The sequence below is a fragment of the Methanolinea sp. genome (genome assembly GCA_030055515.1).
In the GTDB taxonomy this organism is placed as follows: domain Archaea; phylum Halobacteriota; class Methanomicrobia; order Methanomicrobiales; family Methanospirillaceae; genus Methanolinea_A.
On the sequence record JASFYI010000005.1, the window covers coordinates 33,029 to 90,699 of the forward strand.

46 protein-coding genes (1 of these 46 cut by a window edge) are annotated in these 57,671 nt (G+C 66.4%); 28 read left to right on the forward strand and 18 right to left on the reverse strand.

What is annotated here, in order from left to right; genetic code table 11:
- Both QFX32_08675 and QFX32_08680 read left to right on the forward strand, forming a co-directional pair.
- A partial coding sequence (locus tag QFX32_08675) for a hypothetical protein (protein MDI9634106.1) occupies nucleotides 1-304 on the forward strand: 304 nt, incomplete at its 5' end.
- A 110-nt stretch (nucleotides 305-414) separates the two neighbouring features.
- Complete coding sequence (locus tag QFX32_08680) at nucleotides 415-891, forward strand: hypothetical protein (GenBank protein MDI9634107.1); 477 nt, start codon at nucleotides 415-417, stop codon at nucleotides 889-891.
- Between the two features lie 303 nt (nucleotides 892-1,194).
- Here the strand turns inward: QFX32_08680 and QFX32_08685 are convergent, their stop codons facing one another.
- Complete coding sequence (locus tag QFX32_08685) at nucleotides 1,195-4,272, reverse strand: pre-peptidase C-terminal domain-containing protein (GenBank protein MDI9634108.1); 3,078 nt, start codon at nucleotides 4,270-4,272, stop codon at nucleotides 1,195-1,197.
- Between the two features lie 843 nt (nucleotides 4,273-5,115).
- Between QFX32_08685 and QFX32_08690 the strand changes: the two genes are divergently transcribed.
- Nucleotides 5,116-6,042 (forward strand): hypothetical protein, encoded by a 927-nt coding sequence (locus QFX32_08690; GenBank protein MDI9634109.1) that lies wholly within the window; start codon nucleotides 5,116-5,118, stop codon nucleotides 6,040-6,042.
- Nucleotides 6,043-6,135: 93 nt separating this feature from the next.
- Nucleotides 6,136-8,115, forward strand: a complete 1,980-nt coding sequence (locus QFX32_08695; protein MDI9634110.1) for a tetratricopeptide repeat protein — start codon at nucleotides 6,136-6,138, stop codon at nucleotides 8,113-8,115.
- On the opposite strand, the gene thiL is transcribed toward QFX32_08695, so the two are convergent.
- Genes thiL through QFX32_08710 form a run of 3 tightly spaced genes read right to left on the reverse strand, consistent with a single transcriptional unit; the run spans nucleotide 8,103 to nucleotide 11,804 of the window.
- Entirely contained in the window at nucleotides 8,103-8,981 is an 879-nt protein-coding gene (gene thiL, locus QFX32_08700; GenBank protein MDI9634111.1) for a thiamine-phosphate kinase, read from the reverse strand. The genes QFX32_08695 and thiL overlap by 13 nt on opposite strands.
- Nucleotides 8,974-10,950 (reverse strand): DUF460 domain-containing protein, encoded by a 1,977-nt coding sequence (locus QFX32_08705; protein MDI9634112.1) that lies wholly within the window; start codon nucleotides 10,948-10,950, stop codon nucleotides 8,974-8,976. The genes thiL and QFX32_08705 overlap by 8 nt, the downstream gene beginning before the upstream one ends.
- Nucleotides 10,947-11,804: an RIO1 family regulatory kinase/ATPase gene (locus QFX32_08710; protein MDI9634113.1), complete on the reverse strand. Its 858-nt coding sequence runs from the start codon at nucleotides 11,802-11,804 to the stop codon at nucleotides 10,947-10,949. The genes QFX32_08705 and QFX32_08710 overlap by 4 nt, the downstream gene beginning before the upstream one ends.
- 54 nt (nucleotides 11,805-11,858) lie before the next feature.
- On the opposite strand from QFX32_08710, the gene QFX32_08715 reads away from it, so the two are divergent.
- From QFX32_08715 to QFX32_08725, 3 genes are read left to right on the forward strand one after another with little or no spacing between them, the layout of a single operon-like run.
- Nucleotides 11,859-12,752 (forward strand): ATP-binding protein, encoded by an 894-nt coding sequence (locus tag QFX32_08715; protein ID MDI9634114.1) that lies wholly within the window; start codon nucleotides 11,859-11,861, stop codon nucleotides 12,750-12,752.
- Nucleotides 12,742-14,475 (forward strand): NAD-binding protein, encoded by a 1,734-nt coding sequence (locus QFX32_08720; protein MDI9634115.1) that lies wholly within the window; start codon nucleotides 12,742-12,744, stop codon nucleotides 14,473-14,475. Before QFX32_08715 ends, QFX32_08720 begins: the two co-directional genes overlap by 11 nt.
- Nucleotides 14,475-15,221 (forward strand): NAD+ synthase, encoded by a 747-nt coding sequence (locus QFX32_08725; GenBank protein ID MDI9634116.1) that lies wholly within the window; start codon nucleotides 14,475-14,477, stop codon nucleotides 15,219-15,221. Before QFX32_08720 ends, QFX32_08725 begins: the two co-directional genes overlap by 1 nt.
- On the opposite strand, the gene QFX32_08730 is transcribed toward QFX32_08725, so the two are convergent.
- Both QFX32_08730 and QFX32_08735 read right to left on the reverse strand, forming a co-directional pair.
- Nucleotides 15,216-15,911 (reverse strand): glucose-6-phosphate isomerase family protein, encoded by a 696-nt coding sequence (locus tag QFX32_08730; protein MDI9634117.1) that lies wholly within the window; start codon nucleotides 15,909-15,911, stop codon nucleotides 15,216-15,218. The two genes, QFX32_08725 and QFX32_08730, sit on opposite strands and share 6 nt — an antisense overlap.
- Nucleotides 15,911-17,110, reverse strand: a complete 1,200-nt coding sequence (locus tag QFX32_08735; protein ID MDI9634118.1) for an S-layer protein — start codon at nucleotides 17,108-17,110, stop codon at nucleotides 15,911-15,913. Before QFX32_08735 ends, QFX32_08730 begins: the two co-directional genes overlap by 1 nt.
- 142 nt (nucleotides 17,111-17,252) lie before the next feature.
- On the opposite strand from QFX32_08735, the gene QFX32_08740 reads away from it, so the two are divergent.
- Complete coding sequence (locus tag QFX32_08740) at nucleotides 17,253-18,026, forward strand: helix-turn-helix domain-containing protein (GenBank protein MDI9634119.1); 774 nt, start codon at nucleotides 17,253-17,255, stop codon at nucleotides 18,024-18,026.
- A 5-nt stretch (nucleotides 18,027-18,031) separates the two neighbouring features.
- Here QFX32_08740 and QFX32_08745 read toward each other — a convergent pair whose 3' ends face one another.
- Complete coding sequence (locus QFX32_08745; GenBank protein ID MDI9634120.1) at nucleotides 18,032-18,778, reverse strand: DUF128 domain-containing protein; 747 nt, start codon at nucleotides 18,776-18,778, stop codon at nucleotides 18,032-18,034.
- Nucleotides 18,779-18,842: 64 nt separating this feature from the next.
- Between QFX32_08745 and QFX32_08750 the strand changes: the two genes are divergently transcribed.
- From QFX32_08750 to QFX32_08760, 3 genes are all read left to right on the forward strand, one after another.
- Entirely contained in the window at nucleotides 18,843-19,814 is a 972-nt protein-coding gene (locus QFX32_08750) for a hypothetical protein (GenBank protein MDI9634121.1), read from the forward strand.
- A 13-nt stretch (nucleotides 19,815-19,827) separates the two neighbouring features.
- A complete protein-coding gene (locus QFX32_08755; GenBank protein ID MDI9634122.1) occupies nucleotides 19,828-21,174 on the forward strand; it encodes an NAD(P)/FAD-dependent oxidoreductase in 1,347 nt (448 codons plus the stop codon).
- 106 nt (nucleotides 21,175-21,280) lie between these two features.
- Nucleotides 21,281-21,892, forward strand: a complete 612-nt coding sequence (locus QFX32_08760; protein MDI9634123.1) for a PAS domain-containing protein — start codon at nucleotides 21,281-21,283, stop codon at nucleotides 21,890-21,892.
- A gap of 30 nt (nucleotides 21,893-21,922) precedes the next feature.
- Here the strand turns inward: QFX32_08760 and QFX32_08765 are convergent, their stop codons facing one another.
- Both QFX32_08765 and QFX32_08770 read right to left on the reverse strand, forming a co-directional pair.
- A complete protein-coding gene (locus QFX32_08765) occupies nucleotides 21,923-22,921 on the reverse strand; it encodes a response regulator (GenBank protein MDI9634124.1) in 999 nt (332 codons plus the stop codon).
- Nucleotides 22,918-24,612 carry a histidine kinase dimerization/phosphoacceptor domain -containing protein gene (locus QFX32_08770; protein ID MDI9634125.1) on the reverse strand — a complete coding sequence of 565 codons (1,695 nt, stop codon included), beginning with the start codon at nucleotides 24,610-24,612 and terminating at the stop codon, nucleotides 22,918-22,920. Before QFX32_08770 ends, QFX32_08765 begins: the two co-directional genes overlap by 4 nt.
- A gap of 332 nt (nucleotides 24,613-24,944) precedes the next feature.
- On the opposite strand from QFX32_08770, the gene QFX32_08775 reads away from it, so the two are divergent.
- Complete coding sequence (locus QFX32_08775; protein MDI9634126.1) at nucleotides 24,945-25,571, forward strand: LysE family transporter; 627 nt, start codon at nucleotides 24,945-24,947, stop codon at nucleotides 25,569-25,571.
- Nucleotides 25,572-25,661: 90 nt separating this feature from the next.
- On the opposite strand, the gene QFX32_08780 is transcribed toward QFX32_08775, so the two are convergent.
- The 3 genes from QFX32_08780 to QFX32_08790 all read right to left on the reverse strand — a co-directional run bounded on the left by QFX32_08780 (nucleotide 25,662) and on the right by QFX32_08790 (nucleotide 30,266).
- On the reverse strand, nucleotides 25,662-28,667 hold the full coding sequence (locus tag QFX32_08780; protein MDI9634127.1) for a PAS domain S-box protein: 3,006 nt from the start codon (nucleotides 28,665-28,667) through the stop codon (nucleotides 25,662-25,664).
- Between the two features lie 121 nt (nucleotides 28,668-28,788).
- Entirely contained in the window at nucleotides 28,789-29,673 is an 885-nt protein-coding gene (locus QFX32_08785; GenBank protein ID MDI9634128.1) for a response regulator, read from the reverse strand.
- 215 nt (nucleotides 29,674-29,888) lie between these two features.
- On the reverse strand, nucleotides 29,889-30,266 hold the full coding sequence (locus QFX32_08790) for a hypothetical protein (protein MDI9634129.1): 378 nt from the start codon (nucleotides 30,264-30,266) through the stop codon (nucleotides 29,889-29,891).
- Nucleotides 30,267-30,397: 131 nt separating this feature from the next.
- On the opposite strand from QFX32_08790, the gene QFX32_08795 reads away from it, so the two are divergent.
- From QFX32_08795 to QFX32_08835, 9 genes are all read left to right on the forward strand, one after another.
- A complete protein-coding gene (locus tag QFX32_08795) occupies nucleotides 30,398-31,858 on the forward strand; it encodes a hypothetical protein (protein MDI9634130.1) in 1,461 nt (486 codons plus the stop codon).
- Complete coding sequence (locus tag QFX32_08800) at nucleotides 31,840-33,030, forward strand: glycosyltransferase family 4 protein (protein ID MDI9634131.1); 1,191 nt, start codon at nucleotides 31,840-31,842, stop codon at nucleotides 33,028-33,030. The genes QFX32_08795 and QFX32_08800 overlap by 19 nt, the downstream gene beginning before the upstream one ends.
- 13 nt (nucleotides 33,031-33,043) lie before the next feature.
- Nucleotides 33,044-34,972, forward strand: coding sequence for a 1,4-alpha-glucan branching protein GlgB (gene glgB, locus QFX32_08805; protein MDI9634132.1), 1,929 nt, complete (start codon nucleotides 33,044-33,046; stop codon nucleotides 34,970-34,972).
- Nucleotide 34,973: 1 nt separating this feature from the next.
- Nucleotides 34,974-37,292, forward strand: coding sequence for a DUF3536 domain-containing protein (locus QFX32_08810; protein ID MDI9634133.1), 2,319 nt, complete (start codon nucleotides 34,974-34,976; stop codon nucleotides 37,290-37,292).
- Nucleotides 37,289-38,785: a 4-alpha-glucanotransferase gene (malQ, locus tag QFX32_08815; GenBank protein ID MDI9634134.1), complete on the forward strand. Its 1,497-nt coding sequence runs from the start codon at nucleotides 37,289-37,291 to the stop codon at nucleotides 38,783-38,785. The genes QFX32_08810 and malQ overlap by 4 nt, the downstream gene beginning before the upstream one ends.
- 45 nt (nucleotides 38,786-38,830) lie before the next feature.
- Nucleotides 38,831-41,014 (forward strand): alpha-glucan family phosphorylase, encoded by a 2,184-nt coding sequence (gene glgP, locus QFX32_08820; protein ID MDI9634135.1) that lies wholly within the window; start codon nucleotides 38,831-38,833, stop codon nucleotides 41,012-41,014.
- Between the two features lie 249 nt (nucleotides 41,015-41,263).
- Nucleotides 41,264-41,635 carry a response regulator gene (locus tag QFX32_08825; GenBank protein ID MDI9634136.1) on the forward strand — a complete coding sequence of 124 codons (372 nt, stop codon included), beginning with the start codon at nucleotides 41,264-41,266 and terminating at the stop codon, nucleotides 41,633-41,635.
- On the forward strand, nucleotides 41,632-42,240 hold the full coding sequence (locus QFX32_08830; GenBank protein MDI9634137.1) for a chemotaxis protein CheC: 609 nt from the start codon (nucleotides 41,632-41,634) through the stop codon (nucleotides 42,238-42,240). The genes QFX32_08825 and QFX32_08830 overlap by 4 nt, the downstream gene beginning before the upstream one ends.
- Nucleotides 42,237-44,114 (forward strand): PAS domain S-box protein, encoded by a 1,878-nt coding sequence (locus tag QFX32_08835; GenBank protein ID MDI9634138.1) that lies wholly within the window; start codon nucleotides 42,237-42,239, stop codon nucleotides 44,112-44,114. The genes QFX32_08830 and QFX32_08835 overlap by 4 nt, the downstream gene beginning before the upstream one ends.
- Before the next feature lie 21 nt (nucleotides 44,115-44,135).
- On the opposite strand, the gene QFX32_08840 is transcribed toward QFX32_08835, so the two are convergent.
- Nucleotides 44,136-45,062 (reverse strand): DNA adenine methylase, encoded by a 927-nt coding sequence (locus QFX32_08840; GenBank protein ID MDI9634139.1) that lies wholly within the window; start codon nucleotides 45,060-45,062, stop codon nucleotides 44,136-44,138.
- Nucleotides 45,032-47,734: a magnesium-translocating P-type ATPase gene (gene mgtA / locus QFX32_08845; GenBank protein ID MDI9634140.1), complete on the reverse strand. Its 2,703-nt coding sequence runs from the start codon at nucleotides 47,732-47,734 to the stop codon at nucleotides 45,032-45,034. Before mgtA ends, QFX32_08840 begins: the two co-directional genes overlap by 31 nt.
- A gap of 121 nt (nucleotides 47,735-47,855) precedes the next feature.
- Between mgtA and QFX32_08850 the strand changes: the two genes are divergently transcribed.
- Together QFX32_08850 and QFX32_08855 are read left to right on the forward strand one after the other, a co-directional pair.
- Nucleotides 47,856-48,728 (forward strand): O-acetyl-ADP-ribose deacetylase, encoded by an 873-nt coding sequence (locus tag QFX32_08850; GenBank protein ID MDI9634141.1) that lies wholly within the window; start codon nucleotides 47,856-47,858, stop codon nucleotides 48,726-48,728.
- Nucleotides 48,729-48,796: 68 nt separating this feature from the next.
- Nucleotides 48,797-49,351, forward strand: a complete 555-nt coding sequence (locus QFX32_08855) for a PadR family transcriptional regulator (GenBank protein ID MDI9634142.1) — start codon at nucleotides 48,797-48,799, stop codon at nucleotides 49,349-49,351.
- Here QFX32_08855 and QFX32_08860 read toward each other — a convergent pair.
- Nucleotides 49,348-49,743 carry a hypothetical protein gene (locus QFX32_08860; GenBank protein MDI9634143.1) on the reverse strand — a complete coding sequence of 132 codons (396 nt, stop codon included), beginning with the start codon at nucleotides 49,741-49,743 and terminating at the stop codon, nucleotides 49,348-49,350. The two genes, QFX32_08855 and QFX32_08860, sit on opposite strands and share 4 nt — an antisense overlap.
- Nucleotides 49,744-49,899: 156 nt before the next feature.
- Here QFX32_08860 and QFX32_08865 point away from each other — a divergent pair, with 156 nt between their 5' ends.
- Both QFX32_08865 and QFX32_08870 read left to right on the forward strand, forming a co-directional pair.
- Nucleotides 49,900-50,067, forward strand: coding sequence for a DNA-directed RNA polymerase (locus tag QFX32_08865; GenBank protein MDI9634144.1), 168 nt, complete (start codon nucleotides 49,900-49,902; stop codon nucleotides 50,065-50,067).
- 305 nt (nucleotides 50,068-50,372) lie between these two features.
- Nucleotides 50,373-50,561: a hypothetical protein gene (locus QFX32_08870; GenBank protein MDI9634145.1), complete on the forward strand. Its 189-nt coding sequence runs from the start codon at nucleotides 50,373-50,375 to the stop codon at nucleotides 50,559-50,561.
- A 222-nt stretch (nucleotides 50,562-50,783) separates the two neighbouring features.
- Here QFX32_08870 and QFX32_08875 read toward each other — a convergent pair whose 3' ends face one another.
- The gene (locus tag QFX32_08875; protein MDI9634146.1) at nucleotides 50,784-51,569 is read right to left on the reverse strand and encodes a 4Fe-4S binding protein; all 786 of its coding nucleotides are present in this window, start codon (nucleotides 51,567-51,569) and stop codon (nucleotides 50,784-50,786) included.
- 138 nt (nucleotides 51,570-51,707) lie between these two features.
- Here QFX32_08875 and QFX32_08880 point away from each other — a divergent pair, with 138 nt between their 5' ends.
- On the forward strand, nucleotides 51,708-53,717 hold the full coding sequence (locus tag QFX32_08880; GenBank protein MDI9634147.1) for a cation:proton antiporter: 2,010 nt from the start codon (nucleotides 51,708-51,710) through the stop codon (nucleotides 53,715-53,717).
- 57 nt (nucleotides 53,718-53,774) lie between these two features.
- Here the strand turns inward: QFX32_08880 and QFX32_08885 are convergent, their stop codons facing one another.
- The gene (locus tag QFX32_08885) at nucleotides 53,775-54,974 is read right to left on the reverse strand and encodes a cation:proton antiporter (protein MDI9634148.1); all 1,200 of its coding nucleotides are present in this window, start codon (nucleotides 54,972-54,974) and stop codon (nucleotides 53,775-53,777) included.
- A 54-nt stretch (nucleotides 54,975-55,028) separates the two neighbouring features.
- Nucleotides 55,029-57,008 carry a cation:proton antiporter gene (locus QFX32_08890; protein MDI9634149.1) on the reverse strand — a complete coding sequence of 660 codons (1,980 nt, stop codon included), beginning with the start codon at nucleotides 57,006-57,008 and terminating at the stop codon, nucleotides 55,029-55,031.
- Nucleotides 57,009-57,136: 128 nt separating this feature from the next.
- Between QFX32_08890 and QFX32_08895 the strand changes: the two genes are divergently transcribed.
- Nucleotides 57,137-57,637, forward strand: coding sequence for a hypothetical protein (locus tag QFX32_08895; GenBank protein MDI9634150.1), 501 nt, complete (start codon nucleotides 57,137-57,139; stop codon nucleotides 57,635-57,637).
- Nucleotides 57,638-57,655: 18 nt separating this feature from the next.
- Nucleotides 57,656-57,671, forward strand: partial view of an HAD-IC family P-type ATPase gene (locus QFX32_08900; protein MDI9634151.1) — the beginning only. It continues 2,711 nt past the right edge of the window; only the first 16 of its 2,727 coding nucleotides appear in the window; it begins with the start codon at nucleotides 57,656-57,658; its stop codon lies beyond the right edge, outside the window.

The following is a 57,671-nucleotide window of genomic DNA, read 5'->3' on the forward strand; positions in this document are numbered from 1 at the left end:
GCTATTCGCTTCCTCGATGTGGTCTTCCTACACTGACGCCTTCGCAACGCCGACTCCGGGTTACTCTTTCGGGAGTAATACCGACGAGGTCTTCCAGACCCCGGACCTCTCCTACGCCTGGTCGTCCTCGTACACTGACCCGTTCCAGCCGCTATTCGCTTCCTCGATGTGGTCTTCCTACACTGACGCCTTCGCAACGCCGACTCCGGGTTACTCTTTCGGGAGTAATACCGACGAGGTCTTCCAGACCCCGGACCTCTCCTACGCCTGGTCGTCCTATGGAGATCCGTTCAAAACACCGTGAAGGCATGACCAGTGGATGAGGTATTCGCGAAAAACCACGATACCCGGAAATTATTTCAGGGAGAAGAAGAACACCTGAGTAGATAAAATATATATCCTCATTTCACCAAAATGTGGACGATTCTGGAAGGATGTGACATGAAAATAAGAAAGTGCCTCATACTCATCGGTATAATCCTGACCGTGGGTATCGCCGTTGCAGACTACATTCCTCCCTACTGCAATGCGTATGACTTTGGAAGCTCGTTTACAGGTTCGCAAGTATCGATGGTCACCACAACGAGCGAGAGGAATGTTGCATCATGTGCCGATTCCATGAAAAATGTCGATTACAGTGTTAGCCTCTCGGGAATCGGTTCTGCCTCTTCGTGGGTGAATGCGTATTCCCTCGGAGGAAAGACGGGATATACCTTCGACAAGATCAGGAACATGCTAGGATCATACTCGCCGGCATTCTGGAATCCGGATCTGGGGACAGGGACACCCGGCAATGGCTTCATGCAGGTGAACGAGCTCGCATACAGCGAGAAGACCACGGCATCGGGGATCATCCAGTCATTCAGCAAGGTAATAAGCATCCAGTGCTGATTTTTTTTCACGGAAATTATTTTTTACCTAATATTAACCTTAGAATCCGTCAATCAAAAAAATTTATGATTTGATCCTCGCCGGGAATCAATGGAGAGTGTAACACCACTCCTTGAGGATTCCAAAAAAAGCGTACCATTTTTTCATCACCAGATGAAATCCAGTCAGGATACATCTCCATTCCCCTCCTGCATGATTTTTTCAAGATCGGGCTTGTGAATGTTCCTTTCATTTTTGCGATCCCATGAAGAAATGCTCCTTTCTGCGTTTCCCACTAAAAACAAGTTTCGGAGAGATTACTCCTCAATTTCGGCTATAAAATGGTGGATTCTCCGGTGATTCATGTGTTTCGGAGATGATGTAGGAACCGGAGCCAGAATATGCGTGGACCATCACGTAGTACCTCCCGGAGCTCGGGGACTGGATGGTGATCGACTCGGAGGAGAAGCCCCTCCTCGCGCTCGCGTAGTGGTACGATGTAAGAGTCGGGTACTCCCCTCGCTTCACGTACATGTCGAAATCGGCGATGTAAGACGGCCCCGTGAGGGTGATCCTGCAATAACCGCTCGTCCCGTAGGGGATGTCGAAGTAATAGTACGCCTTCTCGCCCGTCGACGTGAAACGACCGTACTCTGTCTTCTGCGTGATCGACATCGGGACCTGGGGTGTCTGGGTTGGCAGAGTCGTCGGGGGAGTCGTGGGGCGGGTGGTCGGGGGTGTCGTGGGGGAACTGGTCGGACGCGGTGTCGGAGGGGTCGTGGTGACTGGTATGGTCGTGGGACGGGTGGTCACCGATCCGTGCGTCTCCGAGATCGTGTAGGAACCGTAGCCGGTGAAAGAATATACCATCACGTAGTACCGCCCGGGTGCAGGGTTCTGGATCGTGACCGTCTCGTAGGACGTCCCTACGTTACCACTCCCATAATCGTACGAGGTGAGAGTTGGGAGATCCCCCCTCCTCACGTAGAGGGAGAAATCGCCTCGAAGCCCTATAGGGCCTTGGAGAGTGACAGTGCAACTCGTAACACCTATGGGGATGTCAAAGGAGTAATAGGCCCTGTCTCCAGAAAAAGCGAGGTATCCTTGAACGGATTTGAGGGTGATGTCCGTTGCGGAGACCTGTGTCGGAGTTGGCTGGGTAGTCGGCGGAGTTGTGGGTGGCGTGGTCGGCGTGGGCGTCGGGGTCGGCGTGGGTGTGGGAGTTGCCACAGTGTGTGTCTCAGAGATCGTGTAGGAGCCGGAACCGGAATAAGAACGGACCATCACGTAATACCTCCCCGCGGCCGGATTCTGGATCGTGACTGTCTCATAGGAAGTTCCCCACCTGCTGCTCGCGTAGTCATACCATGACACCGTGGGGTAGTCCCCCCTCCTCACGTAGAGGTCGAAGTCCGCCCTTGACGAGGGTCCTGAAAGGGTCACAGTGCACGTCCTCGTCCCGGATGGAATATCAAAGTAATAGTATGCCTGTTGGCCGGACGTTGTGAATTGTCCCTGAACGGTCTGCATCGTGATCGGGGTGGCGGGAATCGGTGTCGGGGTCGGCTGGGTAGTCGGCGGAGGTGTGGGTGGCGTGGTCGGCGTGGGCGTCGGGGTCGGCGTGGGTGTGGGAGTTGCCACAGTGTGTGTCTCAGAGATCGTGTAGGAGCCGGAACCGGAATAAGAACGGACCATCACGTAGTACCGCCCTGCTTGGGGATTCTGGATCGTGACCGCTTCCTGGGAAGTCCCCCGCCTGCTGCTCGCGTAGTCATACCATGACACCGTGGGGTAGTCCCCCCTCCTCACGTAGAGGTCGAAGTCCGCCCCTGACGAGGGTCCTGAAAGCGTCACAGTGCACGTCCGCGTATTGGAGGGAATGTCGAAGTAGTAGTATGCCTGCTGGCCGGGGGACGTAAACCCACCCTGTATTGCCCGCAGCGTGATGGAGGTAACGGAACCGGGAGTCGGAGTCGGCTGGGTGGTGGTCGGCTGCGTCGTGGGCCTGGTCGTCGGCGTCGTGGTCGGCGCGGGTGTGGCTGTCGTGTGCGTCTCCGAGATCGTGTAGGAGCCGGAACCGGAGTACGCATAGACCATCACGTAGTACCTGCCCGCGACCGGATTCTGGATTGTGACCGTCTCCGATGCGGTCGAGCCCGTGCCCGCATAATCATACGACGAGGTCGTCGGATACTCCCCCTTCCTCACGTAGAGGTCGAAGTCCGCCCCTGACGAAGGGCCTGACAGGCTCACAGTGCACGTCCTCGTCCCGGAGGGAATGTCGAAGTAGTAGTATGCCTGCTGGTAGGGAGACGTGAACCGCCCCTGTACTGTCTGCATCGTGATTGAAATAGCACTCGGAACGAGTGGTACGAGGTCGACTTCGTTTGACGGGTCAGCATCGTAGATCTGGGGCTCGAACAGGTCTTTCCTGTTTGCGACCTGCCAGTTGTGCAATTCCCTTTTCGCGTAGTAAAACGCTTCCTCTGCCGAGATCCAGTTGTTCCTGTTCGTGTCTGCCGACGGACTATTGAATCCCTCCACTAAAAAGTACGTGAATCCCCCGTTCTGGAGGAGGTAGTATTCTGTCGAGGATTCCGTGTCCTTCGTTGCCATTAGGATGAGGAACTTCCTCATCGAGAAAGAGTCCCTCGTCGATGCATCGCTGGCCGAGGTCGTGGAGGAGGAACTCCGCATGAAATCATCTGCAAAACCATCCTCAATGCCCGCGACCTGTGATTTGACGATACCGGGGCTTCCCTTCACCATCCCACCGCTCTTGCACGAGTCAAAGATAGCGACGATGTTCTTCGCATTTATTCCGCCCAGGAGGTATGCGAGCTCGTCGTCGCTTATCTCGCTTGACCAGTCGTAACCATCCCGCGAATCGTAGGGGCAGATGTACTCGTCGTAGCCGTCACTCTCGTCACGGTCGTAGTCGGGCATTCCCGTGTTCCCGTGACCGGAGAAGTAAAAGACGACGATACTCCTCGAATTCGTCCTCGACTTGACGTAGTTTACCGTGCTGAAGATGTTTGACTTCGTCGCCTGTGCATTAGTGAGGGTCACGATGTTACTCTCCCTGAAGTTACACTTCCTCACCAGCACGTCCTTCATGTCCACGACGTCGTTTAGCGCGTAGTTCAGGCTGGGGTTGATATCCTCGTACTTGTACGTGTTTATCCCGATGAGAATGGCCCAGTTGTCTTCGTCCGCGGCACATGCAGGGAGGCAGGGGAGTGAGAACAGGAACAGGAGAACGAGAGTAAGAATTGACTTGTTGATCCCCTGCGAGCGACATGGCTTTAATTTTTTTCTTTTCGCTCCATCCGATATTGTGACTGACCCATAGGTAATTCCCTCTTTCGTTCTCCTTTGGAAAATGTGGAAAATAGAAATCACTTGATCACCTTAGTATCACTCGAATAAGGATTGCCGAAAACGCGCAATAAACATTTCCTTCACGCTTGGATACCTAATTCTAACGAGGAATACTTATATAGATCACGGGTTATGGTTATTTTGTGAGAAAAATGAAACGAGTGTGGGTTATTGCCATCTGCATACTCCTCGTGTTTTCCCTCCTCATTGTAACGTCGACTGCAGCGACCGTGAAAGTATCAAAAACTTCCGGGAGTTCGAAGAGTTTCTCGTCTTCGAAATACACGGGAAAAACGTTTTCGAAGATTACATCCTCCAAGTTTTACTCATCTCGTTTCAACTGTCCGTTCTGCGGATAGCAACGAACCCCTCCTTTTTACAGTATTCAAATTGGCTTTATCGCATCAATGCGACTGCATTACTTGAAGTCGCCCCGGATTAATGAAACTAAAAATATTCTGGGAATATCGCTCCAGTCCTGTAGGCCATATCCACTCTCCCGCGGGCATTTTTCCCGAATCACATGTCTCATGCCGGCTTGCCCTTAAACCCGGGCCAAATGTTGTTCGTTAATTTTTGCCGTCCGCTGCCTCCCGTGACCATCGGAGAACAGAATTGGTCGCGAACGGATGCATTGCCGTGACATTGCGTGGAGGAGAAAGTCTTGTCGCGACAAATTTCTCAAAACCATTCGATTATCCCCGTGTAGAAATGCACTACCATCCCACAATCCTCACTTACTTTTTTTGACCACGAGAGTATTTCCATTTCCGCGCACCTGACAATAAGTAGCCTTTTATGCCTCCAGAACCAACAGTTTCTCTATTGCTGGGAGTATCGCAATTCACTCAAAGGAGATGGTCGATGAAGATTTCGAGGTTTTTTCCTGTTCTCCTGTTCCTCTGCTTCGCGGGATATGCCCTCGCGGACGATCCCGTGGGTGCGACCCGGCAGACGCAGGGGATCACCACCGTGACCCACGTCGTCGTCTACGGGACGTTCACCGACAGCGTGGAGGCCGTCTGGGTGACGTCGAACCAGGACGTGAGGAACAATCCCCCGCTCAACGAGTACGCCGACGAGGTCACCGTGGATGGAGCGGGCAGGCTTGCCCCGACCGGAAACAGGAACTGGACACCCGAACGGCAGGCGACGATGTCCTACAGCGAACAGACACTCGCGGACAACGGGTACATAGAGTGGGACAAGACCGTGAGCCTCGACACCGGGGACAAGATCGCAAACCAGGACAACTTCAGGACGGTGACGCACTTCGACTTCGTCTCCGCCGAGGACGCGTACGGGAGGGCAACCTTCTCCGAGAGCCTCCTCCTCGATTCCGCGAGCATGGGATCGGGGGCGGGGTCACGCATGATGTGCCCGTGGGGGACCGGTGACAGCGGGTTCATCCCGGCGTACTGCAACATCGTCGAGATGGGGAGCTCGTTTACCGGCTCCCGCGTGACGATGGTCACGACAGCGGGCGAGCGCCACGTCTCTGCCTCCGCGGACGTTCCCGCCGGGATGGACTACTCCGTCAGCCTCTCGGGGGTCGGGTCTGCCGCAGCCTGGATCAACGCGCACATCATGGAGGGCAGGACGCCGTCCGTCTTTGCGAATGTCGCGAACGGCGCGGGGAGGACCGACTACGTCTTCTGGAACGGGGACATGGGGGACTACGGCTTCATGCAGGGCGTCGACCTCGTCTACAAGGAGAGGACGACCGCGTCCGGCGTCATCGCCTCGTTTGCGAAGGCGATGAGCTACCAGTCGGGCATGCGGAGGCTCTGAGTCCTCCCCCTCAATCTCCTTTTTTGCCATTTCCCGCGGGACCCTGCACTCGCAGCACACGTCTTATTAAGGATCGCCACCCAATTCCTACGAATGCAACGGAGTGCCTGCCTGTTCCTCGTTGTCCTTATTCTCGCCGCCACCCTGATCGCTGCGTGCACCACGACTCCCCCCGCCCATGTCTCCATCGAGAAGGCGAGGGAACTCGCAAAGCAGGGAGACCTCGAGGGGTCCCTTGCCGTGTACGATGCCGTCGTCGCCGCCAATGGAAACGACAGTGCCGCGTGGCGGGAGAGAGGGGAGGTCCTCCGCGCGATGGGAAGGGACGAGGAGGCGCTCCGGTCGCTCGAAAGATCCCTCGCTCTCGACCCGTCCGAGGCCGGCGCGTGGGTCGTGCTCGGGGATATTTTCCTCGGGATGAACAGGACAACCGACGCCTTCCGCGCCTACGACCGTGCCATCGTCACCGATGCGAATACAACGATGGCATGGGTCGGCGTCGGCCGCGTCTTCGCACTCGAGGGGAGGAACGAGGATGCCCGGAAGGCGTTCCTCATGGCACTCAGGACGAACAGGTCCCACGCGCCGGCCGCAAAAGCTCTCGGTGACGTCCTCGTCGCCCTCAGGGAGTATGACAACGGCCTCCGGGCATACGAAGAAGCCCTCTCGCTCGATCCCCTCTACGCGGATGCAGCCGTTGCCAAGGGTGACCTGCTCTCGCAGTTCAGGAAGTTCGAGGAGGCGCTCTCGGCCTACGACACCGCCCTTGAAGTCTCTCCCAACGACACCGCAGTCCTCGGCAGGAAGGCGTTCGTCCTCTCCGCGATGGGCCGGCACGACGACGCGATCGCCCTCTACGACAGGATGATCGCGATCTCCCCCGGGAACGCGACGTTCCTTGCGTACAAGAGTTACGCCCTCAACTCTGCCGGCCGGTTCAACGAGTCGATAGAGGCCGCTGACCGGGCAACGGCGCTCGATCCCGGAAACGCCGTCGCGTGGAACAACAAGGGTTTCGCGTTGAGCGCCCTCGGGCGGCTCGACGAGTCGCTCGCCGCGTACACGAAGGCCGTCGAGCTGGACCCGAAAAACGCCGCGGCCCTCACCAACAGGGGCTACGTCCTGCTCACCCTCGGCCGGTACGGGGACGCGGTCGCGGACTTCGACCGGGCGATCGGTCTCCAGCCGAACTACTCCGCGGCCCTCTCCTACAGGGCGCTCGCGCACCTCCGGCAGGGGCAGTTCGAGAGTGCCCTCTCGGACGCGACGCGCGCCGCGACAATTGACCCGAAGAACGCGGGGGCGTGGACCACGGGCGGGAGGGCCCTCCTCGAGAAGGGGCAGTTCCGCAACGCCACCACGTACTTCGATAGAGCCCTCCAGGCAAACCCGAACGCCCCTGACAGCTGGCTCCAGAAGGGGATCGCGCTCTTCATGGAGAGGATGTACGAGGACGCCATCACCGCATTCGACAGGGTGCTCGCCCTCGCTCCCGGGAACCTGCAGGCATGGCAGTACAAGGTCTCCTCGCTCGTCAGGCTCGGGAGGGGGGAAGAGGCTGTGCGGGTCACCGACCGTGCACTCAAGACCGACCCGTGGAACACGACCCTCCTCCTCCGGAAGGCGAGCGCGCTCGTCCTCCTGAACCGCCCGGGCGAGGCGGACCTCGCCCTCTCCCGCATCCTCGAGAAGGACCCTGAAAACTACGACGCCCTCGTGATGAGGGGCACGATCCAGCTTTCTGCCAACGATTACCTCGGCGCCATAAAGACCTTCGAGGGTCTCCAGCAGTCAGGCCGTGACACCGACGAGTCTTTCGTGTACCTCGGTATCGCGTACTACCGGTCGGGGCAGTACGAGAAAGCCCTCGCCGTGTACGACAGGCTCCTCGAGCGGTACCCCGCGAGTTCCGTCACGTGGTCCAACAGGGGCTACGCGCTCGCGAAGCTCGGGAGGATTCAGGACGCGATCAAATCCTTCGACCGCGCGCTCGCGCTCGACCCCTCGAATACCGACGCGAGGATCGGGAGGTACGAGGCGATGCGGATCCTCTGGCCTTCCTACAGGCCGTAGGGGGGATCCCCGTCCCACCGGTGCCGGAATCCCGCAATTTCTGCCGGGCGGCCGTCGACGAGGATCACCGGCTCGTCGGTCACGCGTCCGATCACGAACAGCTCCGGGATCTCCGGGAGAGGGGTGCCCGGGGGCGCGGTGAAGAGGAGCCCGTAGTCCCCCCCTCCCTCGAGGGCAAACCGCCGCGCCTCGTCCCGCGGGACCCCGAGGAGCGGGGGGATCCTCCCGGTCTCGATCGCGTACCCCCTCCCGCTCGCCTCCCGCATGTCGCCGAGCGAGGCAAGCAGCCCGTCCGACACGTCCATCATGGAGGTGACCCCCGCCTCCGCGAGTCTCCGGCCCTCGGCCACGCGGGGCCGCGGGGTGCAGAGGAACGGCCGGAACGCGGCGTACCCCTCAAGCGCCGCCTGCGCCCGCCCGGGGACCCCGACGATCCCCACGATGTCGCCGGGCCGCGCCCCCGATCTCCGGACCGGCCGGTCCGCAAAACCTACCCCTGCGCTCACGAGCGTGAGTTCCCGGTGGGCGTCGAGGTCGCCCCCCGCGAGGACCGCGCCGTGCTCCCCGCAGCAGTCGCGGGCGCCCGCGATGATCCCCGCGAGCCGCTGCGGCCGATCCAGCCCCACGGCGAGGAGGACGATTGCGGGCTGCGCGCCCATCGCGGCGATGTCGGAGAGCGTGACCGCGGCCGCCATCCACCCTATCTCGCGGTCCGTCATCCCGGCGGGAAAGTCCGTGCTCTCGTGGAGCATGTCGGTCGTCGCGACGAGGAACCGCCCGCGGTCGGGGAGGACAGCGCAGTCGTCGAGGACCGCGTCCCTCCCGATGAGGGAGGCGACGACCTCCCGCAGCGCACGCTCATCCAACCTTCTTCATCTCCCTTCCCCGCTCGGTGCGGTACTCCTCGAAGATCTTCATCAGAAGCTCTCCCTTCTTCTCGCGCTCGTACCGCTCCTGTGCCTCCCTCCACTCCCGCATGGCCTCGTGGAACTGGGAAGGGTCCGCGGCCCCTATCTTCCCCTTCACGACGGCGCGGACAGCCCGCGTGGAGAGGACCGGGACCGAGAGATCCCGCAGGATCTCCTCTACCTCGCGGAACGCCGTCTCTTCCTCCCCTGCCTCGACGAGGAGCGCCCCGATCCCCGCCTCGGCGAGTTCGCGGAGGGCAACCTTGCCGAACCCTTCCAGTTTCCGGACATAGAGGACGTCGCCCTCCCTGATCCCCATCTCCGCGACGAGGGATCGCACCCCCTCCCTTGTGAGCGAGGGGAGGATCTTGAGCGGGATCGTCTCGCCCGAGAGGAGGGCCTCGTCGAACTCCTTCATCTTCTGGATCCTCTTTAGGAGCCTCCTGTTCTCCTTCTCCCCGGTGCGGAGCTTCTTCTTCAGGTTCTCGATGATCGCGTCCCTCTTCGTGATCTCGGCGTCCGACCGGATCTTCTGGTCCCGGCGCGACCGCAGCCTCTTTAACCGGGCCTCGAGCCTCGCGATCTGGACGTCCCTCTTCCGGAGGTCTTCCTGGAGCTCGGCGACGATGGCCCGGAGCCTCTTGACCGTGCCCTCGAGGATGCGCACCCTCTCGTCCCGGGCCTCGTCCGCCCTCTCCCCCGGCTCGCCCGTCGCTTCCGCCGCGGGTGCCCCCGGGGGTGCGGGGAGCTCCCTCCCGGCCATCTCCCCGATGACCTGCTCGAGCGACTGCCCCCGCAGGATCCGCGCCCTCACCTCGTCGACGTCGAACCCCGGCGGGATCCTCTTGCCGAGGTTCTGGAACTTGTTCCGGTACGCCCTGTACGCCTCGAGCGCCGCGGCGAGGGCATCGCGCTCGTGGTCGTTCCTCGTGGAATACCCCTGCGTGAGGGCCTGCTTTGCCTCGACGCTCATGTCCGACCTCGGGGTGTAGGCGATCCCGTTGAAGGCCCTGCGGATCTTCTCCACGGAGAACGGCATCTCGCTCACGTCGGACGCGACGATGAGGGGTTTTCCGATGCGGGTGAGCGCCTCGATCACGCCCGGCATCGACATCTGGCGCGAGCTCTCGAGGTGGAGGAGGTTCCCGTCGAGGTCGAGCGCGGCGACCGCGGTCGTCGTGCCCGGGTCGATGCCCACGATGAGGTATTTTGGCCGCGCCTGGAGGGGGCGGAACCGGATCCTGTCGAGCCTTTTGCCATGGATCCGGACCTGGACGTCCGCGCCCCGGGATGCGGAGACCGGGATCTCCTCCCGCGGGGCCTGTACCGTGAAGGAGACCCTGCTGCAGCCGCCGAACGCCCGCGTCTCCCTCTTCTCGTACTTCAGCCCCGCGGAGAGGAGTGCCATCTCGATCTCCCGCGCCTTCTGCAGCACCGCCCCGTGGATCTTCCTGCAGTACCTGTTCTGGCTCCACCCCCCCTTCCCCGGCGACCTGTGCCGGGAGACGACGATCTCGCTCTCGTTCTCGAACGCGATCACCTCGCAGCCGGCGCCCATCGCCGCGACGCGCGCGATCGCCCTCGCCTCGTCGAAGGGATCGAACCTGTTGACGCTGATGTTGTACCTGCTCGCGACCTTCGGGAGCGATTCCTTCCTCTCTCCCCCCGTCACCTGGACGAGCCTGACCGAGGGGGGGAGCATCTGGAGGAACGAGAAGACGTCCCGCGCGTCCGCGGCGACCTCCTGGACGCTGTCGACCGCGAGGATGTCGGGCTTCTCCTGCGCAAGCCTCCGGAAGAGCCGGAATGCCGTCACCTCGGTCTCCTCCACGATATCGTTGCCCGAGAGGACGACGAGCGCATACCGCGGCCTCTGCGACCGCGAGCGCACCGAGCCCGTGATGACGTCGATCCCGAAGACCTTCATCCCGTCACCCTCGCGACCTCCGCGGAGACGTCCGCCGAGACACCGTACTTGCGCCCGAAGTACCGGACGATCTGGGAGATGTCGCGGGCGAGGATCTCGTCCGCGTTCGGGTGGTCCGTCGTGACCCACTGGGGCCAGTCGATCAGGACGACGCCCCTCCCGTCGAGCATCACGTTGAACTCCGAGAGGTCCGCGTGGATGACGCCGCGGGAGTACGCGGCGGTAACCTGCCCGAGGATCTCGGCGAGGACCCGGGCGGGCTCTTCCACCGCCGTCCTGTGGAGGAGAGTCCCGTCGATGTACTCCATCACGACGACGCCCCGGTTCTGGTCGACCGGGAACGGGACCCTCACGTGCGGGTGGAGCCTCCGGAGGGCCTCGTACTCGCGCTCGGCGGACGCCCTCGAGGCGAAGACCCACGGGCAGTGGGACCTCCCGGCGATGTAGTCACGCGCGACCCGGATCGACTGGAACGACCTCTGCCCCACGTGGTGGCACTTGACCGCGACACGCGAGAGGCTCACCCCCTCGTACACGACCGACTCCTTTCCCTCCCCCACGGGCGGGCCGAGGGCCGAGAGGCTCCCCCTCCGCGTGAGGGCGAGGAGGGCGAGGGCATCGTACCCGGCAAACGTGAGGCTGTACCCCTCGTAGGGGACGACGTCGTACTTCACGAGCCCCTTCTCCATCAGGGTCCCGAGCCTGTACCGCGTCTCGTTCTCGGAGAGCCCGGCCTTCTTCCGGAGCAAGTCGAGCGGGACCCACGAGTGGAATGCCATCAGCCTCTCGATCGCCTGGAGGACGCGCGCCTCGTAGGGGTGGAGCTGCCGCACCGTCTCGGCAGAAAGGGGCATATCTGCTACACAGTTTATCTATGCGCATGATAAAGGTTGATCTGAAGGCCTCCCATGCGCTGCGACAAATGCCGGCGTCCCGCGGTTTTATTCCAGCGTTACTCGGGCCTCCACCTCTGCCGCGACCACTTCATCGCGGACTTCGAGGCGAGGGCCAAGAGGACGATCCGGAAGAACCGCTGGATCGCCCCCGGCGACAGGATCGCGGTCGCGTTCTCGGGCGGGAAGGACTCCGGTGCGCTCCTCTCCTTCCTCCACAAGGTATTCTCCCCGCGGAGGGACGTATCGCTCCTCGCGATCACCGTCGACGAGGGGATCGGCGGATACAGGGACCCCGCGGTCTCGCGTGCCCGGGCCCGGGAACTCGGGATCCCGCACGTGACAGTCTCCTTCCGCGAGGAGTACGGGGTCACGGTCGATGAGATCGTCGCGAGGAAAGGGGGCGCCCACTCCTGCACGTACTGCGGCGTCCTGCGCAGGCACCTCCTCAACACCGCCGCGAGGGAGGCGGGTGCGACGAAGCTCGCGATGGGCTTCAACCTCGACGACGAGGCCCAGACAGTCCTCATGAACGTCCTGCGCGGGGACTCCGCCCGGCTCCTCCGGCCCTCCCGCGCCGTCCCCGGGCTCGTTCCGAGGATCCGGCCGTTCCTCTCGATCCCCGAGCGCGAGGTCGCCCTGTACGCCTACCTCACGACCGGGACGCTCGACGTCGGCCGCTGCCCCTACTCGGTCCACGCGCTGCGCGCGGAGGTACGGCAGATGCTCAACGCCTACGCGTGGAGACACCCCTCGGCCCGGTTCGCGCTCGTCAACCTCGGAAACGACCTTTCAGCGGCAGGGCGGGATCTTCCCGGCGGGATGAGGGTCTGCCCTGACTGCGGGGAGGTCTGCGCCGCGGCGTGCAGGAGCTGCGAGATCCTCGCGGAGGTGCGGGGTGGCAGGTGAGCGGAGGCTGTTTCCCGGGAGGCACGCCGGGCGGATCCCGCTCTCGCGGCGGGCGAAGGTCGCGGTATACATCGTTGCCTTCGCGGTCCAGATCGCCGTCTACACGGTCCTCTTCCACCACCTCTACCCCCTCCTCGAGGGAAAGCCGATCACGTGGCCGAATGCCCTCCTCTTCGTCCTCGAGACCGTGACGACCGTCGGGTACGGCGATCTCCTCCCCTTCGAGAACCAGTTCACGGTCGCCTTCACGATCCTGATGATGGCGACGGGGATCATCCAGATCTTCATGGTGATCCCCCTCCTCCTCGTCCCCCTCGTCCAGTCCCGGCTCCAGCCCGTCCCCCCGCGGCGCGTCCCGCCGGAACTGTCCGGGCACATTCTGGTCGTGGGGGCGAGCCCCACCGCGCGCGCGATCGTCGAGAGCCTCCACGTCTCCGGTCTCCCGGTCGCGATGGTCGTGGACGACGCGGAGACCGCGCTCTCTCTCGTGGAATCCGGGGAGAGGCACGTGCACGTGGTCTTCGGGGACTACCACGACCACGGGACGTGGGCGGGGGCGCGGGTGAAGTACGCCCGCGACATCGTCATCTGCGAGGACGAGGAGACGACCGCGAGCATCATCCTCGGGATACGGCCGGGGACGAGGGGCCGCGTCATCGCGGTCGTGGACAAGCTCTCCTACGGGCGGTACCTCCGGTACGCGGGTGCCGACCTCGTCCTCTCCCCAAAGCACGTGACCGGCCAGATCCTCGCCCGGCACGTGACCCTCACGTCCCACCTCGACACCCTCGTCGAGGAGACGGTCGTCGAGGGGAACGGGAGCACGCCCGGGCCGCCCGGGGGCGAGACGCTCCGCATCATCAACATCCCTGTCCTCGCGGGGTCCCCCGCGGCGGGAAAGAGGCTCGGGGACCTCGGCCTCCTCGAGCGGTTCGGGACGGAGTGCCTCCTCGTCGCGAGGAGGGGGCACTTCACCCTCTTTCCCGGCCCCGGCGAGGTCCTCGACACCTCGACGATGCTCTTCCTCCTCACCCCGACGGGGAGGATCGGCCCGATGGTCACGGAACTCTTCGTCCCCGCGGAGGAGAAGGAGTTCCTCGGGGTGATCTGCGGGTTTGGGGACGTGGGCAGGTCGGCGTACAGGGAGCTCGCGTCCCTCGGGATGGAGTGCATGGTCATCGACAGGAGACCGTACCCGGTCAACAGCGTCGTCGGGAGCGCCGAGGACGAGGCGACCCTCCGGGAGGCGAGGATAGAGGACGCGGACTTCTGCATCGTCGCCCTCAACGACGACTCGCGCAACATCCTCGCGACGCTCATGGCGCGGAACCTCAACCCCCGCCTGAGAATCCTCGCCCGCGCGAACGAGGCCGCGGCAGTCGAGAAGCTCTCCCGCGCCGGTGCAGACTACGTCGCCCTCCTCCCGCGGATCGGGGGGCAGATCATCGCCGGCGTGATCCTCGCGCCGACGGTCTACATCCTCCTCTCCCTCCCCGACGGGCAGCTCGTCGTGAGGGGACAGTTCCGGCGGGACGAGCCCTCGACGGTCGGCCGCGTGGAGCGCGAGACCGGGGTCACCGTGCTCGGGCTCGCGGGGAAGGGGGGATCGATCGTCCGACCGGGGAAGGAGACCCCCGTCTCCCCGGGGGATACGCTCATCGTGATCGGGCACCAAAAATCACTCTCGGGATTCGTGAGGTTCGTTCCCGGCGGGGTGCGGTGATGGAAAGGGCATTGGAAGACGGGTGCGTCCTCGGGAGGATCGAGCACCTCCTCCGGTACGTGTACTGGAGGAGCGGGAGCAGGGGCTACGTGGTCGGTGTCTCGGGCGGGATAGACTCCGCGGTCGCGGTGACGATGTGCTGCAGGGCGGTGGGACCGGAACGCGTCCTCGGCCTCGTCCTCCCCTCGCGCGTGACGGACCCTTCCGACATCGAGGACGCCCGGGAGGTCTGCGGGAACCTCGGCGTGGAGTGCAGGGTGATAGACATCGAGCCCGTGCTCTCCTCCTTCCGGGCGCTGCTCGGGTACCGGGACGACCCGCGCCTCCTCGGCAACCTCATGGCGCGGACGCGGATGGCGATCCTATACTACCACGCGAATCGCGAGGGGATGCTCGTCTGCGGGACGTCCAACAGGACGGAGTACATGATCGGGTACTGCACCAAGTGGGGGGACAACGCGGCAGACGTCCAGCCGCTCCTCCACCTCTACAAGACCGAGGTCATCGCGCTCGCGGAGACGATGGGAAACATCCCCGAGCGCGTGCGGCGGAAGGCGCCGACCGCGGGGCTATGGCCCGGCCAGACGGACGAGGGCGAGATAGGGCTCTCCTACCCCGAGATCGACGCCGCGCTCCGCGCGCTCGCGGAGAACGGGTGGGTCAGCCGGAACCCCGTGGAGGAACGCGTCCTCTCGATGGTGCGGGCGAGCGCCCACAAGCGCGAGCCGCCGCCGAGCCTCCTATAGCCCTGCGGGGACCCAGCGGTACCGCTCGGGATAGACGAGTGCAGAGAGGTTCCCGTCCCTCTCCTCGATCCTCTTGTACAGGGGACCTCCCGCCCACGGGGGGCGCGCGGGGCCGGGGGGCGAAAGGACCGCGGGCGGGGGGACGGCGGGGTAGCGCGGGTTCCTCTCGAGTGTCCCGCCGAGGAGCTCGTAGTACGCGGCACCCCTGTGCTCCTCGTAGTACCTGTAGTCGCTCGCAAAGCAGGACGCGACGACGTTTGCGACCACCAGGGGTTCCCCGCCGGGGTTGATGGTGACGTGCCCGTATCCGGGCGGCACGAGGACCGTATCCCCCCTCCCCGCGGGGACGAGAGCGACGGCCCCGAGGTCCTCCCTCTGGAGGAGGAAGTGGGCGGTCCCCGAGAGGACCTCGTACACCTCGGGGTACCCGGTCCCCGCCGGGTTCTCGGGGTGGTAGTGCCCCTTCGTCTTCGGGTACTCGCCGCAGAAATCACCCGGCGGGATGCACGTCACGTCGAACCGCAGGCGGTGCGCGGCGAGCCACGCCCTGTCCTCCGGCGTCCGGGCGATGTCCCTGTACATGTAGTAGGCAGGGCCGGAGAGCGGGCACGAAGGGTCCCGCAGGACCGCCCGGAGCTCGGCCATGTCCCGGACGTCGGGCCGCCCCGCGTGCGCCTTCCAGTCGTCCATCACCCGGATTTTCTCTTCCGGCGTAAATAATATGCCGCCCCGGCCGCAGCGGCGACGAGGGCGACGAGCCCCGCGACGAGGAGCGGGGAGATCCCGGCCGGGACAACCCGCACCCTCACCTTCATCGGGTCGGAGATGACGGTGTTGTCGAGCGCGTCCCGAAACCGGATCTCCGAGTCGAGGCCGTACTCCTTCTGGACCGCGCCCGCGTCCACCTTCACCTCGTACCGGGCGACCGCCCTCTGCCCGGGGGCCATGTCGCCGAGGTACGCGGAATCGTCGTTGCTCGAGAAGGGTTCCACGGCGCTGATCCGGGCCTGCGCGTCGCGCGCGACCGCGGGTCCCGTGTTCTCGTACACGACCTCGATCACGGTCTTTGCCCCCGCCCTCACCTCGGCGGGTTCCGAGACGACCGCGAACGTGATCTTCCTCCCGACCGGGACGCCGACCGTGACGGTGTCCGTGGAGACGGTGTCACCCTCGGTGCCCGTGTACCTGCAGGAGACGTCGACGGGGTACGTCCCCTCGTCCGCCTCGCGGGAGACCGAGACCCTGAACCGCACCTCGCGGGTGCTGCCCGCCGGGAAATCGCCGACGTATATGTCCGTGTCGGTCGGGACGACGGGGCTCCTGCCGTTCCGCGAGAGGTGGATCACCGCCTCCCTCGCATCCTCGGAGCCCGCGTTGCGCAGGGAGAGGGCGAGGTACCCTTCCGTCCCCGCGTGCAGGTTCTCCGCCCTCGCTCCCACGACCTCAAGCACTGCCCTCGGTTTCACCCTGACGGGGAGGGGTATCGTCACTTCCCTCTCGCGGTAGGTGTACGAGATCGCGTCGAGCCCGTACTGCTCCGCGGTCGCGAGGTAGGAGTAGCGGACGAGGAGCCCAAGCGTGTAGTTGCCCCCGGCGGCATCGGAGGGGACCTTCGCGGGGAACGAGACGGTCGCGGACTTCCCGCCCGGGATGTCGCCGGCCGCCTGCGGGTCGGCCTTCACGACGAGCGGCGAGTCCCCGGGAAGGAGGGTCGCCCGGACGAGTTTCGCCGTGTTGGGGAGGTCCTCCCTCTCGATGATCCCGGACTGGACGAACTTCATCTCGACGAGCCCCCTGTTCTCGATCGCGACCCTTATCGTCGTCTCCTCGCCGGGGGAGAACTCGTTCTTCCCCTGTATCGAGGCGGTGAGGGTCGGTTCGCCCGCCATGTACTTGACTCCCGCGAGGGCAGGGGAACACGAAACACTGAATATAACGGCCAGAAATACAACGAGCCGCAGATTCATGGGATATCACGTGTTGTCATTGCTATAACAACATTTAAGAATCTGCCCTATATAATGCTATGGAATGGCCGGGTCGCAGACATCGCCCCTCGCGCTCGCGGGGATGCTCCGCTCCCTCGGGCTCACGAAGTACGAGGCGCTCGTGTACATCGCCCTCCTGAGGGAGCCGGGTGCGACCGCGACGCGTATCCACGAGCTCGCGGGCGTCCCCCGCGCGTCCGTGTACCCCGTCCTCGATCGCCTCATCCAGAAGAACATGGTCTCCGCGTCGCTTGGGACACCCCGCCGCTTCGAGGCCGTCCCGCCCGAGACCGCGATCGACCACCTCCTCGACACCGTCGCCGCGGATGCCGCGAGGGCAAAGAAGGTGCTCTCGAGGATCTGGCAGGAGAGGGAGCAGAAGAGCGGCGGTGACCAGGACTCCATCTGGAGCATCTACGGGGCGGAGAACATCCGCGTCCGGCTCGCGGACCTCCTCCGGAATGCCTCCGCGTCGATCGACGCGGTCATCCACGGCGAGGTCGCGCCGGAGATCGCGACGGTGCTCTGCGAGAAGGCATCGTCGATCCCCGTCCGGGTCGCCACGTGGCACCCCGAGCGAATCCCCTGCCCGGGCATCAGGCTGCGTGCCCTCCCCCGCGCAGCTGAGGAGGCCGCAGCGGCCGACCTGCGGTTCTCCGGCGGGATGTACCTGATCGACTCCTCCCGGGCGATCGTCGTGCTCGTGGCGGGAGAGGACGATGCGACCGCGCTCTACTCCGAGTCGAGGGGTTTCGTCCGGTTCTTCTCGACCTACTTCGAGATCTTCTCCTCGATGGGAAAGTCGAAAGACCAGTGACCCCGTCAGTGGTCGAGGATCTCCTCCATCTCCCCCGCGTCCATGAGCCCCTTGATGGCGTAGGTCGTCACGGGGATCCCCTTCTCCTTGATGGCCGCCATCGGGTTCGTCCCGCCGAGGGCGACGATGCCCATGTACTGCGGGTCGACCGTCACGCCGAGCGCCGGCGTGTTCGGGAGCCCGACGTCGAGAACCGGCGAGAAACTGCTCCCCGAGAGCTCGTCGATGATCTCCCCCACCGCCTCCTCGGCCTCCATGTGGCACTGCCTGATGTTCGCGAGGATGTTGCCGCTCCCCTTCCGCACGATGCGTGTCACCGAGGTGATCTCCTGCGAGAGGAGGGCCTGGAGGGGGTCGATCGTCGTGTACTCGTAGAGGATGAGGTGGGTGAACCGCCGCGGGACGCGCGACTCGATCTCGACGATGCCGCCCCCGATCGGGTTGTACGGGATCCCCCTCCGGAGGAGGATGCCGTCGAGCGTCGAACTGCACACCGTGACGATCCCCGTCTGGCCCTCCGGGATTTTGAAATCGCCCGCGCTCTCCTCCGCCCCGATGAACCGCACGAGGCCGCTCACGCAGAGTCCCGCCCTGTACGTCTCCTTCATGGTGGAGATCGCATCGTCGAGGTGCGTGTCCGGGACGAGCGAGAGGTTGTACACGACGAGACCCCTCCCCTCCCGCGGGTCGTACGTGACCTGCATCGCGTACTCCTCGATGCGGGTGTGGACGAATTTGAGGGGGAGATGCATCTTTCCAAGATCTTTCGCCAGAAAACAGAAAAATTGTTCTATGAGGGGGAAAAATGTATGGTTCATGGACGAAAAGGTTCGGGAAAAGGCGAGATCGGCGATAAGGGCGATTCTCGAGACCGCAGGGTACGAGGTGAACCCCCTCGAAGATCCCTTCGACCTCGCGAGCAGGGGCGACGAGTACCTGATGGTCCTCTGCAGCGATGACCCCACCGAGATCGAGGAGTTCTCGGCGGGGAACTTCAGACTCGTGAGCGGCGGCGAGGAGATCCGCTACGAGAAACTCCTCTTCTCCCTCGCCCCGGTCACCGGCGCGCAGGGGATCACCGTGTGGGGGAGGGACGAGTTCGTCACCCTCTACGGCGAGGCGGCCCTCGCGAGGATCCTCTCGCGCCCGTTCTCTGTCCCCCTCGGCAGGGCACGCGGGGAGGGGAAGGGGACGGCTGCACCCGCGGCGGCTCGCGGGGGAGAGGAGGCCGCGATGGGGGGGGGAGAGAGCGGCATCGTCATCCCCCACCTCCCGATACGCGTCACCAAGAACGCGGCCCTCCAGATCGCGAAGATCCAAGGGACTGTCGCGCTCCGGTTCATGCCATTCTGGTACTACACGTACAGGAGTTCCGGGGAGCAGGTGTACAAGGAGCACCGCGTCCCGTTCGACGCGGAGGGAGAGGGAGCCCTCAACGCGATCAACGGCCTGAAGTTCGAGGGGGAGATGGGATCGGTCGTCGAGGAGGGGATCCCGGCCGGTGCGGAGGTCGTCCCCCCGAAGATCACGCAGGAGGAGGCGAGGGAGAAGATCCTCTCCGAGGTCGCGGAGAGCCTCACCCACCGGGTCAGGATCCGGCAGGTCGCGGGGGATGCCATCTCCTACGAGGAGAAGGTGCTCCGGCCCGACAGGAGGAACATCGAGGTGAACGTCCGGGAGGTCTACGTCCCCGTCTGGCAGGTCAGGGGCAAGAAGATCGTCGAGGTGAACGCGTTCTCCGGCGAGATCCTCTCCGTGCCGATGGACGAGGGCGTCGAGATCTTCTGATCTGCACGTTCCCATGATCGGTGTCCTCGGCGGTGGTCCCGCGGGCCGGACCGCCGCGATGAAACTCGCCCTTTCGGGCAGGGATGTGACGCTCGTCGAGCGGGCAGGCCTCGGCGGGCAGTGCCTCCACCACGGCTGCATGGTCATCTGCGCCTTAAACGACGTCGCGAGGGCGATCTCGCAGGCGAGGAACCTCGCGTCCCTCGGGATCCTCGATTCCGTCCCCACGCCGTCCTTTCCCCGGACCGTCTCGCAGATGGCCTCCGTCCAGAAGAAGATCGCGTCGGTCCTCGACGCGGAAACGAGGGGCTGTGGGGTGCACATCGTCCGCGGCGAGGGGAGGGTCGATGCCGACCGCCTCACCGTCGACGGCGAGACCCTCGAGACCTCCCACCTCGTCGTCGCGACGGGCTCCGTCCCCCGCGTCCCCTCCATCCCCGGCGTCGAGACACCCGGCGTCTACACCGCGCACACGTTCACCTCGATGCCCGACGTCCCGGACCGGCTCCTCATCGTCGGCGGCGGCGTGATGGCCGCGGAGTTCGCCTTCATCTTCCAGGAGTGGGGGTCCGAGGTCACGCTCGCGGTGCGGAGCACGTTCCTCCGCGAGGTCCCCCGGAAGCTCCGGGAGGCGGCCCGCGGGGAGCTCTTGGGGGTGGACGTGCGCGAGAACTGCACGGTGGAGCGGATCTCGGGGGAGGAGAGGGTGCGGGGAGCAGTCCTCCGCGCCGGGAACGCGGAGAGCGAGATTGCCTGCGACGCCGTGATCCTCGCGGCGGGCCTCGTCCCCAACTCGGGGATGGTCAGCGGCCTGCGGAAGGGGAAAGACGGGAGGATCGTCGTCAACCGGCGGATGGAGACGAGCGTTCCGGGCGTATATGCCTGCGGCGACGTGACGGGGTCCCCCTGCCTCACGCCGGTCGCCCGGCAGGAGGGGATCGTCGCCGCGTCGTCCATCCTCGGCGAGAACCTCGAGATGGACTACGGGGGGATCCCGCGGTCTTTTGCGCTCTCGCAGGAGTACGCGTTCGTGGAGGGAGAACCGGGCGAGGAGATGGTGGCTTTTGCGGCCCCGGGCCCCGCCGGCCCCGGGACGTTCTGGGAGGTCCCGCGGGGGCGGACGGGGATGGCAGAGGTGGTCGCCTCGCGGGAGGACGGCCGGGTCCGCGGGATCTCGGTCGCGTCCCCGGTCGGGGGGACGGTCGCGGCCTACGTCGCATTCCTGATGAGAGAGGGGATCCCTGTCCGCGACTTTTCGCGGTTCACCGAGGTCCACCCTTCATCCGACGGCGTCTCCCCCCTGATGAAGTACGCCGCGTCACGGCTCGGCGCAAGGCAGGAGAGGGAACGGGGGGACTGAAAAAGGGCAGGGCACCGAACGGCGCAGCACCCCGGCAGCCGGGCCTGGGAGACGGGGCGAAAAAGAACTATCTCTCCCCCCATCCCATCCCCACACGGGGAAGAGTATGGAGAGGGGTGAACTGCAGGCACTCTTTGGGAAGATCCCGGCGGGCATCGTGATCATCGACCCGGGGACACACGCGATCCTCGAGGTCAACCCTGCCGCGGCTTCCCTCGTCGGGAGGGAGAGGGACGAGATCGTGGGGAACGTCTGCCACCGGTTCATCTGCCCTGCCGAGAGGGGGAGGTGTCCCATCACCGACCTCGGGCAGGAGATCGACAACAGCGAGAAGGTTCTCCTCGCCTCGGACGGGAGGCAGGTCCCGATCCAGAAGACAGTGGTGAGGGCGCGAATCGGCGGGAGGGAGGTTCTCGTCGAGAGCTTCATCGACATCACCGACAGGAAGAACGCGGAGGACAGGAGGCTCGCCCTGATCGGGTACATCTCCGAGGTGGTCATGCGGGTCCGCAAACCCCTCGCGCTCGTGGAGTCAGGCCTCGCCGACATCGCGGAGAAGGCCTCGCGGGAGGCGGGGTGCAGCGAAGAGGTGAGGACAGGGCTCCTCCTCGAAGCTGCGCGGGTCCGCCAGATCGCGTCGAACCTCGCGGAGGTGGAGAGGGCGATCGCCGAGGAACGGCAGGAGATCCCCGGGGCCTACAGGGAGTTCCTCGGGTGAGGGGAGGGCGACTGCAGGTCTCCCCGCGCCCTACCCCGCGGGATTCCCCTGTCCCCCGCCTTCCCGTTCCGCAAAGAGGCCGATCGCCCCGCCGAGGATGCCTGCCGCGATCCGCATCGCCTCGATCTCCGGGCCGGGGAACTCGCGGTCCTTCGCGTCGCAGAACGCGACGATGCCGTAGAACCTGTCGCGGACGGTGAGGGAGAACAGGGCAGCCGACCTGATCCCGAGTGCGCGGGAAAACTCGCCCCCGTCCTCCGCGTGGCTGCCTGCAGTGACCGTGACGCATTCCCCCGACACGAGCGCGTGCAGCCTCTCCCCGGCGCACACCGGTTCGAGGGCGAGTGCGACCGGTTCTCTCTCCCCGCGGAGGGGAGGTATCCCCGGGCTGCACCACTCCGCGACCGGGACGATCCTCCCGTCCTCCTCCCGGTGCCGGAAGACGACGACCCGGGAGAGATCCATCGCGACACCGACCTGCTCGAGGAACGGCTCGAGGGCGTACGGCCCGAGGGTCCGCCCCGCCGTGGGGACGCCTCCCCCGAGGCGGGCGCCGCAGACCTCGCAGACCTGCCGGAGGAACCATTCCACCCCGAACCCGAGGGCGAGGAGGATCGCGTCCCTCTTCCTGATCTCCCTCTCGGCGCGGTGCCTGTAGAGTGCGATCTCGATGCAGGACCGGAGCTCCCGCTCGTTGAACGGCTTGACGATGTAGCCGTACGGCTCGGTCACCTTCGCCCGCTCGATGAGGTTCTGGTCGGAGTATGCTGTCACGAAGATGACGGGGATGTCGAGCGTGCCCTGGATCTGGCTTGCGGCGGTTATCCCGTCGATCTCCCCGGAGAGCATGATGTCCATCAGGACGATGTCGGGGACCTCCTGCCGGGCCATCTCGATGGCCTGCTCCCCGCTGCCCGCGATGCCCGCGACGGAGTACCCCATGTCCTCGAGGGTCTCCCTCAAATCCTCGGCGACGATACGCTCGTCCTCGACGACGAGGATCCGGGCCCTGCCTCCCCGCACGCTCACCCGCCTCCCGGGATGACGAGCCGGAACGCCGTCCCCCTCCCGGCCGGGAGCCGCTCGATGCTCCCGTGCAGCTGCGCGACGAGGGAGTACACGAGGCGGAGACCGAGGGTCGTGCTCCTCTCGGGGTCGAACCCCGCGGGGAGTCCGACGCCGTCGTCGGCGACCGAGAACTCGGCCCCGTCGCCCCTCCTCTCCCCCCGTACCGTCACCGTCCCCGCCATGTCGCCGGGGAACGCGTGCACGAGCGCGTTCGTGACGAGCTCGTTGATAATGAGCCCGAGGGGGATCGCCCGGCCGATGTCCATGGAGAGTGTCTCGCACGTGAAGGATAATGTCACTTTCTGTGGCCTCGTCCCGTGCGAGGCAAACGTCTGGTGCACGAGCGCCCGCAGGTAACTGCAGATGTCGATCCGCGAGAGGTCCCCGGACTGGTAGAGCTTCTCGTGGACGAGGGCCATCGCCCTGATCCTGCTCTGGGTGTCACGCAGGATCGCGCTCACCTCCGGGCTCTTCGCGGACCGGATCTGGAGGTTGAGGAGGCTGGTGATGACCTGGAGGTTGTTCTTGACCCTGTGGTGGACCTCCCGGAAGAGGAGGTCCTTCTCCCTGAGCGTCGCCTCGAGGAACTCCGTCCGGATACGCACCTGCTCTTCAAGGTCCCTCGTGAACCTCTGCTGGATGTACTCCCTCTCCACGCTGTCCGTGATGTCACGCACGATGACGAGTGCCCTCTCGTCGTCGATCGCGACCGTGCGCGCCTCGAAGTGCCGTGTCTGCCCGCCGGTGGCGAGGCTGTAGTGCATCTGCTGGAGCTGTTTTGATTCGAGCGCTGCCCTGACGATCTCCGTGAACCTCCCGGCGAGGTCCGCCGGGCACCCGGTCTCGCGGAGACGCCTGCCCACGTAGTACTCCGCGGGACGGACGAGCATTTTTCCGTCCGCGCAGTGGAACTCGTGGAACGTGCCGTCCCGCGAGATCACGAACATGAGGTCGGGCAGTGCCCTCAGGATCGCGACCATCCGGTTCAGATTCGCCGCCAGGGACTCCTGCGCTCTCTTGAGGCCGGTGATGTCCGTCCCGATCGCAACGAACGTCTCCCGCCCTTCGGGTCCCGCGCCCAGCGACCGCGTGTTCCAGAGGATCGTCTTCTGCGAGCCGTCCCTGCACGTGATGGTCGTCTCGAGGTTCTCGAAGTACTTCTTCTCCCCGACGATCTCGCGGATCTGCCGCGTGATGCGCCGGCGGTACTCCCTGTCGGGGTATATCTCCCGCCACACGTCGTTCCTCCCGAGGACTTCCCGCGCCGGGTAGCCGCTGATCCTCTCGGCCGCGGTGTTCCACTCGAGGATCTTCCCCGTGGAGTCGAGCACCATCATCCAGACGTTCACGTTCTGGAGGATGCTCTCCCGGAGCTGGAGGGTCCTCTCCACCTCCCTCCTCCCCTCGAGGATCTTCTCCGAGAGGATCGCCGTGAGCGCACCCACCGAGAGGAATGTGACGCTCCTCACAGCGGCATTCAGGAGGACGACGGTGTCGGAAGGGAAGAAAGTGGCCGTGATCCCCATGTAGACCCCGACGAGGAGGAGGACCCACTTCAGCCCCGCGGTTCTGTACCTGTACGCGACGAGGACGATGGGGATGTAGTAGAGGTGCGGGAAGACGATCGTGATCCCGAGGGTGGCAGTGTACACAGTCAGGAGGATGACTGCGAGGGAAGAGGCGAGGATCGCGGCGGTCCACTCCCCCCCGCGGCCGCTCTTTGCCCCCTGGCTTGTCGTTCAGTTCCCGTTTCACCCGCTCTTCTCCCCCTCTTGCCGCGCGGGATGGATGCACGCTCTCCCGCGGGGGTCCGGCTCTGGAGCTTTGGAGATCTCTCCCGATTTGGACCATTGCGGGATCTCTCCCCATTAACCTTTCTCTTCCCCTGCCGGTCGGCGGGACGGGGGGATGCCTGCCCTGACACCCGTGGCGGAAGAGACATGACGGGAGAGAGACGATCCTATGGGAGAGACCGGGAGGGAGGATGCTCCAGACATACCTGCTCGGGTTCGTCATCGGGCTCTCGGGCGCGCTCGTGCCGGGACCGACCCTCGTTGCGACCATCAACACGTCCGTGACCGGCGGGTGGAAGACAGGCCCCCGCGTCTCGGCCGGACATGCCCTCGTCGAGGCCGCCATCTTCGCGGCGGTCATCCTCGGGTTCAGCACGGTCTCAGGGGTGTCGGACTACGCGGGAGTGATCGGGGCAGTCGGCGGGACAGCCCTCGTCGCCTTCGGGATAATGACGATCCGGGGGGCAGAGGCCGGCGTGCCCGACGGCGAGAGCCGGAGCGTCGTCACAAACCCGTACCTCGCCGGGGTGATCACGAGCGTCTCGAACCCGTACTTCTGGCTCTGGTGGTTCTCGGTCGGGAGCGCGCTCGTGCTCGCGGCCGCCCAGCAGGCCTTCGTCTTCGCACTCGCGTTCGTCGCGGGCCACTGGTCGGCCGACTTCGGGTGGTACACCCTCGTCTCGACGGGAATCCACAAGGGGAAGAACGTCTTTGACAGGAGGATCTACGCGTGGGTGCTGCGGGGCTGCGGCGCGTTCCTCGTCCTCTTCGGGCTCATGTACCTCGCGGAGGCTCTCTCCCGGTTTTTCAGCGGCTGATTCCAAGCGACAGGGCACCTCTGGCAAAAAACAGCCAATTCCGACGGGACGAGAGGAGGGGGAGAGTCACCTTCCCCTCCACGCCACGGCCTATGGTGCGCGCCTCCACGAGCCCCGCGGCACGGTGATGAGGAACCTTGCCCCCCTCCCCGGCTCCCCCGTCTCCCTGATGGTCATCCCCGTGATGGAGAGGATCTCGCGCGAGAGGAAGAGGCCCATCCCCGTGTTCCTCCCGTATCCCCTCTCGAAGATCTTCTCCTTCTCCTCCGCGGGGATGCCCGTGCCGTCGTCCTCGCACGTGACCGCGAGTGTCTCCCCCTGCTCCGCCGCCGAGAACCGGACCGTCGTCGCGTTCCCGCCGTGCCGGACCGCGTTGTCGAGGAGGTTTGCAAACACCCTCCCGACCATGGGATCGGCGAAGACCTCGATATCGGAGGGGATCCCGTTCTCGAGGGTGACGGTCGATGCGGGGATGTCCGCCCCCGCGGCCTCGACGAGACCGCGGAGGTTCAGCCACCGCGGCGCGCTCTCCCCGACCTGCGCGCAGTCCCGCGCGAAGCGGATCGTCGCGTGGATCCTCGAGATGGCCTGCCGTGCCCTCGCGAGGAGCTCTCCCCTCTCCTCCCCGCTGCCCGCCGTCTCGAGGAGGTCGAGGATCCCGGAGAGGACGAAGACCTGGTTGTTGATGTCGTGCCTCGTCACGTTCCCGAGGAGCGCGAGCTTCCTGTGTGCCTGCCGGATTTGCGCCTCGGCCCTCTTGCGCTCCGTGATGTCGATGAGGACGATGAGGGTTGCAGGCTGTCCCCCGAAGACCACGGGGCTCCCGCTCACCCGCACCGTCTTCCTCGTCCCGTCTTTCGCGATGACCTCGATCTCGTAGGGTTCGACGGGGGATCCCCCTTCCCTCTTCTGGATATTCTCGACGATGAGTGGGTGATATTCCGGCGGAACGAAATCGAAAACGCAGCGGTCGACCATCTCCTCTGGCGAGTACCCAAACGTCCTGAGAGCCGCGGGATTCGCGTAGAGGATGTGCCCGCCCCTGTGGACGAGGATCTGTTCGGGGAGGTTCTCGAGGAGTGAGCGGTACTTCCCCTCGCTCTCGGCAAGTTCCCTCTCGGCCCGCTTCCTCTCGGTGATGTCACGCGCGATTCCCTCGAGAGCGACGAGATTCCCCGTATCGTCAAGGATCGGCCTGTTGCGGAGTTCGAGCCAGGCGAACTGGCCGTCCTTCTTCCTCCACCTCAATTCCACAGGTCTAGTGTACACTTCCTCGCTCGGCGTGAACATCGCGTCGATTAAGTGCCTCTCGTCGGGGTGGACGAGCGCGTAGCCGATGTCCGGATCCGCGTAGAACTCGTCAGGGGAGTACCCGAGGATGGACGTGACAGAGGGGGAGACGAAGGAGAAACCCCTCTTCGGCAGGATTTCGTACCGGTAGACAATGTCCTGCGCGCCCTCGGCGAGGAGCCGGAACCTCGCCTCGCTCTCGCGGAGCGCGAGCTCTGCCTCCTTCCAAGGGGTGACGTCCTCAAAGACCGCGGCAAAGTACCCCTCCCTCGGGGAGAAGACAGACGCGCGGAGCCACTTCTTGAATTCCTCGACGTAAACCTCGATCTTCGTGGAGGATCCTTCCCGGATGGCCTTCTCGAAAACCGCTCGAGCCTCGGGGTACTTCTCCCCGAACCCGGGGAAAATCCCGCTCGCCCTCTTCCCCTTTATGCCGGAGAGCCCCGTGATCCTCTCGAACGCGGGGTTTGACTCGACGAGGATCCAGTCCGTCAGGTTCCCCGAGGGGTCGAGGATAGCCTCGCAGAGGACAAAGCCCTCCTCCATGTGCATGAAGAGGTCATGGAGCCGCTCCTCGCTCTCCCGGAGCGCGACCTCCGCCTCCTTGCGGGACGTGATGTCGGTGATGAACCCTTCGAGGTAGAGGAGGTTCCCCTGTGCGTCGAATATCCCCCTCCCCCTCTCCCAGACCCAGCGGACCTCGCCCTCGCGGGTGATGATGGGGTACTCGTACTCGAAGACCTTCCTCTCCCGCAGGACCTCCTGCCACATCTCCCACAGGAGGTCGCGGAACGAGGGGGCGATGATGTCGTTGAACGCGACGGTCGCGTTCCCGATGAAGTCGGACGGGGCGTAGCCTGTGATCTCCCGGCAGCCCTCGCTGATGTACTCCATCGTCCAGTCGCGGTCGTTCCTGCACCGGTAGACGAACCCCGGGAGGTTCGAGATGAGCGTCGAGAGGAACCGTTCCCTCTCGTCGCACTCCCTCTCGAGTATCTTCCACTCGCTCACGTCCCGGATGGTCTCGATCGCCCCCGCGACCTCCCCCCGGGAGTTGTAGAGGGGGGATGCGAGGAACCAAAGGTGGGCGCCGCGGCCGTCGTTGAGGTGGGGGATGAAGATCTCGGAGATGAGGACGTCCCCCTCCCTCCGGATGTACGGGTACTTCGCCTCGGTCGCGGGGTCAGGCTTGAGCACGAGGTCGATCAGGATCGGGCGCCGCTCGTGGTAGAAGGGGAGCGCGTACTCGTAGTCTCCCTTCCCGAGGATCGTCTCCGCCGGGATGCCGGTCATCCTCTCCATCGCCCTGTTCCACGCGATCACCGTCCCCCGCAGGTCGATCGCGAACGTCGCGTCGGGGAGGAAGTTGAGGATATCGGCCTCGCGCCGCTCCATGTCGCGGATGCTCGCCTCGACCCTCCGCTCCCGGACGACCTTCCGCACGACGTGCGCGAGCTCCGCGAACTGGGACGCGGGGTCCCCGCCCTTCTGGAGGTAAAAGTCGGCGCCCTCGTTGAGGGCCTGGATCACGACGTCTTCCCTCCCCTTCCCCGTGAAGATGATGAAGGGGATGTCGTTTCCCCTGCGGCGGAGGGCCTTGAGGAACTCGATCCCGTCCATGACCGGCATCTGGTAGTCCGAGATGACGGCGTCGTAGGACGGGCCGGATTCGATCTTCTTGAGGGCCTCTGCCGCCGAGATCGCGGTGTCGACAGAGAACCGGCTCTTTTTCTCGAGGTAGAGCCTGACGACCTCGAGCAGGGCAGGCTCGTCGTCGACGTACAGGACGCGGTAGGAGGATGTCATCTGCGTGACCGGGGTCCGATACGTAGTAATCAGAATACTCCACGAAAAAACTCACCATCGCGCAGGGCGGGATGTCCCGGGAGGACATGAGACGCCGGGGACGACAGGGAGCGAGACCCGATCACCGGTCCGGATTCCCCGTAGAGACGAGGCGCTTCAGCCGTTCCTTCTCCCTCTCCGATTCTTCCAGCCGGGCCGCCTTCTCCCTCGCATCACGCGCGAGCGTGAGGTTCTCCTCCCTGCACCCGTTCTCGCGCACCTTTCTCTCCGTGATGTCCGCGAGGAGCCCGAGGAACGCGGGCCGGCGGTTCCACGGGATGCGAACCGCCGATGCCTGCACCCACGTCACGCGCCCACCGTTCCCTACGACCCTGAAGTCGCGGGTCCCCGGGAACTCCTTTCCCTCCTCAAGCTCGCGACACCACGAGACGACCGGAACCCGGTCGTCCGCGTAAATGAACGAGTCGAAGCGTGTCCCCGTGACATCGCCGGGCGTTGCCTGCAGCATCGAGGCGAGGGCGGGGTTCGCGTACCGAATCAGCCCGTCCTGGATGACCACGATCCCCTCGGTCGTATTCTCGACGACGAACCTGTACCTCTCCTCGCTCTCGCGGAACGCAGCCTCGGCCGCGTGGATCCGGACTGCCTTGACGATCTTGTGCGAAAGCTCGCGGAATTGCGTCGCCGGGTCACCACCCTTCTGGATGGAGAAGTCGGCGTCGCTGTCGTATGCCTGGATGGCGACCTCTTCACGTCCCTTCCCCGTGAAGATGATGAAGGGGATGTCGTTTCCCCTGCGACGCAGGGTCTTAGGGAACTCTATCCCGTCCGTGACCGGCATCTGGGAGTCCGAGACGATCGCGTCGAAAGACCGCTGCTCCATTGTTCTGCGGGCTTCCTCCACGGAGTTTGCGGTTGTGATGGAGATGGTACCCGATTTCTCGATGAACCACTTCGTAATCTCGAGGAAATCCGGGTCGTCGTCGACGCACAGGACCTCTATCATGGGAGGTCTCCGGGATAGGAAAAAGAACACATCCTATGGAGGGAGAACGGGCTCCCCCATCTTAATACCTCCCCTCGGTGCCTTTTTCGGGTCGGTATCCCGTGGCGCATCCCGCCCGGATTCGACGAAATGGCACGGCGGGGTGAGGGCCGCCGCGCCTCCCGCGCCGATGCCCGCGATGGACGACCGGGACACTGCCCGATTCCCCGCCGTTCTCACGCCTTCCCGAAGTACCTCTTCACGTTCTCCTGGAACAGGTACCAGAGGACGATGGCCGAGATCGCGATGCCAATGAGCGCACCCGCGCCGGACTGCACGAGTTCGACGATGCCCAGGACGAGGGCAAGGATTGTGATGATCACTCCCACCGTCCAGACCCAGCCCCACGCCATGAAGCAGCCGATGCCGAGCACGATCTGGATGATCCCGACAATCCCGAGGAAGATCCCGATGGCGAGCCCGACCGCGGCCCCGATGGGTCCCGCGATCATCGCGCCGAAGAGGAATGCGCCGAGGCCGCCGATCAGGGCGAGGATCCCGCCGAGGATCCAGAGGATGCCGATGATGGTCACACCGAGAGGTCTCTCTCCCATGGCGGGAGTCTCCGCGGCGCACCGTGATAATGGTTTCCTCCCCGCATGGCCCCTCCAACCCCCCCGGTTGCGGTCCCCTGCCCGCTGCGCACAATTAAATTCTCCCCTGTCTGAAGGATCAATGGAAAAATATGACGGCGGAAGGGTGCCGGGCGCTCTGCATCGGGATAGGGCTCCACTACCCGTACTACGTGAACACGGCTTTTCCTGCCCGCGTGCCGCGCGGGGAAGTGCCCGCGTGCTTCAGCCCGTCGCAGGGAAAGCACTTTGCGCACTACCTCGGGTCGGCACTCGTCCCTGCCCTCGCCTCGGCCCTCGGGTGGCTCGACGCGGGGCACAGGCTCGCGTTCTCCGTCTCCGGCCTCCTCTTCGAGCAGTTGCCCGCAGGCGACAGCGAGGCGCGCCGCCTCCTCGAGCGGGCGCTCTCGCACGAGAACTCCGAGGTCCTCGGCCAGACGTACTACCACTCTGTCGCCGCGCTCTTCTCCGACACGAGGGAGTTCTCGGAGCAGGTGGCATCCCACGCCGCCCTGATGGAGGATCTCTCGGGGAAGAGGCCGCGGGTATTCGAGAACACGGAGTTTGCGTTCAGCACGGAGGTTGCCGCCCTCGTGCGCGGGATGGGCTTTTCCGCGCTCTACTCCGAGGGCTACGACCACCTGCTCTCGGTCGGGCACCCCAACGCCCTCTATTCCTGCGGCGGGCTGCCCGTCCTCCTGCGGAACTGCAGGCTCTCCGACGACCTCGCGTTCCGGTTCTTCGACCCCGGCTGGGACCGGTACCCCCTCTCCGCCGGGACGTTCGCCGACTGGATCGCGGCGACGCCCGGCGACTGCATCCACGTCTTCATCGACGCCCGGACCTTCTCCCCCGCCCGGTCTGTCCACGCGGACTTCCGGGGATTCTTCGCGGCGCTCCCCGACGCCCTGCGGTCGAGGGGCATCGAGACGCTCCTCCCCTCGGATTGCCTCCGGGAACCGGCCCGCGGCGAGATCCCGCCGGGCGACCTCTGCGTCTGCCAGCCCGGGACCATCGCGTCGCCGACAGGGATCCAGAACATCCTCCAGCAGTCCGCGTTCTGGTGCCTCGAGGAGGGCGGGCGGCTCGTCGCGAGGGACCGCGAGGCGTGGCGGAGGCTGCAGGCGACGGACCACTTCCACCGCATGGCGCTCTGTTCCGCATCCTGCGGGAGGCAGGTCCCGCACTCCACGAACGAGGAGACCTGCGACTACTTCGCGGCCTACATGAGGGTGCTCGAGTACCTCGAGCTCTCCTCCGCGCCGCGCTTCCGCTCGCGGTCCGCGCTCCGCGCCCTCCGCTGCCTCCCGCCCGAGCGGGCCTTCCACTTCCACACGGGGACGCGGTACGCAGGGTACTCGGCGCACAGCCTCTCGGAGTTCGCGAGGATCCTCGAGTTCGTCCCCGCGCACGTCTACTCGTTCCACCACGGGCGGGGCGACTTCTCCCGGTGGGTCGGGGACGTGCTCGGCGATAAAACGCTCTCCCGGGCACTCGCGGGGTGCCGGACGGCAGCGGAGGCGAGGGAGACCGTGCAGGCGAGGATCGGGGAGCTATGGCGCCGCTTAGGGTAGCATACTTCTGCTGGGAGTCCCTCCACTCGGTGCGGGTCGGCGGGCTTGCACCTGCGGTCACCCACCTCGCGGAGACGATCGCGCGGCACCACGAGGTCCACTACTTCACGCGCGGGCCGGGCCCGGACCGGACGATCGACGGCGTCCACTACCACTTCGCGCAGCCCGAGGGGCACGACCTCATCTCGTACTGCCGGGACATGAGCGCAAAAGCCCTCTCCCGGTTCCGGGAGGCCGACTCACCCCCGTTCGACCTCGTCCACTTCCACGACTGGCACTTCATCGATGCCCTCGGGGAGCTTTCCGGCCGCAGGACCGTCCTCACCTTCCACTCGACCGAGTACGGGAGGAACGGCGGGAATTTCGGGACATCCCCGGAGTTTGCGTACATATCCCGCATGGAGAGGGAGGGCTGCGCGCGGGCCACCCACCTGACCACCGTCTCGCACCACACGAAGACCGAGATCGTGTGGCTCTACGGCGTCCCCGCGGAGAAGATCACGGTCGTCCCGAACGGCATCTACCCGGACGTCTACCGGCTCCCCGTCGACCCGGGGCAGGTGAAGAAGGAGTACGGCATCCACCCCCTCGCCCCCGTCGCGCTCTTCGTCGGCAGGCTCGTGTACCAGAAGGGTGCCGACATCCTCGCCGACGCGGTCCCCCTCGTCCTCCGGAGGAGGGGCGACGTCCAGTTCATCGTCGTCGGGGACGGCGAGATGCGGCCGTGGCTCGAGGAGCGCTGCCGATCCCTCCCCGTCCACTTCACGGGGTTCATCCCGGACGCGGAGTACCTGCGCCTCCTCAACGCCTGCGACGTCGTCGTGATCCCGAGCCGCAACGAGCCGTTCGGGCTCGTCCTCACCGAGGCGTGGAGCGCGGGCAGGTGCGTCGTCGCGACCGACGTCGGCGGCCCGGCCGAGAACATCGAGAACTTCGTCGACGGGATCAAGGTCCCGGTCAGGGCCGACTCACTCGCGTGGGGGATCGCCTACGTCCTCGAGGACCCCATGAGGGTCCGCGCGATGGGGCTTGCCGGGAGGAGGAAGGTGGACAGGCTCTTTTCCTGGGAGAGGATCGGGAGGATGATGGAGGAGGTCTACGCGAAGGTCACCGGCGGGGGGACGGAGAGCCCGCCGGGCACTGCCCCCGCGGCGCGCGGGGACGGCGATTGAGTTTTCGGGCACCATGACGGGAACGGACGAGTACCCTGAGGGGGTCCCGCGGCTTTCCGACTACGACGTCTACCTCTTCCGGCAGGGGAAGCACACGCGCCTCTACGGGAAGATGGGCGCGCACCCCGTGCGGGACGGGGGAGAAGAGGGGACGTGGTTTGCGGTCTGGGCCCCGAATGCCGATGCCGTCTCGGTGATCGGGGACTTCAACGGCTGGGAACACGGGAGGGACCCGCTGCGGGCGAGGACCGACGGCTCCGGGATCTTCGAGGGGTTCGTTGCCGGCGCCCGGCCCGGGATGCGGTACAAGTACCACGTCGTCTCGCGGTACGGCGGCTACGCGGTGGACAAGGGGGATCCCTTCGCGTTCTCCTGGGAAGTCCCGCCGAGGACCGCGTCGGTCATCTGGGACCTCGCGCACTCGTGGGACGACGGCGACTGGATGGCGTCCCGCGCCGAGAGGGCGTCGCTCGAATCGCCGATGCAGGTCTACGAGGTCCACCTCGGCTCGTGGAGGTGGAGGGAGGGGGGGGACGGGCCGCCCGGCTACAGGGAGCTTGCCCCGCTCCTCCGGGACTACGTCGCGGACATGGAGTTCACCCACGTCGAGTTCCTCCCCGTGATGGAGCACCCGTTCTACGGGTCGTGGGGGTACCAGACCGTCGGGTACTTCGCGCCCACAAGCCGCTACGGCACGCCGCAGGACTTCATGTTCCTCGTCGGGACGCTCCACCGCGCGGGGATCGGCGTCATCCTCGACTGGGTCCCCTCGCACTTCCCCGCCGACGCGCACGGCCTCTCCTTCTTCGACGGGACCCACCTCTACGAGCACGCGCACCCGTACCAGGGGTTCCACCCCGAGTGGAAGAGCCTGATATTCAACTACGGCCGCCACGAGGTCCGGTCGTTCCTCCTCTCGAGCGCCCTCTTCTGGCTCGACCGTTACCACGCCGACGGGCTGCGCGTCGACGGTGTCGCGTCGATGCTCTACCTCGACTACGCCCGGAAGGAGGGCGAGTGGATCCCGAATAGGTACGGAGGCAAGGAGAACCTCGAGGCCCTCGAGTTCCTGCGGGACCTCAACACCGCCGCCTACGGCACCTTCCCCGGGATCCACATGATCGCCGAGGAGTCGACCGCGTGGCCGATGGTGACGCGGCCCGTCCCCACCGGCGGGGTGGGATTCGGCCTGAAGTGGAACCTCGGGTGGATGCACGACACCCTCCGGTTCTTCTCGCGGGATCCCATCCACAGGTCGTACCACCTGCACGAGCTCACGTTCTCGCTGTGGTACGCGTTCTCCGAGAACTACGTCCTCTGCCTCTCCCACGACGAGGTCGTCCACGGGAAGGGCTCGCTCTTCCAGCGGATGCCGGGCGACGAGTGGCAGAAGTTCGCGAACCTCCGGCTCCTCCTCGGCTACATGTACGCGCACCCGGGGAAGAAACTCCTCTTCATGGGCGGCGAGTTCGGGCAGAGGACCGAGTGGGACCACAACGCCCCCCTCCGCTGGGAGTCCCTCGGCCATCCCCTCCACGCGGGGCTCCTGAATTGGACGCGGGACCTCAACAGGACGTGCAGGCGGGAGAGGGCACTCCACGCCGCGGACTTCGACCCGCGCGGCTTTCAGTGGGTGGACTTCTCGGACGCGCAGAACACGGTCATCTCCTTCCTCCGCCTCGCGCCCGGCTCGCCCGAGATCCTCCTCTCGGTCTGCAACTTCACCCCCGTCCCCCGGACGGACTACAGGATCGGCCTCCCCCGCGACGGGACGTGGGAGGAGATCCTCAACAGCGACGCGGCGTGCTACGGGGGATCGGGGATGGGGAACCTTGGTGCAGTCCGCGCGGAGGACGTCCCGTTCCACGGGAGGCCATACTCCGCGCGATTCGTCCTCCCGCCGCTCGGCTTCCTCCTCTTCCGCCACGGGGGGACTGGGTGACGTGAGACCGAGGGTCACCATCCACGCGCACTTCTACCAGCCCCCGCGGGAGAACCCGTGGACGGGCCACGTCGCGCGGGAGACCACTGCCGCCCCTTACCACGACTGGAACGAGAGGATCTGCGCCGAGTGCTACAGGCCGTTTTCCGCCGCCCGCCTCCTCGACGGGGAGGGGAAGATCCGGGGGGCGATCTGCCTCTACGGCCGCGTGAGCTTCGACGCGGCGCCGACACTCCTCTCGTGGCTCGAGCGGCACGCCCCCGGCGTCTACGAGGCGATCCTCGCGGCGGACCGTTCCGCGCGCGACCGGTTTTCCGGGCACGGGACCGCGATCGCGCACCCGTACTACCACGCGATCCTCCCCCTCCTCCCCGAAAGGGACAGGGCAACCCTCGTCCGGTGGGGGATCGCGGACTTCGAGGGGAGGTTCGGGCGGTACCCCGAGGGGATGTGGCTCCCCGAGATGGCGGTCGACTACGGGACGCTCGAGACCCTCGCGGACCACGGGATCCGGTTCACGGTCCTCGCCCCCCACCAGGTCCGCCCCGTCCCGGGAGGGCCCGGGGGAGGGGATCTCCCCCTCCCGTCCCAGCCGTTCTCCTGCCCCCTCCCCTCGGGGGAGGAGATCGCGGTCTTCGTCCACGACGCGCAGGTCGCGCGCGAGGTCGCGTTCGGCGACCTCCTCGAAAACGGCGACCGGTTCGCCGACCGCCTCCTCTCCGCCGCCCCCGGCGGCGGGCTCGTCTCGGTCGCGACCGACGGGGAGACGTACGGCCACCACCGGAAGTTCGGGGAGATGGCCCTCGCCCGGTGCGTCGAGCGGCTGGAAGAGGGGGGCGACACCCTCACCGTCTACGGGGAGTACCTCGGGAGGGTGCCCCCTCGGGAGGAAGTGGAGATCGTGGAGGGGACGTCGTGGAGCTGCCCCCACGGGCTCTCGCGGTGGGCGGGCGGGTGCGAGTGCACCTCCGGGCGGCACGCGGGCTGGTCGCACGCGTGGCGCGGGCCCCTCCGGTCCGCACTCTCGGAGCTCTCGGGTTTCCTCGCGTCGGTCTACACCGAGCACGCGGCCGCAATCTTCGCGGATCCCGCCGCGGCGCGTGACGCGGCCGTTTCCCTCTTCTCCGACCCGGATCCCGGCGCGATCCGCCGGTTCGTTGCCGCCCACGCCCGCGCGGCGCCGGGCGAGGAGGAGATTCAGAAGGCGTGCGCCCTCCTCGAGCTCTCCCGCCATGCCCTCGCGCTCCACACGAGCTGTGCGTTCTTCTTCGACGACGTCGCCGACAGGGAGGCGGTGCAGGTCCTCTCCCACGCGGCGCGCGCGATAGAGCTCGCGGCACGCGTCTCCGGCACCGACTCCACCCCGGAGTTCCGGCGCGCGCTCGCGGCGGTCCCGGGGAACCGCCCGGCGTTCCCCGATGGGGAGAGCGTCTACGCGGAATGCGTCCTCCCCCTCGCCCTCTCCCCCCGCGCGCAGGCAGGGTTCCTCGCCCTCCGGGAGGTCGCGGCGGGCCGCGCGGCGTGCACCCTCTCCCGCCCGTCAGGGGATGCGTTCGCGGCCGGGGGGTTCCGCGTCCGCCACGACCTCTCGTTCGCGGGGGCGTCGTTCCGGTACTGCATCGTCTGGACCGCGCCCGGCACGTTCCTCGCCGGTGTCGCGGGCGCGGGGACGGCTCCACCCCCCGGACCCTTTGAGGAGATCGCGCGGATCTTCGAGGGGGAGGGGGCGCAGGCCGCGGCCCGCGCACTCGCTTCTTCGTGGACGCCCCGCCCGCTCGGGGAGAACGAGGTATCGGCCGCGGAGAGGGGGCTTGCCCTCGCGGTCCAGCTCACTCTCGCCGCGGAAGCGGCGGGGCGGGCCGCGGCGGACCTCCTCGCGGAGTGCAGGCGGTCCCGGCCCGGCCCGCGGACGGGCGCGGGTCCCCTCGCCCGGTCCCTCGCGGCGCTCGGGTTTGCCCGGGAGTTCCGTTCCCTCCTCTCCGATCCCCGCGCGGGGCCCGAGGACATCGCCCGCCTCGCCCGGGAGGCGCGGGAGTGGGGGGTCGCCGTGGACGGGTCCGCCCTCGCGCGCGACGCGGCGGCATTCCTCCTCCGGCTCGCCCGCGACTGGGCCGCGCAACCCACCGACGCCAATCGGCTCGCGCGGCTCCGCGGGGCACTCGCGGTCCTCGGCGAGGCGGGGATCCCCGCCGACCTCTGGGAGGTCCAGAACGTCCTCCTCGGTGTCCGGGAGTCCCCGCCCCGCGCGGCGGGGCCGGGATGGACCGGGGAATTCCGGGCGCTCGCGCGGGCCCTCGGGGTGCGGGGGGAGATCCCGTGAGGCTCCCGCGGGGGTCAGGGCTCCTCCTCCCCGTCTTCTCCCTCCCGGGACGCTACGGGATCGGCGACATGGGGCCTTCCGCGCGCGAATTTGCCGACCGCCTCGCGGGGGCCGGCCAGCGGTACTGGCAGGTCCTCCCCCCAAACCCCGTCTCGCCGAACGCGGCCTTCTCCCCCTATCATCCCCTCTCGGCGTTCGCCCTCAACCCCCTCCTCGTCAGCCCCGACCTCCTCGCGGAGGAGGGTGTTGCCGGCGCGTGCGACCTCCCGCCCCCCCTGCCGGGCGGGGAGTGCATCGACTACCCCGCCGCCGCGGCGGGCAAAGAAGCGTTCCTCCGGGCGGTCGCGGCTGCCGCCGGCTACGGGCGGAGCGATCCCGGCTTCGAGGCATTCGAGGCGGCGCACGCCCACTGGCTCGGGGACTGGGCGCTCTTCTCCGCGCTCCGGCAGAGGCTCGGGGAGTGGTGGCCGGGGTGGCCTGCCCCCCTCCGCGACAGGGACCCTGCCGCGCTGCGTTCCGCCGAATCCTCCCTCTCGGGGGAGATCGCGGAGGAGAAGTTCCTCCAGTACCTCGCGTTCTCCCAGTGGGAGGCGCTGCGGGCGCACTGCGCGGAGAGGGGGATACGGGTCATCGGCGACCTGCCCATGTTCCCCGCGCTCGGGAGCGCGGACGTCTGGGTCCACCGCGACCTCTTCAAGCTCGGGCCGGACGGTCTCCCCCTCGCGGTCGCGGGCGTCCCGCCCGACTACTATAGCCCCCGCGGGCAGGTCTGGGGCAACCCGGTGTACGACTGGGACACGGTGGCGGAGTCCGGGTTCTCGTGGTGGGTCGCGCGGATCGAGCACAACCTCCGGCTCCACGACGTCCTGCGCATCGACCACTTCAGGGGGCTCTGCGCGTACTGGGAGATCCCGGCCGGGGCCGCCGACGCCCGCGCGGGGAGGTGGGTGCCCGTCCCCGGGAGGGAACTCCTCTCCCGCCTCGGTGCGTCCCGCCTCCCCCTCGTCGCGGAAGACCTCGGGGTGATCACCCCCGACGTGCACGCCCTGCGGGAAGAGTTCGGGATCCCGGGGATGCGCGTCCTCCAGTTCGGTTTTTCCGGCGAGCCCGGCAACCCGCACGCACCCGGAAACATCGTCGAGGACGTCGTCCTCTACACGGGCACGCATGACAACAACACGGTCCTTGGGTGGTTCTGCGAGGAGGCGGGGCCGGGGGAGAGGGAGCTGCTCGCGGCTGCCCTCGGGTCCCTCCCGGAGCCGCGGGACATCCCCCGCGCAATGATCCGGCTCGCGATGGAGTCTCCGGCGCGGGTCGTGGTCGTCCCGGTGCAGGACCTCCTCTCCCTCCCCTCCCGCGCGCGGATGAACAGGCCGGGGACGACTGGAGGGAACTGGAGGTGGCGGCTCCCCCCCGGTCTCCCGTCCCCCGCGGACTGGGAGTGGCTCGCGGGAGTCGCGGCCCGGACGGGGAGGGCAACAGGTGGTCGCTGACGCGGAGGGCAAGGCATACACGTGCGGACGTGGGAGGTACATGGGATGAACGGACCAGCAGGTACCGTCGCGGCGCACCCGTGGCTCGCGCGGATCCCGGAGAGGATCAGGGGCCTTGGGGAGCTCGCCTACAACCTCTGGTGGAGCTGGCACCCCGAGGCCCGGATCCTCTTCAAGCAGATCAACCAGCACGCGTGGAAGGAGAGCATCCACAACCCGGTCCGGATGCTGCAGGAGATCCCGGTCGAATTCCTCGAGAAGATCGCGGAAAACCCGGACTACCTCCGCAGGTACGACATCTCCATGTTCCGGTTCCGCCAGTACATGAGCACGCGCAACGGCTGGTTCTCCGAGTCCCACCCATCCCCCCGGGCGCTCACCATCGCGTACTTCTCGGCGGAGTACGGGCTGCACCACTCCCTCCCCCTCTACGCGGGGGGCCTTGGGTTCCTCGCGGGGGACTACCTGAAGGAGTGCAGCGACCTCGGCGTCCCGCTCGTCGCCGTCGGGTTCATGTACTCCGAGGGGTACCTCACCCAGCGGATCCGGCCCGACGGGACGCAGGACGACGTCCTCGAGCGGCTGAACCGCGACGCGGCGCCCGTATCCCGCGTCACCGGGCCGGACGGGAACCAGCTCGTCGTCACCATCCCGCTGATCTCGCCCCCCATCAGGGTCGCCGTGTGGCGGGTGGACGTGGGCAAGGTCCCCCTCTTCCTGCTCGACACGGACATCCCCGAGAACGACCCCCGCTGCCGGTCGATCTCCTCGCGCCTCTACACCGGGAAACCCGAGGAGAGGCTGGTGCAGGAGATCGTGCTCGGGATAGGGGGGTGGAAGGTCCTCGACACCCTCGGGATCACGTTCTCCGCCATCCACCTCAACGAGGGGCACCCGGCGTTCGCGCTGCTCGAGATGGTGCGGGAGAGGGTCTCGCGGGGGCTCTCGTTCCGCGAGGCGACCGAGCAGGTGAGGGGGATTGCGCTCTTCACCACGCACACGCCCCTCCCCTCGGCAACCGACGTCTACCCCCCGGACCTGATGGACCGGTACTTCTCCGGGTACTACCCCGCGCTCGGGATCGACCGGGAGACGTTCCTCTCGCTCGGGAGGCACCCGAGGGACCCGACCGGCGGGTTCAACATGACGGTGTTCGCCCTCCGGATGACGGCGCACCACAACGCGGTCTCCGCCCGGCACGCCGGGGTCTCGAAGGAGATCTGGAGGGACCTCTGGCCTGATCTCCCGCCGGAGAACGTCCCCATCGACTCCATCACGAACGGCGTCCACCTCTCCACGTGGATCAACCCGCGGCTCCTCGAGCTCGTCACCCGGTACATGCTCCACGCATGCCCGGACTGGTACCACCACCACGACACCCCCGAGCTCTGGGAGATGATCGACGAGATCCCGGACGCGGAGCTCTGGAAACTCCACGTCTGGCTGAAGAACAAGCTCATCCACAGGATCCGGGAGCGCGCCCGGATGAGGTGGGCCGCGGGCCTGAAGGAGCCGGCAAACCTCAGCGCCGACGGGCTGATGCTCAACCCGAGCGTGCTCACCATCGGCTTTGCCCGCCGGTTCTCCGGGTACAAGCGCGCCGACCTCATTTTCCACGACGTGGAGCGCCTCAAGGGAATCCTCACGAACAGGTGGTGGCCCGTCCAGATCATCTTCGCCGGGAAGGCCCACCCGTGCGACCACGAGGGGCAGGAGATCCTCCGGCGCGTCTACAGGTTCGCGGCCTCCCCCGAGTTCCAGGGGAGGATCGCGTTCGTCGAGGACTACGGCGAGCAGACCGCCCAGTACCTCGTCCACGGCGTCGACGTCTGGCTGAACAACCCCCTCCCCCCGATGGAGGCGTGCGGGACGAGCGGGATGAAGGCCGCGGTGAACGGCGTTTTGAACCTGAGCATCCGGGACGGCTGGTGGCTCGAGGGCTACAACGGCCGGAACGGCTGGGCGTTCGGGGGCAAGCCGTGGTCGCCCACGCGCAACGCGGAGGACGCGGCCGAGCTCTACGACATCCTCGAGAGGGAGGTCGTCCCGCTCTACTACGACACCTCGCTCGACGGGATCCCGCACGGGTGGGTCCGCATGATGAAGGAGTCGATAAAGAGCGTCGCCCCGCGGTTCTCCGCGCGGAGGATGGTCAAGGAGTACATCGGGCGGTACTACCCTTCCCTCATCTCGTGCGCCGAGAGGGAGTGCAGGGTCCCCCTCCGCTGACCCGGCAGGCAGGGGCCCGATACCCCCGCCCTGTCCGGGATTGGAAGGACGGCGGTCCAGGGGTCCCCGTGGTCCGCGCTCCCGCCGGCGCGCTCCCGCACGAGTGCCGGGACGGGGGGAACATCCTCGCGATGCGGGAGAGGGAGCCGAAAAAGAGAACGCGGAGAGAGAGATATTTATCAATCGGGAGAACGAAGTGGAACAAAACAGAAGGGAATCGGGGGCACCGGGCAGGAGGCGGTAAACGGAATGGCAAGAATCCTCGTCATCGACGATTCGCAGTTCCAGCGGAAAATCCTCACATCTATCCTCGAGAAGAAAGGCCACGAAGTCCATACGGCGGTGGACGGGAGGGAGGGGTACGAGAAGGTCCGTCGCGAACGTCCCGACCTCGTCATCTGCGACCTCCTGATGCCCGGCATCGACGGGTACAGCTTCCTCAAGGACATGCAGAACGAGGGATTCCAGATCCTCGTCCTCGTCCTCACCTCCGACATCCAGGAGACCACCCGCAAGATCTGCATGGATCTCGGCGCGTGCGACGTCATCCACAAGCCGGCGAAGGAAGAGAATCTCCTCCCGGCGGTCGAGCGGGCATTATCCCACAGGGACAGGGCATGAATGTCACGGAAGACCTCGTCGACGCCATCCGCGAGCTGATCAACATCGGGGTGGGGAAGGCCGCGGGCCTCCTCCACGAGATGACGGGGACGCACATCCGGCTCACCGTCCCCGAGGTGAGGGTCCTCCAGTACGCGGATCTCTTCACGGAAAGGACCCTCACCGGGAGCACCCGCCTCTCCGCGGTCGTGCTCCACTTCACCGGCCCGTTCTCGGGGATGAGCGTGCTCGTCTTCCCCGAGGAGAGCGCGGCAATCCTCATCGCCGCACTCACCGGCGAGAGGATCGACGAGCCCGACCTCGACGCGCTCCGGATCGAGACGCTCAACGAGGTGGGCAACATCGTGAACAACGCCGTGATGGGTTCGCTCACGAACGTCATCGGCGAGCGGCTCACCTACTCCCTCCCCGAGTACCGGGAGGGCAGCCTCCCCGATATCCTCGGGAAGCCGGAGTCCGCCCTGTACGACTGGGTCATCGTCGCCGTCTCGAAGTTCACCCTCGAAGACCTCCATGTCACCGGGAACATCCTCATGATCTTCGAGATAGGAACCCTCCACGTCCTCCTCGAGAAGATCGAGGCGGTGATGGGATCCCCGCAATGACGCCCGAACCCTCCCCCTCCCCGTTCCGGAACTTCGACATCCTCCCCGCGGGCATCGTCGTCATCCGGCCGGACTACACGGTCATCTTCTGGAACAGGACGATCGCGGAGTGGACGGGGATCCCGCCGGGGGAGATCCTCGGCCGCGACATCCGCGAGGTCTACCCCCACCTGCGGGAGAAACGGTACGCGCTCCGCATCGGGCAGGTCTTCGAGGGGGGAGCCGCTGCCTTCTTCTCGACGCAGTTCCACCCGCACTTCATCCCCGCACGCCTCCACGGCGGGGACCTGAGGTACCAGCGGACCACTGTCCACCCCGTGGACACCGGTGGGGAGACCTGCGCCCTGCTCTTCATCGACGACGTGACAGACCTCGTCTCGCAGGTCCGGGCCTACCGGGAGATGAGGGACCGCGCGCTCCGCGAGGTGAGAGAGCGAGAGGAGAAGGAGGCGGCCCTCGCGGAGAGCGAGGCGAAGTTCCGCCAGATCTTCGATTCCGTGAATGACGCGATCCACATCACCGAGCTCCGGGAGGACGGCCTGCCGGGGAGGTTCATCGAGGCGAACGCGATCGCAACCCGGATGCTCGGGTTTGAGAGGGACGAGCTCCTCGCGACGTCCCCCCTCGACCTCGTCTGCGGCCCGCACAGCCGCCCCCTTGAGGAGATCAGGCGCGAGATCCTCGAGAAGGGCGAGACGATCTTCGAGACCTGCCACAGGAAGAAGGACGGCGGGGAGGTCCCTGTGGAGATCCACGCCCGCCGGGCGCGGCTCATGGGCAGGGACGTCATCGTCGCCATCGTGCGGGACATCTCGCAGCGGAAACGTGACAGGGAGGCCCTCGTCTCGCTCTCGCGTGAGCTGCGGACGATCATCGACAACGTCCCCGCGATGATCTGGTACAAGGACACGCAGAACAGGATCATCCGCGCGAATCCCGCGGCGGCTGCCGCGGTCGGCCTCCCCCTCGAGGAGATCGAGGGGAAGAGCGTGTACGATCTCTTCCCCGAGATGGCCGGGAAGTACTACCAGGACGACCTCGAGGTCATCGCGAGCGGGAAGCCGAAGCTCGGGATCATCGAGGAGATGCCCACGAGGACACGGGGCGTCCGATGGGTGGAGACCCACAAGGTCCCCCTCTTCTCTCCCGAGGGGAAGGTCGCGGGCCTCCTCGTCATCGTAAGCGACATCACGGAGAGGAAGATGGCGCAGGATGCCCTCGCCCTCGCGAACCAGAAGCTCAATCTCCTCTCGAGCATCACGCGGCACGACATCCTCAACCAGGTCATGGCCCTCAAGATCATCGCAGACCTCACCGAGATGGAGAGGGACCCCGCCGTGGTCGCCGGCTACATCCGCAAGCTCCGGTTGATCGCAAACACCATCGAGGAGCAGGTCAACTTCACGAGGGACTACCAGGACATCGGGATCAGGGCCGCGACGTGGCAGAAAGTCTCGGCCACAGTCCAGAGGATCGCGGCCGGTCTCCCCCACCTCGGCGTCACGGTCCGCGACGAGACGGGAGACGCAGAGGTCTACGCCGACCCTCTCTTCGAGAAGGTGATCTACAACCTCTTCGAGAATGCCGTCCGGTACGGCGGGCCCGCGCTCACGGAGATCCGCGTGTACACGAAGAAAGACGGCGACCGCCACGTCATCGTCGTCGAGGACAACGGCGTCGGGATCCCGCCTGAGGACAAGGAGAGGATCTTCTCGCGGGGCTTCGGGAAGCACACGGGCCTTGGGCTCTTCCTCTCGCGCGAGATCCTCGCCATCACGGGCATGGAGATACGGGAGACGGGGGAACCGGGGAAGGGGGCGCGGTTCGAGATCACCGTCCCGCCCGGGAAGTTCCGGCACGGCGGGACCTCGTGAACGCGTGCCGCCGCAAAAGCCCTAGGGATCGCCCTCTCCTCGCGGCGGGTAATTCGTGACGACGATCTCCGGGACCCTGCCCCTCCCCGACCCCCTCGAGTTGATCGCCCTGCGCGCGAGGACCCTGCTCACGTGGTAGTCCCCGTAAAGCCTCTCGAAGAAGCCGTCCCCCGGGTCGGAGTTCGAGAGCATGAGGAGTGCCCCCCTCGCGTCGCACTCCGCGAAGAACCGGGCGAGCCGCTCCTGCTCGGCGTCGGGGAACCCTCCCCTCGTGTACGACGTGAACTGCGCCGTCCTGCTGACCGGGCGGTAGGGGGGGTCGAAGTACACGAACGACCCCTCCGCGATGTACGGGAGCGCCTCCGAGAAGTCCCCCGCGTGCACGCGCGTGTTCTGCAGGACCTCGGAGTCGCGCCGGAGGAGCGGCTCGTCGAGGATCCGGGGATTCCTGTACCTCCCGAACGGGACGTTGAACTCGCCCCGCGAGTTGACGCGGAAGAGCCCATTGTAGCACGTCCTGTTGAGGAAGACGAGCTCTGCGACGCGGTCGACCCACGACGGCCGGAAGGTAGGGGAAGAGACCTCCCTCTCCCTCCCCCTGTTGAACCTTTCCCGGACTTCGAGGTAGTACTTCCTGCGCGCGTCTTCGCCGAGCGCGAGGTACTCTGCCTCGATCTCCCGCAACGCCTCGACGAGCTCCCCCACCCTGTCCCGGACGACCGTGTACGCGAGGAAGAGCTCGCGGTTCACGTCGAAGATGTGGCACTCCGGGAACCGGAACCTCCCGTTGAAGCAGAAGTACACTGCCCCGCCGCCGACGAACGGCTCCACGTACACCGGGACCTCGCCCCTCGCGACGCGCGGGGGTACCCTCGCGGCGAGTTCGGGGAGGATCTGGGTCTTCCCCCCCGCCCACTTCAGGAACGGCCGCGCCTCCCGCACACCCATGGATCCTCGCGCTCACCTCTCCATCCCTGTTTCTCCCCGCGGGGAGAAGAGCGTGGCGCATTCCCGGCAGCCCGCCCCGGTGTCCCCTCCCCGCGAAGAGCGCCGCGCGGGAGGTACTTCCCGTAGAACCACTCCTTTGCGACCTCCGCGAGGAGGAGGTACGCGCCCACGAGCGCGGCGAGGACGGGGTAGAAGGCAGGCGGCGGCTGCACGAACCCAAACAGCCCCGCCGCGGGGGAGAACGGGAGGATGCACGCCGCCGCGACGGCAGAGAGCGTGCTCGCGAGGAGGAACGCGCTCGGCCTGCTCCGGAAGAACGGGACCCTCTCCGTGCGGATGACGAAGATGATGAGCGTCTGCGTGCAGAGGGACTCGACGAACCACGCCGTCTGGAAGAAGGACTCTCCCGCGGAGAAGACGGAGAGGAGGATTGCGAACGTGAGGAAGTCGAAGAGCGAGCTTATCGGGCCGAAGACGAGGATGAACCTCCTGATGAACCCGATGTCCCACCTCTTCGGCCGCCGCACGTACTCCTCGTCGACGCGGTCGGTGGGGATGGTCGACTCCGAGATGTCGTAGAGGAGGTTGTTGAGGAGGATCTGGATGGGGAGCATCGGGAGGAACGGGAGGAAGAGGGACGCCCCCGCGACACTCACCATGTTCCCGAAGTTCGAGCTCGTCCCCATCAGGATGTACTTGAGGGTGTTTCCGAACGTTTTCCTCCCCTCGAGGACGCCGTCGTGCAGGACGCGCAGGTCGTTCTCGAGGAGGACGATGTCGGCCGATTCCCTCGCGATGTCCACGGCCTCCCGGACGGATATCCCGACGTCCGCCTCGCGGATGGCCGAGGCGTCGTTGATCCCGTCGCCCATGAACCCGACGACGTGGCCGTTCTTCCGCAGGACGCCGACGATGCGGGTCTTCTGGGCGGGGGTGACGCGGCAGAAGAGGGTCGTCTTCTCCGCGGCGCGCGCGAGGGCCTCGTCGTCCATGTGGGCGATCTCCTCCCCGGTGAGGACACCCTCCACCGGGAGACCGATGAGTGCGGCGATCCTCCCCGCCACGAGCTCGTTGTCCCCGGTGAGGATCTTGAGCCCTATCCCCGCGCCCGCGAGCGCGCGCACCGACTCCCCCGCGGTCGCCCTCGGGGGATCGAGGAACGTGACGAGCCCAAGGAACGTCATGTCCCGCTCGTCGTCCCTTGAAGCGGCGTTTCGGCCCGGCGGGAGGTCCTTCCTGCAGACCGCGAGGGTCCGGAACCCCTCCCCGCTCTTCCGCGCGTAGAGTGCATTGATGGACGCGCGGTCGCCTTCCGTGATGGGGCGGGTGACCCCGCCGCGCGCGATCGACGAACAGATGGAGAGGATCGCCTCGGGTGCTCCCTTCGTGACGAGGACGCGCTCGTCGCCCTTCCCGGCGAGGACCGAGACGCGGCGGCGCGCGAAGTCGAACGGGATCTCGTCGACCTTGCGGAACGGCCCGGTATCCATAGGCCGGAATGAGACGATCGCCTCGTCGAGGGGGTTTTTGACACCGGTCGAGAACGCGCTGTTCAGGAACGCGAAGGAGAGGACCTCCTCGCACGGCTCCCCGTCGGGGCCGAGGTACTCGACGAGCGCGATCCGGTTCTCGGTGAGGGTCCCCGTCTTGTCCGTGCAGAGCACGTCCATGCTCCCGAGGTTCTGGATCGCGGCGGGGTGCCTCACGATCACCTTCTTTGCCGCCATGGCGATCGCCCCCTTGGAGAGGTTGAGCGAGAGGATCATGGGGAGGAGCTCGGGGGTCATCCCGACCGCGAGGGCGACTGCGAAGAGGAGGGACCCGAGCGTGTCGTGCCGGAAGAGCGCGTTGACGGCAAAGACGAAGAGGACGAGGAGGAAGATGAACCGCGACATGAGGAGTGAGAACGCCGCGAGGCCCCTCTCGAACTCGGTCTCCGGCGGCCTCTCGACGAGGGTCCGCGCGATCCGCCCGAACTCGGTCGAGAGCCCTGTCCTCGCGACGACCGCGGTCGCCGTCCCGCTCACGACCGAAGTCCCGAGGAAGACGTAGTTTTTCGCGGAAGGGAGCGGCGTCCCCGCGGGGACAGGACCCGCGTGCTTCTCGACGGGGAACGGTTCCCCGGTGAGGGCGGACTCGTTGACGAAGAGGTCGCGCGCGGCAATTACCCTCGCGTCGGCCGGGACGATGTCCCCCGCGGAGAGGAGGACGATGTCGCCGGGCACGACGTCGTGGAGCGGGACCTCCCTTGCGGCCCCGTCCCGCAGGACCGTCGCGTGGGTGAGGATCTTCTGCCGCAACAGCTCGGCGGCGGTCTCCGCCCTGTACTCCTGCGAGAAATCGAGCGCGACGCTCGCGACGACGATCGCGACGATGATGGCCGCGGAAGGGAGGTCCCCGACGAAGAGGAGGACGGCCGCCGCGGCGAGGAGGACGAGGACGAGGACGTTGCTGAAGTGCCCGAGGAACCGGAGGACGACGTGCCGCCGCTTGACGCCCGTGATGTCGTTGGGCCCGCAGATCCTCTCCCTCTCCCCCGCCTCCGCGGCCGGGAGCCCCGCGGGGGTCGTCCCGAGCCGGGCGAGGACCTCGCCCTCGGCGAGGGAGACCAGTTCCGCGGGAGACACGTCCTTCCAGCCGCATCCACCGTCCCCGCCCATCCCGTATCCCATAGCGTACCGATCTCGCGCCGCGCTGCATATAGTGCGTTGCACATCTCCCCCGGGGGCGCACTCCCGGCGGACCGCCCGGGTTCCCGAAAGGGATTTCTGGACTGCGCCCTATCCCTCCCCCATGGAGAGGTCACCCGCCGGGAGGGTCGCCGTCGTGAAGGGCGACATCACGGCGCTGCGCGTGGACGCGATCGTGAACGCCGCGAACGAGAGCTTGAGCGGCGGGGGCGGGGTCGACGGGGCGATCCACAGGGCCGCGGGACCCGGCCTCCTCGAGGAGTGCAGGAGACTCGGCGGGTGCAGGACCGGTGACGCGAAGATCACGGGAGGATACAACCTCCCCGCGCGGCACGTGATCCACACCGTCGGGCCGGTCTGGCGCGGGGGCGGCCACGGGGAGGACGGGCTCCTCGCCTCGTGCTACAGGAGGTGCCTTGAGCTCGCAGAGGAGCACGGCGTCCGGACGATCGCGTTCCCCGCGATCAGCACCGGGGCGTTCCGGTTCCCGCCGGAGAGGGCGGCCCGCATCGCGGTCCGGACGGTCCTCGACTTCCTCTCGCGGTCGGACAGGATCGAGAGGGTATTCCTCGTCGCCCACGGGGACGAGGCGTACGCGGTCCTCCGCGACGCGCTCGAGCGGGCCGGGGAGGAGGACGCCGGGGCAGCGGCGCGCGGGGAATCCCGGGACGGTCCCGAGGGGGACGCGGCAGCCGAGATCCTCGCCCGCGTCGACGGGCAGGTCCGGACGATCGAGCTCGTCCACGGGATCCGGTTCGCGGGGAGGGAGGATCTCGTCCGCCGGGTCGCGGCGGCGTGCGGCAGCCCGGGGGAGGCAGACCTCGCGACTGCCGCCCTCAACACGTGGGTCGCGCTCTCGGGGGAGCGGGGTGTCGTCGACGTGCCCCGCGGCGTGCTCGCCCGCCTCCTCGACGGGGCGTACCTCGCGGGGAAGCGCGGGGAGGCTGGCCGCCGGGGCGTGGAAAGGGGAGAGTAGCGGGGACCGCGAACCCCTCCCTTTATCCCCTCGCGCGGCGAAGGGGAGAGGGCAGACACGTGATCGAGATGCCGAAGCCCGCGTACCCGAAGTACACAGTCCTTGGGATCCTTGGTATCCGCCCCATGACTGCAGGCGAGGTGAGGAAGTGGATCAGGGATTACCTCTCCCCCGTGGCGGGCGTGGACGAGAACGCCGCCGTGCCGGCCCTCCGGACCCTCGAGGCATCGGGCCTCGTGCGCAGGGAGGCCCGGGGGAAGGAGGGGGGGAAGAACGTCTACCTGCTCACCCCCGAGGGCGAGAGGGAGTTCTCCCGGTGGATGGAATCCCCCGCCGAGGACGACCGCGAACTCGTCCTCAAGTGCTCCTTTGGCTCCCGGCTCCCGCGCGAGGTCCTCAAAGAGAAGGTACGCGCGTTCCGCGCGCGGTGCGGCGAGGAGATCGCCGCGATCGAGACGAGGGAGAACAGGATCGCGTCCCTCCCCGACACCTCCCCCGAGAAGCCTTTCCTCCGGTCGGCGGCGCGCCTCGCGCTCGCAATCTCCATCGCGAAATCCGACTGGGCGCAGGAGACCCTCGCGATGCTCGAGGATCTCCCCGAGCCGCGCGCGCACCGGGCCTAGACGCCGAACCTGAACCGCGGGGAGCAGGCCTCGCGGTACGCCTCCTCGATGTCGGTCTCGGGCGGCGTGTAGGGGCGCGGGACCCTCGCGAGGATCCTCCGTATCTCTTCGCGCGCCGAGGGGTCCCTCGCGCGCACGATCCTCCGCTGGAGGCGCGGGGGCACGTCGAACTCGTGGACGTCCGAGTGGCAGCGGGGGCAGAGGACGAGGACGGATCCCTCGAGGCGCGCGGGGTCCTCCCGATTTTCGCGTTCCCCCCGCGGGGGTACAGAGTGGACCTCGAGCGCGTCGGGGGGCAGGAGGTCGCCGCAGATCTCGCAGCGGCAGCCGAGCGCGACCTTGACCCTCCGCGCCCTCGCGGGGTGATCGGTGAAGTAACGTTCGGTCGACATGCGGCGGCGGGCGGTGTCCCTTAGCGCGGGAATTGGGGTGCGCACGTGATAAACCGATCCCCCGCGGGGGTGCGACCCCGACAGGCTCCTTTATCATCCCGGAGCGCGAACATGGAAGAAACAGTTTTTCCCAGAGAAAACTGTCCGAGTAAAACCATGTACAGAGGAAATTTTGGCGGCCCGAGAAATTTCGGTCCCCGCGAGATGACAAAGGTAGTCTGTTCAGACTGCGGGAAAGATTGCGAAGTACCGTTCAAGCCGACCGAGGGGAGGCCCGTCTACTGCAGGGAGTGCCTCCCGAACCACCGGCGCCCACGGTTATAAGGAAACCCTAAAAATCTCTTTTTTCTCGCCACGCGGGGCACGGCCCCGGTTATTCCTGGCCTCGCCATCCACGCGCCCGCGGTTCCCCGGTGCAGTCCACCGCCCGATGCGAGGACTGATAACGGGGCACGTCGATAAAATATAGTCACAAGCTTTCGCACCGGAACACCAGTCCCCCGCCCGCGCCCGCGCGCGGGGCCGGGGTGCGCGCCCTTTCGCGGAGAATGGCCCGCGGGGCAAGGGTCCCGCGGGAATGGACGAATACCGTCCCGGTGGCGTCCGGGAAACTTTTTCGGAGGAGAACCATGGCAAAGAGTTCGGTCAGGGAGACCGTCATCGGAACCCGATCGGGGCAGGCCATCACGTTCACGTGCCCCTCCTGTTCGAAGGAGAACAGGATCGTCTACTCCATGCCCAAGGCATTCTACAAGGAATCGAGGGAGGGGAGGTGCGCCCACTGCAAGAAGATCGTCACGATCCTGACGCCCGGGTAGGGCCGGGGCGATCACCTCTCTCCCACGCACCCACCCTTTTTTCCCGCGTCTTTTCCCCGTCTCCTTCCGCGCGGCACGGCACCCTGCCGGGTTCCCGCCCGTTCCAGTCCTCCTCGCTCCCGGGGATCATCGTGAGGACCATCGCGAACGGGATCTTTCCTCCGGGAGCCCCTCGTCCCTGTCGAAGGAGAAGACCGTGATGTTGCCCCCACGCGACACCGCTCACGCGTCTCCCTCCCCGCCGTACACGAGTGCACCCCGAACGGGGCATGCCTCCACGCAGCGGCGGCACATGTAGCACTCGCCCTTGAGCGCATCCTTCCCCGCCTCGCCCGTCGGGCAGGCCTCCTCGCACTTCCCGCACCCGGTGCACTTGCCGGTGCGGCGGATCTTCCACCGTGCCCCGAGTGCCGCGAGGGAGAAGAACACCCCGGGGGGACACGCGAACCGGCAGAACGGGCGGTAGACGAAGACCGAGACGAGCACGAGGCAGAGGAAGGCGAGGAATCCCGCCGAGATGGTGAGGGTGAAGAACTGCCGTATCCCGAGGGCGTGGAGGACGGGGACGGAGGCCGCGGTCCCCGCGACGACGACGAGGACGAAGACAATCCCCCGCGCGACCTGCGGGACGCCCTTCCACGGGACTTTCACCTTTGGAGAGGGGACAGTGTACGCGAGCTCCTGCACCGCGCCGACGGGGCAGAGGTACCCGCAGAAGTGGCGGGAGAAGAGGAAGACGACGAGGATGTACGCGGCCATCCCGAGCGCGGCCCCGAGGATGACAGTCCCCGCGCCGCTTCCCGCCGCGAGGACGAGCTCCTGGAACATGTACGGGAGCATGGGGGAGAAGATCGCAAAACCGAGCGCGAGCGTGACGAGGAGGAACGCGTACTTCACGTGCCGCGAGAACCTCCCCGTCTTCCAAAGGATTGCACCGGCAACCGCGGCGGCCAGCCCGTAGGCGATCCCCACCAGCGCAATGGGACTCGGACCTTGCACCTGTATCACCTGCCACACTGTACCCCGTGCCCCCTGATTAACGAATTGTTCCGCACTGCGGCAGGCGCCTCCCCGTTCCCGGGCGGGACCATGCATGTTGATGACACATCCCGTCCCACTGATCGGGCAGATACCGGGCCGGGTACAATGATCGCGGTCGACATCTTCCTCTTCGACATCCTCATCGTCCTTGGCCTCTCCACGCTCGTCCTCTTCCTCGGCAACAAGTTCCGGATCCCGGGGGTCGTGGGGTTCATCCTGACCGGGATGCTCGCCGGCCCGCACGGCCTCGGGTTCATCGGCGACGAGGAGATGATAGGGTTCCTCTCGGAGATCGGGGTGATCTTCCTCCTCTTCTCGATCGGGATGCAGTTCTCGTTCCGGACACTCTCCCACATGAAGAAGGTCGTCCTCCTCGGGGGCGCCCTCCAGGTCGGCCTCACGGTTCTCGCGACCGCCGCGTTCGCGAAACTCGCCGGCATCCCGTTCCCCTCTGCGATCTTCCTCGGCATGCTCACCTGCCACACGAGCACCACGATCACCCTCCGCGTCTTCCAGGACAGGGGCGACCTCGACAGCCCCCACGGCAGGACGACCCTCGGCATCTCCCTCTTCCAGGACCTGATGAGCGTCCCGATGATCCTCCTCCTCCCCACCCTCTCGGGGCAGGAGATGCACCCCCTCCGTTTCGCCCTCAGCGTGGAGGCGGCACTCGTCGCGGCGCTCGTCCTCGTCCTCGTCCTCCTCTCCTACATCCTCCCGCGCCTCATGGACACCATCACGCGCACGCGCAGCCAGGAGCTCTTCCTGCTCTCCATCCTCTTCGTCTGCATCGCGGTCACGTGGATCACCTCGAGCATCGGGCTCTCCCTCGCGCTCGGCGCCTTCCTCGCCGGTCTCCTCCTCGCGGAGACCCCCTACTTCCACCAGGCGTTCGCGACCATCCTCCCGTTCCGCGACATCTTCACGAGCTTCTTCTTCATCTCGGTCGGGATGCTCCTCAACGCCCACCTCCTCGTCACCGTCCCGCTCCTCGTCGTCGCGCTCATCGCGGCCGCGATCCTCCTCAAGGCCCTCATCGCCGTCGTCTCCTCCCTCGCGCTCGGCAACTCGCTCAGGACCTCTGTCATCGCGGGCATCGCGCTCGCGAACATCGGGGAGTTCTCGTTCGTCCTCCTCCTCGCCGGGAAGGAATATTCGTTCCTCTCCGAGTTCGGGACACAGGTCTTCCTCACCGTCGCGGTCTGGACGATGGCCATCTCGCCGTTCCTCATCGCCGCCGCCCCCCGCCTCTCCGACCGGGCGAGCGGCCTCCCCCTCCCGCAACGGCTGAAGGCCGGCGCGGAACCCCCCGCGCGGGAGCCGCCGCCCTTCCTCCGGGACCACCTCATCATCGTCGGGTTCGGGCCCAACGGGAGGAACCTCGCACGCGCCGCCGAGATGGAGGGGATCCCCTACGTCGTCGTCGACATGAACCCCGACACCGTCGCGGAGGAGAGGAAGAAAGGGACACCGATCTCCTTCGGCGACGCGGCGAACCCCCCCATCCTCCTCCACGCGGGGGTCGAGCGCGCGAGGATCCTCGCCATCGTGACGAACGACCCCTTCTCGAGCCGGACCATCGCCGCGACGGCACGCCGGCTCAACCCCTCCCTCCACATCATCATCAGGACGCGGTACCTCCGCGATATCGAGCAGCTCCAGAGGATCGGCGCGGACGAGGTGATCGTGGACGAGTTCGAGACCTCGATCGAGCTCATCTCGCGGGTCATGCGGAAGTACCTCGTCCCCCGGATCGAGATCGACAGGGTGACGTCCCGGATCCGGAGCGATACCTACCGGATCTTCCGCCAGCCGCCCCCCGCCCGCGGCGTCATCCCGGAGCTCGCGATCCGCATCCCCGACGTGGAGGTCCGCACCGTCCGCGTCTCCCCGCGGTCGCCCCTGCGGGGCAGGAACCTCGGTGACCTCCAGGTCCGGAAGGAGTACCGTGTCTCCGTCCTCGCGGTGGAGAGGGGAGAAGAGATCGTCCCCAACCCCGGCGGGGACTTCGTCGTCGAGCCCGGCGACGACCTCGTCGTCCTCGGCCGGCCCGAGGACCTCGCCGCGTTCGGGGCGGTCGCGGAGGGGGAGGGGGAGGAGCCAGCGGGGGCGTGACGGGCGGGCGGGACTCCCGGACAGGGGAAAAAAAGGGATGCCCCACCTCCCTCCTCCCTATATCTCTCCTGAAGCCCGCGGCACGCAGAACTCGTCCCTGTACAGCCAGTTCCTGTAGAGGATCGGGGTGACGAGTGTCGTCGCGAGGCTCATCACGATGATCGCGATGAAGACCGCCTGCCCGATGTACCCCTGCTCGAGGCCGATCAGCGCGACGATCATCGCCACCTCCCCCCGGGGGGCCATCCCGAACCCGATCACGAGGGCGTCCTTCCTGCAGATACCGGCGAGCCGGGCGGGGATCGCGCATCCGACGACCTTGGTCCCGATCGCAACGAGGGTCAGGACGACGACGAACGGGAGTATCCCTCCCGTGAGCGCCCGGAAATCCGCGACGATGCCGAGCGAGACGAAGAAGATCGAGGCGAAGATAATTTTGAGGTACTCGGCCCCCTCCTTCACGTCGAGGCTCTTTCGCAGCGTCAGGCGCTCGAACGCGATCCCCGCGATGAACGCGCCCACGATCGCCGAGAGGCCGACCATCTCGGCGACCATCGCGTAGAGGAACGCGAACGTCATCGCGAAGATGAAGATGAACTCCGGGTACCGCGCGACGAACGAGGTGTTGTCGAGCCGCATGAGGAACCTGTTCACGACGAGGATCCCGAACGCCCCCGCGGCGACGAGGAAGGCGACCACTTTCACGAGGATGACGAGGATGACGGAGGGGTGGAACGCGCCCGCGACGACGTCGCCCGTGATGGCGAGCGCGATAAGGCTGAGGACGTCGTCCATCACGGCCGCTCCGATGATTGCCCTCGCGGCGTCCGTGTGGAGCTTGTTCATCTCCTGCAGCACGTTCGCCGTGATCGCGATGCTCGTCGCGGTGAGCGCGGTCCCGACGAAGAGGGCCGTCGGAAACTCCATCCCCGCCCAGACCGCCGTCGCGTACCCCCCGATCCACGGGAGGATCACCCCGACGAGGGCGATGAACCCGTACGCGGGCTTCACGATCTCCTTCAGCTTGAACTCGAACCCGATCACGAAGAGGAGGATGACGGCCCCAAGGTGGGCAAGACCCCTCACGAACTCGTTGTAGGAGACGAGCCCGAGGGCGCTTGGTCCAATCACGAGCCCCACGAGGATGATCCCCACGACCGCGGACTGGTGGATCCGGGACGCGAGGAGGTAGCCCCCGAGCGCGGCGAAGAGGAGGAGGCTCACCTGGAACTCGGGGGTCGTCACGATCCCTTCCATCCATTACCTCTTCGCGTTCCCCGCGGAAAAACGCTTGCAGGCCGCGCGGGACCCTCACGCCGGGCGCGAGAAGAGCGGGACCGCGCCCGCGATCTTCTCCCCCGTCCCCGTGAGGACGAGCTCGTCGCCGGCGTGGATCGCGCACGTCCCGTCCGGGTGGGGGATGATCGCGCCGTCCCTGCGGACCGCGAGCACCGTCACCCCGTACCTCTTCTTGAGGAGGACTTCCCCGAGCGTCTTTCCCGCGAGCGGCGATCCCTCCTCCACGCGGACGGTCCGGACCTCCATGCCGGGGATGTCGAGGGCGGGCGCCGGCGGGGGCGACACGGGGTTCCGCAGGATCCTGTAGCTCTCAGACCGGATCTCGCGGACGAGCGCGGCCGTCTTCTCGTCCGGAACGCCGAACTCCTGCATGACGCGCGAGAAGATCGCGATCGACGTCTCGAACTCCTCGGGGACGACCACGTCCGCACCGATCTCCCGGAGGACCGGGACCTCGACGAGGTACCGCGTCCGGACGACGAGGAATATCCCGGGGTTCAGCTCGCGGCAGAGCCCCACGATCCGGCGGGTCGCGACGGGGTCGTTGATCGCGATGACCGCGACCCGGGCTGTCCGGATCCCGGCGTGGTCGAGGACACCTTCCGTCGTCGCGTCCCCGTAGATGATCGGCTCGCCCTCCTCGCGCGCCTTCCGGACGGCGTCGGGGTTCATGTCGATGATGACGTGCGGGATCCCCCCGATGCGGGCTGCCCGTGCGAGGTTCTTCCCGTTCACGCCGTACCCGATGATGACGAGGTGGCCGGACCGCTCGACCCTCTTCTCGGCGGCGACCCACTCGCACCGCCCCGGCATGACCCTCTGGATGAACCGGTTCGCGCAGAATACCGAGGCGAGCGGGTGGCCCGCGGGGATGAGGAAGGGCGTTGCGGCCATCGTGACGAGCGCGACGACGAGGAAGACCTGGTACACCTCGCGCGAGAGGATCCCGTAGTCGAGCGCGCTCTTTGCGATGATGAACGAGAACTCCCCTATCTGCGTGAGGGCGATCCCCGCGAGGATGACCGTCCGGAGCTGGTAGCCGAGCAGGAACGGGGCGGCCGACCCGGAGAGGAACTTGATGGCAATGACGGCCCCGAGGAAGAGGAGGATCGTGCCGGGGTGCCCCGCGAGGAACGAGACGTCGAGGAGCATCCCGATGGAGACGAAGAAGAACGCCGTGAATATGTCCCTGAACGGGACGATCCTGCTGATCGCCTGGTGGCTGAACTCCGACTGGGAGATGAGGAGCCCGGCGAGGAGGGCCCCCATCGCGAGGGAGAGACCCGCGAACGACGCGAACGCGGCAACACCGAAACAGACGCACACGACGAAGAGGAGGAAGAGCTCGTTGCTGCGCGTCCTCGCGACCTGGAAGAGGACGGCCGGCATCACCCACTTCGCGGCCGCGGCGAGCACGGCGACGAAGAGGATATCCTTTGCGAGGACGACGTGGAGGGGCTCGCCGGCGACGGCGCTGCCCCCCGCGAGGAACGGGATCGCCATCAGCATCGGGATCGCGACGAGGTCCTGGAAGATCAGGATCCCGAGCGCGAGCTTCCCATGGAGGCTGTCGAGCTCCCCCCTGTCGTGGAGGATCTTCAGGACGACCGCCGTGCTCGAGAGGGAGACGACGAACCCGAGGAGGACCGCCTCGTGCCACGGGCGGCCTATCCCGAGGGCGAGGGCCACGGAGAGGACCGCCGCGAGGGAGACCTGGAGGATCCCCGCGGAGAGGACGATGCTGCGTATCTCCCACAGCTGGCGGAACGAGAACTCGAGCCCTATCGAGAAGAGGAGGAGGATGATCCCGATCTCCGCGAGGAATTCCACCTGCGCCGTGCTCCTGATCAGGGAGAGGAGCGAAGGCCCCGCGATCACCCCCGCGACGATGTACCCGATCACCGGCGGAATGCGGAGCCTCGTGAACGCGAGCCCCACGGCGAGGGAGAGTCCGAAGATGACGAGGATGTCGTAGAGGATGACGATGTCCACGGCGCGCCCCCCCAAAACGGGCAGTCCCCTCAATACTGGACTTCCCGACAGAAGTGCTTTATCCTGCGGGGGTCTATTCTCCACACATGGATTCGAATGCACCCGTTGCAGCCCTGGGGGGTGCGTGAATGGCGTGGCTCCACGACATCCCGCCCCGGACCCGCTGGAACATCGCGACCTCTGTCCTCACCCGCCTCGTGCTCGAGGTCGGGGCAGAAGAGGTCGCGCAACGGGCGCCCGGGGGAGGGGGACGGCTCTTTTCCCTCCTCGGCGAGGAGGTGAGGCGCATCGCGGATATCTACTCCCTCCCCCGCGACAACGCGGCGCACGTCGTCCAGACGCTGGGTGCAGTCTCGGTCATCCTCTTCGGGAGGTCGTTTGAGACCCGGTACATCGAGGGGTTCCCGGGGGAGGGCGTGATTAGGCTCGCGGAGTGCGCCATGTTCCGGGACGGCATCGCCCCGGGGATACCCCCCCGGACAGTCCATTCCGTCTGCCTCTCCTACGTCCGGAATGCCGTCTCCTCGCTCAACCCGGATTACGCGGTCGAGGTCGCGATGGCCCGCTGCCGGGGCGATCCCTTCTGCGAGATGGTCATCTCGCCGAGATCCCGTTCTCCTGGCCATTGACCGGGGGGTCCGATTGCCATGGACGACACCAGGA

Coding starts and splice junctions, on each gene's coding strand:
- QFX32_08895 (MDI9634150.1), top strand. CDS start 57,137: ATGGCGTGGCTCCACGACATCCCGCCCCGGACCCGCTGGAACATCGCG.
- QFX32_08735 (MDI9634118.1), bottom strand. CDS start 17,110: ATGGCGGGCGAACCGACCCTCACCGCCTCGATACAGGGGAAGAACGAG.
- QFX32_08740 (MDI9634119.1), top strand. CDS start 17,253: ATGGCCGGGTCGCAGACATCGCCCCTCGCGCTCGCGGGGATGCTCCGC.
- glgP (MDI9634135.1), top strand. CDS start 38,831: ATGAACGGACCAGCAGGTACCGTCGCGGCGCACCCGTGGCTCGCGCGG.
- QFX32_08855 (MDI9634142.1), top strand. CDS start 48,797: ATGCCGAAGCCCGCGTACCCGAAGTACACAGTCCTTGGGATCCTTGGT.
- mgtA (MDI9634140.1), bottom strand. CDS start 47,734: ATGGGATACGGGATGGGCGGGGACGGTGGATGCGGCTGGAAGGACGTG.
- QFX32_08715 (MDI9634114.1), top strand. CDS start 11,859: ATGCGCTGCGACAAATGCCGGCGTCCCGCGGTTTTATTCCAGCGTTAC.
- QFX32_08755 (MDI9634122.1), top strand. CDS start 19,828: ATGATCGGTGTCCTCGGCGGTGGTCCCGCGGGCCGGACCGCCGCGATG.
- QFX32_08775 (MDI9634126.1), top strand. CDS start 24,945: ATGCTCCAGACATACCTGCTCGGGTTCGTCATCGGGCTCTCGGGCGCG.
- QFX32_08885 (MDI9634148.1), bottom strand. CDS start 54,974: ATGGAAGGGATCGTGACGACCCCCGAGTTCCAGGTGAGCCTCCTCCTC.
- QFX32_08750 (MDI9634121.1), top strand. CDS start 18,843: ATGGACGAAAAGGTTCGGGAAAAGGCGAGATCGGCGATAAGGGCGATT.
- QFX32_08790 (MDI9634129.1), bottom strand. CDS start 30,266: ATGGGAGAGAGACCTCTCGGTGTGACCATCATCGGCATCCTCTGGATC.
- QFX32_08760 (MDI9634123.1), top strand. CDS start 21,281: ATGGAGAGGGGTGAACTGCAGGCACTCTTTGGGAAGATCCCGGCGGGC.
- QFX32_08725 (MDI9634116.1), top strand. CDS start 14,475: ATGGAAAGGGCATTGGAAGACGGGTGCGTCCTCGGGAGGATCGAGCAC.
- QFX32_08825 (MDI9634136.1), top strand. CDS start 41,264: ATGGCAAGAATCCTCGTCATCGACGATTCGCAGTTCCAGCGGAAAATC.
- QFX32_08880 (MDI9634147.1), top strand. CDS start 51,708: ATGATCGCGGTCGACATCTTCCTCTTCGACATCCTCATCGTCCTTGGC.
- QFX32_08840 (MDI9634139.1), bottom strand. CDS start 45,062: ATGGGTGTGCGGGAGGCGCGGCCGTTCCTGAAGTGGGCGGGGGGGAAG.
- QFX32_08710 (MDI9634113.1), bottom strand. CDS start 11,804: ATGCCCCTTTCTGCCGAGACGGTGCGGCAGCTCCACCCCTACGAGGCG.
- QFX32_08695 (MDI9634110.1), top strand. CDS start 6,136: ATGCAACGGAGTGCCTGCCTGTTCCTCGTTGTCCTTATTCTCGCCGCC.
- QFX32_08860 (MDI9634143.1), bottom strand. CDS start 49,743: ATGTCGACCGAACGTTACTTCACCGATCACCCCGCGAGGGCGCGGAGG.
- QFX32_08730 (MDI9634117.1), bottom strand. CDS start 15,911: ATGGACGACTGGAAGGCGCACGCGGGGCGGCCCGACGTCCGGGACATG.
- QFX32_08870 (MDI9634145.1), top strand. CDS start 50,373: ATGGCAAAGAGTTCGGTCAGGGAGACCGTCATCGGAACCCGATCGGGG.
- QFX32_08745 (MDI9634120.1), bottom strand. CDS start 18,778: ATGCATCTCCCCCTCAAATTCGTCCACACCCGCATCGAGGAGTACGCG.
- QFX32_08785 (MDI9634128.1), bottom strand. CDS start 29,673: ATGATAGAGGTCCTGTGCGTCGACGACGACCCGGATTTCCTCGAGATT.
- QFX32_08780 (MDI9634127.1), bottom strand. CDS start 28,667: ATGACATCCTCCTACCGCGTCCTGTACGTCGACGACGAGCCTGCCCTG.
- QFX32_08795 (MDI9634130.1), top strand. CDS start 30,398: ATGACGGCGGAAGGGTGCCGGGCGCTCTGCATCGGGATAGGGCTCCAC.
- QFX32_08680 (MDI9634107.1), top strand. CDS start 415: ATGTGGACGATTCTGGAAGGATGTGACATGAAAATAAGAAAGTGCCTC.
- QFX32_08835 (MDI9634138.1), top strand. CDS start 42,237: ATGACGCCCGAACCCTCCCCCTCCCCGTTCCGGAACTTCGACATCCTC.
- QFX32_08800 (MDI9634131.1), top strand. CDS start 31,840: ATGGCGCCGCTTAGGGTAGCATACTTCTGCTGGGAGTCCCTCCACTCG.
- QFX32_08850 (MDI9634141.1), top strand. CDS start 47,856: ATGGAGAGGTCACCCGCCGGGAGGGTCGCCGTCGTGAAGGGCGACATC.
- QFX32_08830 (MDI9634137.1), top strand. CDS start 41,632: ATGAATGTCACGGAAGACCTCGTCGACGCCATCCGCGAGCTGATCAAC.
- QFX32_08690 (MDI9634109.1), top strand. CDS start 5,116: ATGAAGATTTCGAGGTTTTTTCCTGTTCTCCTGTTCCTCTGCTTCGCG.
- QFX32_08705 (MDI9634112.1), bottom strand. CDS start 10,950: ATGAAGGTCTTCGGGATCGACGTCATCACGGGCTCGGTGCGCTCGCGG.
- QFX32_08865 (MDI9634144.1), top strand. CDS start 49,900: ATGTACAGAGGAAATTTTGGCGGCCCGAGAAATTTCGGTCCCCGCGAG.
- glgB (MDI9634132.1), top strand. CDS start 33,044: ATGACGGGAACGGACGAGTACCCTGAGGGGGTCCCGCGGCTTTCCGAC.